The sequence below is a fragment of the Comamonas sp. BIGb0124 genome, assembly GCF_003752175.1.
Lineage (GTDB): Bacteria > Pseudomonadota > Gammaproteobacteria > Burkholderiales > Burkholderiaceae_C > Comamonas_F.
In genome coordinates this window covers 55,492-110,616 of record NZ_RJVF01000013.1, presented here as the reverse complement: position 1 = coordinate 110,616, position 55,125 = coordinate 55,492, and the positions used below count along the sequence as shown (strand labels likewise).

54 protein-coding genes (2 of these 54 cut by a window edge) are annotated in these 55,125 nt (G+C 63.9%); 23 read left to right on the top strand and 31 right to left on the bottom strand.

Translation table 11 applies throughout. From position 1 onward, the window contains the following. Nucleotides 1-312, bottom strand: the 5' end (the start) of a protein-coding gene (locus EC845_RS16890; RefSeq protein ID WP_123299308.1) for an amidohydrolase. The gene continues 609 nt to the left of window position 1, outside the view; 312 of the gene's 921 nt are visible here — the first part of the coding sequence; the start codon lies at nt 310-312; its stop codon lies beyond the left edge, outside the window. A 17-nt stretch (nt 313-329) separates the two neighbouring features. Beyond that, a complete protein-coding gene (locus EC845_RS16885; RefSeq protein WP_158615713.1) occupies nt 330-1,292 on the bottom strand; it encodes a tripartite tricarboxylate transporter substrate binding protein in 963 nt (320 codons plus the stop codon). A gap of 113 nt (nt 1,293-1,405) precedes the next feature. On the opposite strand from EC845_RS16885, the gene EC845_RS16880 reads away from it, so the two are divergent. Continuing rightward, nucleotides 1,406-2,308, top strand: a complete 903-nt coding sequence (locus EC845_RS16880; RefSeq protein ID WP_123299306.1) for a LysR family transcriptional regulator — start codon at nt 1,406-1,408, stop codon at nt 2,306-2,308. Between the two features lie 15 nt (nt 2,309-2,323). Here EC845_RS16880 and arsC read toward each other — a convergent pair whose 3' ends face one another. The 6 genes from arsC to EC845_RS16850 form a co-directional block, all read right to left on the bottom strand. Further along, entirely contained in the window at nt 2,324-2,752 is a 429-nt protein-coding gene (arsC, locus tag EC845_RS16875; RefSeq protein WP_123299305.1) for an arsenate reductase (glutaredoxin), read from the bottom strand. Between the two features lie 28 nt (nt 2,753-2,780). Continuing rightward, nucleotides 2,781-3,215 carry a VOC family protein gene (locus EC845_RS16870; RefSeq protein WP_123299518.1) on the bottom strand — a complete coding sequence of 145 codons (435 nt, stop codon included), beginning with the start codon at nt 3,213-3,215 and terminating at the stop codon, nt 2,781-2,783. 113 nt (nt 3,216-3,328) lie between these two features. Further along, nucleotides 3,329-4,297 (bottom strand): tripartite tricarboxylate transporter substrate-binding protein, encoded by a 969-nt coding sequence (locus EC845_RS16865; RefSeq protein WP_123299304.1) that lies wholly within the window; start codon nt 4,295-4,297, stop codon nt 3,329-3,331. Between the two features lie 37 nt (nt 4,298-4,334). After that, nucleotides 4,335-5,801, bottom strand: a complete 1,467-nt coding sequence (locus tag EC845_RS16860; protein WP_123299303.1) for an NAD-dependent succinate-semialdehyde dehydrogenase — start codon at nt 5,799-5,801, stop codon at nt 4,335-4,337. 76 nt (nt 5,802-5,877) lie between these two features. Beyond that, complete coding sequence (locus EC845_RS16855) at nt 5,878-6,741, bottom strand: NAD(P)-dependent oxidoreductase (protein WP_123299302.1); 864 nt, start codon at nt 6,739-6,741, stop codon at nt 5,878-5,880. Continuing rightward, nucleotides 6,738-7,154 carry a carboxymuconolactone decarboxylase family protein gene (locus EC845_RS16850; RefSeq protein ID WP_123299301.1) on the bottom strand — a complete coding sequence of 139 codons (417 nt, stop codon included), beginning with the start codon at nt 7,152-7,154 and terminating at the stop codon, nt 6,738-6,740. The genes EC845_RS16855 and EC845_RS16850 overlap by 4 nt, the downstream gene beginning before the upstream one ends. 144 nt (nt 7,155-7,298) lie before the next feature. Between EC845_RS16850 and EC845_RS16845 the strand changes: the two genes are divergently transcribed. Further along, on the top strand, nt 7,299-7,985 hold the full coding sequence (locus EC845_RS16845) for a GntR family transcriptional regulator (protein WP_123299300.1): 687 nt from the start codon (nt 7,299-7,301) through the stop codon (nt 7,983-7,985). A gap of 238 nt (nt 7,986-8,223) precedes the next feature. Here the strand turns inward: EC845_RS16845 and EC845_RS16840 are convergent, their stop codons facing one another. From EC845_RS16840 to EC845_RS16825, 4 genes are all read right to left on the bottom strand, one after another. Then, the gene (locus EC845_RS16840; RefSeq protein WP_123299299.1) at nt 8,224-8,466 is read right to left on the bottom strand and encodes a helix-turn-helix domain-containing protein; all 243 of its coding nucleotides are present in this window, start codon (nt 8,464-8,466) and stop codon (nt 8,224-8,226) included. A 375-nt stretch (nt 8,467-8,841) separates the two neighbouring features. Beyond that, on the bottom strand, nt 8,842-11,316 hold the full coding sequence (locus tag EC845_RS16835) for a TonB-dependent receptor (RefSeq protein ID WP_148077324.1): 2,475 nt from the start codon (nt 11,314-11,316) through the stop codon (nt 8,842-8,844). Nucleotides 11,317-11,426: 110 nt separating this feature from the next. Then, nucleotides 11,427-12,449 (bottom strand): FecR domain-containing protein, encoded by a 1,023-nt coding sequence (locus EC845_RS16830; RefSeq protein WP_123299297.1) that lies wholly within the window; start codon nt 12,447-12,449, stop codon nt 11,427-11,429. Then, on the bottom strand, nt 12,446-12,976 hold the full coding sequence (locus tag EC845_RS16825; protein WP_123299296.1) for a sigma-70 family RNA polymerase sigma factor: 531 nt from the start codon (nt 12,974-12,976) through the stop codon (nt 12,446-12,448). Before EC845_RS16825 ends, EC845_RS16830 begins: the two co-directional genes overlap by 4 nt. A 178-nt stretch (nt 12,977-13,154) precedes the next feature. Between EC845_RS16825 and EC845_RS16820 the strand changes: the two genes are divergently transcribed. After that, complete coding sequence (locus tag EC845_RS16820) at nt 13,155-13,436, top strand: ParD-like family protein (RefSeq protein WP_123299295.1); 282 nt, start codon at nt 13,155-13,157, stop codon at nt 13,434-13,436. Beyond that, the gene (map, locus tag EC845_RS16815) at nt 13,436-14,227 is read left to right on the top strand and encodes a type I methionyl aminopeptidase (protein WP_123299294.1); all 792 of its coding nucleotides are present in this window, start codon (nt 13,436-13,438) and stop codon (nt 14,225-14,227) included. Before EC845_RS16820 ends, map begins: the two co-directional genes overlap by 1 nt. Here map and EC845_RS16810 read toward each other — a convergent pair. After that, nucleotides 14,212-15,135, bottom strand: coding sequence for a LysR family transcriptional regulator (locus EC845_RS16810; protein WP_123299293.1), 924 nt, complete (start codon nt 15,133-15,135; stop codon nt 14,212-14,214). The genes map and EC845_RS16810 overlap by 16 nt on opposite strands. A gap of 128 nt (nt 15,136-15,263) precedes the next feature. Here EC845_RS16810 and EC845_RS16805 point away from each other — a divergent pair, with 128 nt between their 5' ends. Beyond that, nucleotides 15,264-16,487 (top strand): MFS transporter, encoded by a 1,224-nt coding sequence (locus EC845_RS16805; RefSeq protein WP_199739830.1) that lies wholly within the window; start codon nt 15,264-15,266, stop codon nt 16,485-16,487. A 40-nt stretch (nt 16,488-16,527) separates the two neighbouring features. Continuing rightward, on the top strand, nt 16,528-17,625 hold the full coding sequence (locus tag EC845_RS16800; RefSeq protein WP_123299517.1) for an alkene reductase: 1,098 nt from the start codon (nt 16,528-16,530) through the stop codon (nt 17,623-17,625). Between the two features lie 152 nt (nt 17,626-17,777). Here EC845_RS16800 and EC845_RS16795 read toward each other — a convergent pair whose 3' ends face one another. Continuing rightward, nucleotides 17,778-18,305: an AAA family ATPase gene (locus tag EC845_RS16795; RefSeq protein ID WP_123299291.1), complete on the bottom strand. Its 528-nt coding sequence runs from the start codon at nt 18,303-18,305 to the stop codon at nt 17,778-17,780. Between the two features lie 205 nt (nt 18,306-18,510). Here EC845_RS16795 and EC845_RS16790 point away from each other — a divergent pair, with 205 nt between their 5' ends. From EC845_RS16790 to EC845_RS16765, 6 genes are all read left to right on the top strand, one after another. Then, entirely contained in the window at nt 18,511-19,041 is a 531-nt protein-coding gene (locus tag EC845_RS16790; protein WP_123299290.1) for a sigma-70 family RNA polymerase sigma factor, read from the top strand. 7 nt (nt 19,042-19,048) lie between these two features. After that, nucleotides 19,049-20,044 (top strand): FecR domain-containing protein, encoded by a 996-nt coding sequence (locus EC845_RS16785; RefSeq protein WP_233598127.1) that lies wholly within the window; start codon nt 19,049-19,051, stop codon nt 20,042-20,044. 126 nt (nt 20,045-20,170) lie between these two features. Beyond that, entirely contained in the window at nt 20,171-22,639 is a 2,469-nt protein-coding gene (locus EC845_RS16780) for a TonB-dependent siderophore receptor (protein WP_123299515.1), read from the top strand. A 132-nt stretch (nt 22,640-22,771) separates the two neighbouring features. Beyond that, nucleotides 22,772-23,440, top strand: coding sequence for a TetR/AcrR family transcriptional regulator (locus EC845_RS16775; protein ID WP_123299289.1), 669 nt, complete (start codon nt 22,772-22,774; stop codon nt 23,438-23,440). 128 nt (nt 23,441-23,568) lie between these two features. Next, complete coding sequence (locus EC845_RS16770; protein WP_123299288.1) at nt 23,569-24,924, top strand: MFS transporter; 1,356 nt, start codon at nt 23,569-23,571, stop codon at nt 24,922-24,924. A gap of 3 nt (nt 24,925-24,927) precedes the next feature. Beyond that, complete coding sequence (locus tag EC845_RS16765) at nt 24,928-25,827, top strand: SMP-30/gluconolactonase/LRE family protein (protein WP_123299287.1); 900 nt, start codon at nt 24,928-24,930, stop codon at nt 25,825-25,827. Between the two features lie 43 nt (nt 25,828-25,870). Here the strand turns inward: EC845_RS16765 and EC845_RS16760 are convergent, their stop codons facing one another. Together EC845_RS16760 and EC845_RS16755 are read right to left on the bottom strand one after the other, a co-directional pair. Beyond that, nucleotides 25,871-27,013, bottom strand: coding sequence for a Fic family protein (locus EC845_RS16760; RefSeq protein WP_233598126.1), 1,143 nt, complete (start codon nt 27,011-27,013; stop codon nt 25,871-25,873). 378 nt (nt 27,014-27,391) lie between these two features. Beyond that, the gene (locus EC845_RS16755) at nt 27,392-27,895 is read right to left on the bottom strand and encodes a hypothetical protein (protein ID WP_123299285.1); all 504 of its coding nucleotides are present in this window, start codon (nt 27,893-27,895) and stop codon (nt 27,392-27,394) included. Between the two features lie 486 nt (nt 27,896-28,381). Here EC845_RS16755 and EC845_RS16750 point away from each other — a divergent pair, with 486 nt between their 5' ends. Both EC845_RS16750 and EC845_RS16745 read left to right on the top strand, forming a co-directional pair. After that, nucleotides 28,382-29,326, top strand: coding sequence for a hypothetical protein (locus EC845_RS16750; RefSeq protein ID WP_123299284.1), 945 nt, complete (start codon nt 28,382-28,384; stop codon nt 29,324-29,326). 60 nt (nt 29,327-29,386) lie between these two features. Beyond that, the gene (locus EC845_RS16745) at nt 29,387-29,650 is read left to right on the top strand and encodes a VF530 family DNA-binding protein (protein WP_123299283.1); all 264 of its coding nucleotides are present in this window, start codon (nt 29,387-29,389) and stop codon (nt 29,648-29,650) included. A gap of 126 nt (nt 29,651-29,776) precedes the next feature. Here the strand turns inward: EC845_RS16745 and EC845_RS16740 are convergent, their stop codons facing one another. From EC845_RS16740 to EC845_RS16705, 8 genes are all read right to left on the bottom strand, one after another. After that, nucleotides 29,777-31,936, bottom strand: a complete 2,160-nt coding sequence (locus tag EC845_RS16740) for a hypothetical protein (RefSeq protein ID WP_123299282.1) — start codon at nt 31,934-31,936, stop codon at nt 29,777-29,779. A gap of 198 nt (nt 31,937-32,134) precedes the next feature. Next, a complete protein-coding gene (locus EC845_RS16735) occupies nt 32,135-32,920 on the bottom strand; it encodes an alpha/beta fold hydrolase (protein WP_233598125.1) in 786 nt (261 codons plus the stop codon). Between the two features lie 56 nt (nt 32,921-32,976). Next, a complete protein-coding gene (locus EC845_RS16730; protein ID WP_123299280.1) occupies nt 32,977-33,663 on the bottom strand; it encodes a GntR family transcriptional regulator in 687 nt (228 codons plus the stop codon). Nucleotides 33,664-33,698: 35 nt separating this feature from the next. Continuing rightward, nucleotides 33,699-34,364, bottom strand: a complete 666-nt coding sequence (locus EC845_RS16725; protein ID WP_123299279.1) for an amino acid ABC transporter permease — start codon at nt 34,362-34,364, stop codon at nt 33,699-33,701. Between the two features lie 12 nt (nt 34,365-34,376). Continuing rightward, nucleotides 34,377-35,054 (bottom strand): amino acid ABC transporter permease, encoded by a 678-nt coding sequence (locus tag EC845_RS16720; protein WP_123299278.1) that lies wholly within the window; start codon nt 35,052-35,054, stop codon nt 34,377-34,379. A 25-nt stretch (nt 35,055-35,079) separates the two neighbouring features. Then, a complete protein-coding gene (locus EC845_RS16715; RefSeq protein WP_123299277.1) occupies nt 35,080-35,925 on the bottom strand; it encodes a transporter substrate-binding domain-containing protein in 846 nt (281 codons plus the stop codon). A gap of 37 nt (nt 35,926-35,962) precedes the next feature. Continuing rightward, complete coding sequence (locus EC845_RS16710) at nt 35,963-36,913, bottom strand: aminotransferase class IV (protein ID WP_123299276.1); 951 nt, start codon at nt 36,911-36,913, stop codon at nt 35,963-35,965. A 21-nt stretch (nt 36,914-36,934) separates the two neighbouring features. Continuing rightward, the gene (locus tag EC845_RS16705; protein ID WP_123299275.1) at nt 36,935-37,705 is read right to left on the bottom strand and encodes an amino acid ABC transporter ATP-binding protein; all 771 of its coding nucleotides are present in this window, start codon (nt 37,703-37,705) and stop codon (nt 36,935-36,937) included. 319 nt (nt 37,706-38,024) lie between these two features. Here EC845_RS16705 and EC845_RS16700 point away from each other — a divergent pair, with 319 nt between their 5' ends. Further along, nucleotides 38,025-39,095, top strand: coding sequence for a diguanylate cyclase (locus EC845_RS16700; protein ID WP_123299274.1), 1,071 nt, complete (start codon nt 38,025-38,027; stop codon nt 39,093-39,095). A 174-nt stretch (nt 39,096-39,269) separates the two neighbouring features. Further along, on the top strand, nt 39,270-40,358 hold the full coding sequence (locus EC845_RS16695) for an alpha-hydroxy acid oxidase (protein ID WP_123299273.1): 1,089 nt from the start codon (nt 39,270-39,272) through the stop codon (nt 40,356-40,358). Between the two features lie 65 nt (nt 40,359-40,423). Here EC845_RS16695 and EC845_RS16690 read toward each other — a convergent pair whose 3' ends face one another. Then, complete coding sequence (locus EC845_RS16690; protein ID WP_123299272.1) at nt 40,424-41,593, bottom strand: MFS transporter; 1,170 nt, start codon at nt 41,591-41,593, stop codon at nt 40,424-40,426. A gap of 267 nt (nt 41,594-41,860) precedes the next feature. Here EC845_RS16690 and EC845_RS16685 point away from each other — a divergent pair, with 267 nt between their 5' ends. Next, nucleotides 41,861-42,424 (top strand): TetR/AcrR family transcriptional regulator, encoded by a 564-nt coding sequence (locus EC845_RS16685; RefSeq protein WP_233598124.1) that lies wholly within the window; start codon nt 41,861-41,863, stop codon nt 42,422-42,424. A gap of 98 nt (nt 42,425-42,522) precedes the next feature. Here the strand turns inward: EC845_RS16685 and EC845_RS16680 are convergent, their stop codons facing one another. After that, a complete protein-coding gene (locus tag EC845_RS16680) occupies nt 42,523-44,136 on the bottom strand; it encodes an ABC transporter substrate-binding protein (RefSeq protein WP_123299270.1) in 1,614 nt (537 codons plus the stop codon). Nucleotides 44,137-44,247: 111 nt separating this feature from the next. After that, the gene (locus EC845_RS16675; RefSeq protein ID WP_123299269.1) at nt 44,248-45,066 is read right to left on the bottom strand and encodes an amidohydrolase; all 819 of its coding nucleotides are present in this window, start codon (nt 45,064-45,066) and stop codon (nt 44,248-44,250) included. 168 nt (nt 45,067-45,234) lie between these two features. Between EC845_RS16675 and EC845_RS16670 the strand changes: the two genes are divergently transcribed. Then, on the top strand, nt 45,235-46,242 hold the full coding sequence (locus tag EC845_RS16670) for a ketopantoate reductase family protein (protein WP_123299268.1): 1,008 nt from the start codon (nt 45,235-45,237) through the stop codon (nt 46,240-46,242). Between the two features lie 307 nt (nt 46,243-46,549). Next, a complete protein-coding gene (locus EC845_RS16665) occupies nt 46,550-47,986 on the top strand; it encodes an FAD/NAD(P)-binding protein (RefSeq protein WP_158615712.1) in 1,437 nt (478 codons plus the stop codon). A gap of 40 nt (nt 47,987-48,026) precedes the next feature. On the opposite strand, the gene EC845_RS16660 is transcribed toward EC845_RS16665, so the two are convergent. Then, nucleotides 48,027-48,947 (bottom strand): LysR substrate-binding domain-containing protein, encoded by a 921-nt coding sequence (locus EC845_RS16660; protein WP_123299266.1) that lies wholly within the window; start codon nt 48,945-48,947, stop codon nt 48,027-48,029. A 156-nt stretch (nt 48,948-49,103) separates the two neighbouring features. On the opposite strand from EC845_RS16660, the gene EC845_RS16655 reads away from it, so the two are divergent. From EC845_RS16655 to EC845_RS16645, 3 genes are read left to right on the top strand one after another with little or no spacing between them, the layout of a single operon-like run. Next, complete coding sequence (locus tag EC845_RS16655; protein WP_123299265.1) at nt 49,104-49,649, top strand: sugar ABC transporter; 546 nt, start codon at nt 49,104-49,106, stop codon at nt 49,647-49,649. A gap of 7 nt (nt 49,650-49,656) precedes the next feature. Continuing rightward, on the top strand, nt 49,657-49,983 hold the full coding sequence (locus tag EC845_RS16650; protein WP_123299264.1) for a hypothetical protein: 327 nt from the start codon (nt 49,657-49,659) through the stop codon (nt 49,981-49,983). Between the two features lie 21 nt (nt 49,984-50,004). Further along, nucleotides 50,005-50,844: an MBL fold metallo-hydrolase gene (locus EC845_RS16645; RefSeq protein ID WP_123299514.1), complete on the top strand. Its 840-nt coding sequence runs from the start codon at nt 50,005-50,007 to the stop codon at nt 50,842-50,844. A gap of 230 nt (nt 50,845-51,074) precedes the next feature. On the opposite strand, the gene EC845_RS16640 is transcribed toward EC845_RS16645, so the two are convergent. Then, nucleotides 51,075-52,076 carry a hypothetical protein gene (locus EC845_RS16640; protein WP_123299263.1) on the bottom strand — a complete coding sequence of 334 codons (1,002 nt, stop codon included), beginning with the start codon at nt 52,074-52,076 and terminating at the stop codon, nt 51,075-51,077. A 156-nt stretch (nt 52,077-52,232) separates the two neighbouring features. Continuing rightward, nucleotides 52,233-53,162: an alpha/beta fold hydrolase gene (locus EC845_RS16635; protein ID WP_123299262.1), complete on the bottom strand. Its 930-nt coding sequence runs from the start codon at nt 53,160-53,162 to the stop codon at nt 52,233-52,235. A gap of 316 nt (nt 53,163-53,478) precedes the next feature. Between EC845_RS16635 and EC845_RS22395 the strand changes: the two genes are divergently transcribed. Beyond that, nucleotides 53,479-53,634 carry a hypothetical protein gene (locus EC845_RS22395; protein ID WP_158615711.1) on the top strand — a complete coding sequence of 52 codons (156 nt, stop codon included), beginning with the start codon at nt 53,479-53,481 and terminating at the stop codon, nt 53,632-53,634. Between the two features lie 237 nt (nt 53,635-53,871). Here the strand turns inward: EC845_RS22395 and EC845_RS16630 are convergent, their stop codons facing one another. After that, nucleotides 53,872-55,125, bottom strand: partial view of a B12-binding domain-containing radical SAM protein gene (locus EC845_RS16630; RefSeq protein WP_123299261.1) — the 3' portion only. 2,964 nt of this gene lie beyond the right edge of the window; the window shows 1,254 of its 4,218 coding nt (coding positions 2,965-4,218); its start codon lies beyond the right edge, outside the window; its stop codon occupies nt 53,872-53,874.

Here is a 55,125-nt window from a genome sequence, read left to right as displayed (position 1 = left end):
GGCTTGCGCGCCGACCACGGCCACGCCGCGCGCCTGGCGGCCGTGCGCTTCCAACGCGGCCAGCGTGTCGAGCAGGCAACGGTTGTCGGTGCCCTGCGGGCTGGCTTGCACCACCACCGAGCGGTCGATGCCCAGCAGATCCTGGAACCGCATCAAATGCTGCACGGTGACGGGGTGGGGCATGAACGTGCGCTGCTCGCTCAGGCTGTAGCGCCCCGGGGGGCCGAAGACGTGCACATGACAGTCGCAACTGCCTGGTGGCAGCGGAAGGGTCGTGGGCGAGTGGGTGACGTCGAGTAGCGAGTTGTCCATGGCGGGTCGTTCAGGGATCAGTCGGCCTTGATGTCGGCATCGCGGATGAGCTTGCCCCACTTGGCATGCTCGTCCCGCATGAAGCGGCCGAACGCGTCGGTGCTCATCGGCGCGATCTCGAAGCCTTGCGCCGCCAGCTTGGTGCGCACTTCGCTCAAGGCCAGCACGCGGTTGAGTTCGGTGTTGAGCTTGGTCACCACCTCCTTGGGCGTGGCCGCAGGCGCCACGATGCCCAGCCACGTCGCCGCCGAGAATCCGGCCACACCGCTTTCGGCGATGGTCGGAATGTCGGGTGCGGCAGGAGTCCGGGACTCGCTGGTGACGCCCAATGCACGCAACTTGCCGGCGCGCACGTGGGGCAGGGCGGCCGCTGCATTGGCGAACATCATGTGGATGCGCTCGCCCATGATGTCCATCATGGCGGCCTGTTCGCCGGGATAGGGCACGCTGGTCAACTGGATCTTGGCGGAGTAGCCGAACAGCACGCCCGCCATGTGCGGTGTGGTGCCCACTCCGCCGTTGCCGAAGTTGATTTCGCCCGGCTGGGCTTTGGCTTGCTCGATGAGCTGCCGGACGTTCTGAGCCTTGAGGGCCGGCCCTGCGACCAGCACCAGGGGCGCGGTGCCGATCAGGCCGATGCCCACGAAATCACGCAGTGGATCGATGACCTTGGATTTTTGCAGCACGGGAGACACGGCGATGGCCGTCTGGCTGGCGAGCAGCAGGGTGGTGCCGTCGGCAGGGGCGCGTGCCACGGCATCCGCGGCAATCATCTGGGCGGCACCGTTCTTGTTTTCGACGATGACGGGCTGGCCCAGCTCGATATGGTTGGCGATCAGTCTCGCCACGGTGTCGGGTGCGCCGCCGGGCGGCCCGCCGACGACGAGCCGTATGGGCTTGGCCGGCAAGGCGGCCTGGCCGAATGCGAGAGGCGCTGCCAGCAAGAGCGGCAGCAGGGCGCCGAGGCTTCTTCTTTTCACGATGTCTTGTCTCCGTTGTGGTTTGTCGGTTGTCGCTTGTCTCCAGGGGCAGTGTTGATCCAGAATCGACATGCGTCAAATTGATAAATCCACTCATTTCATAGACAGATCATATGAACACCCGCGAAATTCGGCTGGTCTGGGAGGTCGCGACCACCGGCTCGGTGACCCAGGCTGCGGAACGTGTCCACATGACGCAGCCGTCGGCCAGTGCCGCGATCAAGGTCATCGAGGAGCGTATGGGCTTCGCCATCTTCAGCCGTGAGAACCGTCGTCTGGTGCTGACACCCAAGGGCCGCGCGCTGCTACCCGAACTGTCCAATGCGCTGACGGCCCTGGCATCGCTCGACAGGCTTTCGGAGGAGTTGCGTGTCGATGTCGCCAGCAGCATCGCGATCGGCTGCATTGCGCCGGCAGCGACGACCGTGCTGCCTTTTGCGCTGACCGCGCTCAAGCGCAGCGTGCCGAAAGCACGCATCGTCGTGCACACGGCACTGGCGGTCGAGATCGCGGCGATGGTGGCCGAGCAGCGCATCGACTTTGGACTGGTGATCGGCGACACGCTGCCCCCGGAGGCGGGCGTCGCCGATGTGGCCCTGCTCAGGCTGCATGCGGTGATGCGCCCGGACCATGTGCTGGCATCGCATGCGTCCATGGCGTGGCATCAACTCGGCCAGCATCCGTATGTGACGTTGACCCGGCGCTTGCAGGTCGGCTCGCTCGTCGCCCGCAGGCTCGAAGAGAGCGGTCATGCATTCAACCCGGTCGTCGAGGTCACGCAGTTCTCGTCGGCTTGCGGTTTTGCATTGGCCGGGCATGGCTTGGCGGTGCTCGACAACCTGAGCCTGCCGCTGGCACAGAGCATGGGCCTGGTCGCGATTCCCATCGGCCCCAACGACTCCGTACCCTTCCGATTGATCTGGCCCAAAGGCCGCGCACTTTCGAAACACGCGGACGCTTTTGCGCTGGCGCTGCGCGATGCCTTGAGGTCGGGTTTTGCCCCGTTGCCCGGCTGATCGCCTCTGGCCGTGTCAGCCGGAAACCCGCGCGCCCTTCGCATCGACCACCTTCTCGCCATCCTCCTTGGTGAACGAGGCCTGCTGAGGGTTGGGCAGGATATCGAGCACCTGCTCGGAGGGGCGGCACAGGCGAACCCCCAAAGGCGTCTTCACGAGGGGGCGGTTGATCAGGATGGGGTGCTGCAGCATGAAGTCGACCAACTGGTCGTCGCTCCACTTCGGGTCGCCCAGACCCAGCTCGTCGTACGGCGTGCCCTTGCTGCGCAGCACGTCGCGTGTCGTCAGGCCGCTGGCCTCGATCAGGCCTTGCAGCGTCGCCCGGTCGGGTGGGTTCTTGAGGTACTCGACGACCTCGGGCTCGACGCCCGAATTTCGAATCATCGCCAGCGTGTTGCGCGAGGTGCCGCAGGCGGGGTTGTGATAGATGGTGATGGTGCTCATGATGTGTTCAGTGGGGCGGGTGAGGACTTCAAAGCCCTTGGGGATCCGGCCGATGATGCACGTATTCCACCACCGTTCCGTCGGGATGGACCGCGTTGAAGGCGGCGCCGGTGGGGACGACCTGAAGCGGGAAGACGATTTCGGCGCCGGCTGCGACCAGCTTGTCGTAGTAGGGCTGCACGTCGTCGACCAGCAACGTGCCGGTGGTCGATTTGAACGGTGCCAAGGCTTCGTCCGTGCCTTCGATCAACAGAAACGCGCCGACCATGGCCAGCCGCAGTCCGGCTTCAGGGAAGGGAAAACCGCCGTCGGCTTTCAGGCCCTGAAGCGCTTCGTAGAACCGCACGCTGCTTTCCAGCTGACCGGGCCGGACGAACACCCGGATCAAGACCCGTGCCTGGGTCTGACCGGAGGTGTCGTTGCGCAAGCGCCAGAGGTGATTGAAGTCTGATGTTTCACTCATGCCTGGAGCGTAACGCAGGCTGGTGGACACAGGTCGGCCATGCGGGTCGCTGGCTGTTTTTTCGAGCATCCGTATGAGATTTGCGCATGAACCACATGGACCCTCGGTGAGGGTCACTCGGCTTTTGCGCCGGCTGCCTTGATGACCGGATCCCAGCGGCGGATTTCGTTTTGGGTGAATTCACCCAGTGTCTCGGGCTTCAGCCGGTCGGCAGCGGGAATGATCACGCTCATGTCGGTGAAGCGCTTGACCAAGGCAGGGTCGGCCAGTGCGGTGCGGGCGGCCTTGTTGAGGCGCTCGATGGTGGCGGCGGGCGTGCCTTTGGGGGCATAGAGTCCGTGCCACACCGACAGCTCGAAGTTCGGCAGGCCGGTCTCGGCAAAAGTCGGAACGTTCGGCAGGGTGTCCAGGCGTGCCTTGGTCGCGACGCCATAGGCCTTGAGCAAACCCGCCTGGATGTGCGAACCCGTGGCCACGGGCTGGTCGCAGATGACGTTCACATTGCCCGAGATCACGTCCTGCAATGCAGGACCCGTGCCTTTGTAGGGCACCATCGTGGCTTGCGTCCCGGCGGTCTGGTTCAGCAGCATCGCGCACAGGTGCGAGGTGGCGCCGACGCCGGCGTGTGCGAAGGTGACTTCACCGGGCTTGTTTTTCATGACCTTGATGAGCTCGCCGACGTTGCCGGGCGCAAAGTTCTTGTTGCCCACCAGGATCATCGGCACATCGCCTGCCAGCGCGATCGGTGCCAGGTCCTTGGTCGCGTCGAAGGTCAGCTTGGCGTAGAGGGCCGGCGCTGTCGCGATGCCCATGTTGTGCAGCAGCAGGGTGTGGCCGTCGTTGGGCGCGCGGACCACTTTGCTGGTGCCGATGGTGCCGCCGGCGCCGCCCGCGTTCTCGACGATCACGGGCTGGCCGAGGTCCTTGCCCATGGCTTCGGCCAGTACCCTGGCCAGCACGTCGGTCGATCCGCCGGCGGCGTAGGGCACGACGATCGTGATCGGTTTGGTCGGAAAGGCCGATGCCGCAAAGGATGCGACGGCGAACGTCGCGGCAACGATGTTGTGGGTGAACCGGGTCATGTCTTGTCTCCTGGGATGCAATGGTTTTGTGGATGGGTCAGGCGCTGCCGAGCGAGCCGAAACACACGTACTTCAGCTCGGTGTATTCGTCGAGGCCGTGTCGCGATCCTTCGCGGCCCAGGCCGGATTGCTTGACGCCGCCGAAGGGCACGACCTCGCTGGAGATCAGGCCGGTGTTGACGCCCACCATGCCGGACTCGATGGCGTCGGCGACTCTGAAGCAGCGGCCGATGTCCTGCGAGAAGAAGTAGCTGGCCAGTCCGAACTCGGTCGAGTTGGCCAGGGCGACGACCTCCTGCTCGGTCTCGAAACGCACCAGCGGTGCGACGGGGCCGAAGGTTTCCTCGCGCATGCACAGCATCCCGGGGCGAACGTCCAGCAGCACGGTCGGCTCCAGAAAATGTCCGAGGCCAGGCAGTGCCTTGCCCCCAACGGCCAATCGGGCGCCGTGGCTCAGCGCATCCTCGATGTGCGAGAGGGCCTTGTCGCGTGCGGCTTCGTTGATCAGCGGGCCTTGGGTGACGCCTTCGTCGAAACCCGGACCCGGCTTGAGCTCGCTCACGCGGCGCGCCAGTTTGTCTGCGAAGGCGTCGTAGACCGCGTCTTGCACATACAGCCGGTTGGCGCAGACGCAGGTCTGCCCCGAGTTCCTGAACTTCGAGGCGAGTGCGCCTTCGACAGCCGCATCGAGATCGGCATCGTCGAACACGATGAACGGTGCGTTGCCGCCCAGTTCGAGGCCGAGTTTCTTGACGGTCGGGGCGCACTGTGCCATCAGCAGTTGCCCGATGCGGGTCGAGCCCGTGAAGCTCAGCATGCGCACCACGGGCGACGACGTGAGGACACGGCCGATTGCCTCGGCATCGCCGACCACCACGTTGAGCACGCCCGGTGGAATGCCGACCTCGTGCGCCAGCTCGACCAGCAGCAAGGCGGTCAGCGGTGTCAGCTCGGACGGCTTGATCACCATCGTGCAGCCGGCCGCCAGCGCAGGCGCGGCCTTGCGCGTCACCATGGCGGCCGGAAAGTTCCAGGGCGTGATGGCGGCGCACACCCCGATGGGTTCGCGGCTCACCAGGTTGCGCTTGTCCCGGGATGACGAGGGAATGAGCTCGCCGTAGAGGCGGGTCGCTTCTTCGGCATAGAAGCGGACGAAGCTGGCCGCATAGGCCACTTCGCCCAGGGCTTCGGACAGCGGCTTGCCTTGCTCCAGCACCAGGGTCCTGGCGATGTCGTCCTGGCGATCCAGCATCGCCTCGAACCACAGGCGCAGCAGGCGCGACCGCTCGGATGCAGGCTGCGCCCGCCACGAGATCTGTGCGACGCGGGCCGCTTCGATGGCCTGCTCGGCATCGGGTGCGCCGGCTGCCGGCACCCGGGCCACGAGTTCGCCCGTGGCGGGATTTGTGACATCGATGCAGGGGCGATCGGCATCCGAGAGCGCGATGCCGTCGACGACACCGAAGCCTTTTTTCTCTGTCAACAGAACGAGTTTTTCCGCCATGGGGCGATCTCCTGGCCATGCAGCGGCCGCACCCGGGTCGGCGGGTGCAGGCTGCGGCGGTTTTGAAACAGGCCGGTTAAGGCTTGGCGGCGAAGCTGTAGAGCTCGGTGTGGTCTGCTGCAGGCCCGAGCTTGCCGGAGGCGAGCGTGGTCAGATCCGACACCTTCTGGGCCAGCGTCATCGGGACACCGAGGGCAGGGCCCAGCGAGGCGGCGATGCCCACATCCTTGGCTTGCAGAGCCAGCGAGAAACCCGAGTTGAAGGCGCCGTTCAGCATGAACTGATGGGCCTTGTTCTCGGTGGTGTTGTTCTTGCCCGTGGATGCGTTGATCACGTCGACGATGGTGGCCGGATCGATGCCGAATGCGGCGCCGGCATGGATGGCTTCTGCGGTCGCGATCAGGGCTGCGGCAGAGACGTAGTTGTTCAATGCCTTGAGCGCATGGCCGGAGCCGACGGGACCGACGTGCGTGATCTGTTTGCCCATGACCTCGAGCACCGGCTTCAAGCGTTCGTGGACGGCGGGATCGCCGCCGACCATGATGGCCAGCGTGCCGGCAACGGCTTTTTTCACACCGCCCGAGACGGGGGCGTCGATCAGCGAGACGTCGTGTTCGGCCAACCGGGCGGCCAGTGCACGGGTGCGGCTGGGATCGGCGGAGCTCATCTCGATGACGCTGGCCCCGGCTTTCAGGTGCGGAGCCAGTTCGGCGAGTACGGCGTCGACGATGTCCGAGTTGGGCAGCATCGTGAGCACGATGTCGCAGTCGGAGAAGGACGCGGCATCCGAAGCCGCGAGTGCCCCGGCATGACCCGCCACGAACCGGCGCGTGGCCTCGGCATTGACATCCCGGACGACGAGTGGATGGCCTGCTGCGTGCAGCAGATGGGCCATGGGCTGGCCCATCATGCCCAATCCGATAAAACCGATGCGGCTCATGGTGTGGTCTTTCCTTGGATGTCCATCTCTTTGAACACTTCCGCGGCGACACGGAACGAATCGATGGCGGCCGGCACGCCGCAGTAGATCGCGGCCTGCAGGAACACTTCCTTGATCTCGTCCTGGGTCAACCCGTTGTTGATCGCGCCGCGAACGTGCAGTTTCAGTTCATGGGGCCGGTTGAGGGCCGTGATCATGGCCAGGTTCAGGAAGGAACGGGTCTTGCGCTCGAGGCCGGGCCGGTTCCACACATCGCCCCAGCAGTATTGGGTGACCAGTTCCTGCATGTCGATGTTGAAGTCGGTTGCGTTCTTGATCGACGCATCGACGTATTCAGGGCCCAGCACCGAGCGGCGGGTGGCCAGGCCTTGTTCGAATAGCGCTGGGTTCTTGGGGGCGTAGGCACGTGTCATGAAATCTCCTGTGAAGTGAACATCAACGAATCGAAGTTCATTTGAACAGATTGTCAGACAATCATAATTAAGGAAGATCGGGATTGTGGATTGTTTTCGTCTGATGTATGACAATCGGATCATCAGAAAGACAAGGAAATCGGCATGAGCCAGATGTTGCGTGTTCCCCGCGAAGAAACCTCACTGCGTCAGAAGACCACGGCCATGCTGCGCACGGCCATCCTCGATGGCGTGCTGACGCCCGGCCAGAAGCTGTCGGAGCGCGAACTGTGCGAGAGCCTGGACGTGAGCCGGTCGTGCCTGCGCGAGTCGCTGCAGCATCTGCAGGCAGAGGGTCTGATCACCATCGTTCCACACCGGGGGCCTGAAGTCACGACGATTTCGGCGCAGGAGGTGCGCGATATCTATGCGGTGCGCGGCAGTCTGGAAAGCCTGGCCGGCAAGGCTTTTGCGCTGCAGGCCAGCACCGGGCAGCGGCAATCGCTGCGGGCGAAGCTGACCGAGCTGTCGTCGGTCCACGCGGCAGGGCGCAAGGACGAGGTGCTGGCGCTCAAGAACCAGTTCTACGACATCCTGATCGAAGGCTGCGGCAACGTCGTCGCCGGACAGATGCTCAAGCAGCTCAACAACCGGGTGACGGTGCTGCGGCGCATCTCGATGGCGCAGCCGGGTCGCCTCGACCAGACCCTGGCCGAGCTCGAGGCGATCGTCTCCGCGATCGAGAACCGGGACGGCGACACCGCAGCCCGGCTGTGCAGCGAGCATGTGCAGAAGGCCGCGGCCAATGTGCTCAAGAGCATGGAGAACGCCCAGCCACGGGCCGCTGCCTGAGAATTTGAAAAGGGTCAGCCGACTCTTGTTTGCGCTCTGGCCGGTTATGTGCCGTCCTGAATGCGGTATTCCACTCGGTCGGTTTGTTTTCAGTGGGGTGCCGTTTCGGGCGCGATTTTTTCGCCTTGGGCCACCGCATCGAATTCGACCTCTTTCGGGGCGATGAATAGGTAGAGCTCGGTGCGAATGGACGGTTCTATCCGGGTTTGATGTCGGTAGATTTTGAATTCGCATCCGCTCACAAGTTTGCATCCGCAAACAGATAACTCATGGTCACCCCCAGCGCGGCAGCGATCTTGCTCAGCGTGAGCACCGCGACGCTGTTGTCGCCGCGCTCGACTCGGCCCAGGTACGAGCGGTCGAGATCGGCCGTGAAGGCCAGTGTTTCCTGAGAAAACTTGTTGATCAGGCGGATGCGTTTTATCGCGTGCCCGAGGGCAACGAGTTGGGGATTTTTTCTTTGACGCGAGAAGTTGGGCACTTCTCATATTTAACAGGTATCGAGTAAAAGACCACGGCTTATGTCCCCCATTCTGGTAACGAGATATATTCCAAGGCGATAAAGCGGTGCAGCAGGGGTTTTGTATCGCCTGCATGCACCGCCTTCAGCGACTCGTTTATCGATCAGCGGCGTGTCGCCGTGGCTCGCGGCGCGCCTGCCTTGTTCGCTTTGTACTTTTTCCAGAAATAACCGGCGATCGCCATCAAAATCATCTTGCGCATGAAATGCTCCGTTTTTCGAATAAAAACCGAGTATCGGGACAAGCGTGCGCGCGGCATGTAGGAGCGGTTGGCAAAGCCCTGTCGGCCTCTGTAAACGAACGATGCCCGCCCGACCGCAGACGCTCTCGGGCGCTCAGAACTTGTACTTCAGCGTGACCACCGCATTGCGCGGCGAGCCGTACAGCGCATGGGTCGCCGTGCCCGTGTAGTAGTTGCGGTCGAACAGGTTCTGGATGTTCAGTGTGGCCGTCAGATCCCGGTTGATCTCGTAGCGCGCGAGCAGGCTGGCCAGGGCGTAGCTGCCCTGCATGTAGTAGCCGGGGTAGCCGTTCTCGCTTTGCCAACTGATGCCGCCGCCCACCGTGACGGCGCGCAGCGCACCCGGCAGCCGGTAGGTCGTGAACAGCTTGACGCTGTTGCGCGGGATCTGGGTCATGGTCCGGGCGCCTTCCGCGTCCTCGGTGGCGGTGAAGGCGTAGCCGGCGCTCAGGTTCCATCCCGACAGGGGCTCTCCGGCCAGTTCGAACTCGAAGCCCCGCGAAGTCAGGCCTTTGCGGGCGATGAATACACGGTAGCTGGCAATGCTCTCGTCGCGCATGGCGCTGTTGTCGAGCCGGGTTCTGAACACCGAGGCGCTGGCCTGCAGGCGGTTGCCGAGCAGGTTGGCCTTGACCCCGCCTTCGATGCTCGTGCCTTCCTCGGGATCGATTTGGCGGCCGTTGATGTCGAGGGTGCCGTAGGGCTGCGGATTGAAGATCTGGGTGTAGCTCGTGTAGGCCGACCACGTCTCGTCGAAGCGGTAGACCAGACCCGCGTACGGCGTCACGATGCCTTTTTCTTGCTGGACCGTGCGGCTCGCCACGCCAGTGACCGGCCGGGTGACGGTCGTCTGTTTCCAGTCGGTGATGCGGGCGCCGGTGACCAGTGTCGCGGCGTCGGTGAGGTGCAACCGGGACGTCACATAGGCCGCATCCTGCTCGACCTTGGTGTCGCCTCGGCTGGCCAGATCGAACACCGGCACGTTTGCGCTGCCGTTCCAACCCTGAATACTGCCGATGGTGCCGTCATAGCCCGTCCACGGTCCCAGGAACCAGCCGTACGAGGGCGCATCGCGGTTCTCGGTCCGTGAAACCGTGAAGCCCGCCACCAGTTCATGCTGGCGGCCGAACAGCGGGAAATGGCCCGTGACGTACCCGTCCAGGGCGTTTTCTTCGGGCGCGCCGATCCAGTGCGCGGGCTGGACGACGCCGCCCAGGCCGGTGATCGGATCGAAGCTACCGTCGAGGTAACTGACGATGCCGTCGTAGCGGAACTGGCGGTAGTTGTACTCGAGCTTGCCGCGCCAGCCGTTGTCGAGCCGGTGTTCCAGCGAAACGAAAGCGTTCTTGAAGTTCTCGTCGTAATAGGTCCAGTCCGGCGAGCTGTTGAACGATCGCGGCAGCACCAGCCGCGAGCCGTCGCTGTTGAACAGCGGGAACCCCGTGCGCTGCGGTGCCGTGTTGCGGTCCTGCTGGTAGCTGAACCCGACGGTGGCCAGCGTGGCATCCGTCAGGTCGGCTTCGAGAATGCCGTAGGCCGTCGCGGTCTTGCTGCGCAGACGGTCGACCCACGAGTCGCTGTTGCGTGCGTCGACCACCAGGCGACCCCTCAGGCTGCCGCTTTCGTTGAAAGCGCCGGACAGATCGGCCGTGGCGCCGCGGCGGTTCCAACTGCCCGCATCGATGCTGATGCTGCGCTGTGTTTCCACGGTGGGGCGTTTGCGCATCAGGTTCACGGTGGCGCCCGGCGAACCGAGTCCGCTCATCAGGCCGGTCGCGCCGCGCACGATCTCGACGCGGTCGTACAGAACCGTGGATTCACCCACGCGCAACTGCGACGAGCTGGGGATGCCGTCGACCTCGTAGTTGGCGATCGAGAAGCCGCGCGACATCAGTCCGGCGTTCAGGTCGCTGCCCATGCTTTGACGGAAGGCGGTGACGCCGACGGCCGTCTCGACCGCGCCGCTGACCGTGTCGAGCTTGCGATCGTCGAGCCGTTGCCGGGTGATGACGGTCAGCGACTGCGGGGTCTCCTGCCATTCCAGAGGCAGACGGGTCGATGTGGCGCTGGGGGCGTTGGTCGCGTAGGAGCCGGTTCCCTCCGTCGTGGCATCGTGCTCGGCCGACGCGACCACCCGCACTTCGGCCAGCGTGACGCCGGCGGCCGAGGCCGAGCCGCCGCGTGTGCCGCGCTGCACGTCCGGGGTTTCCTTGAGCCGGTAGCCGCCGTTTTCGGCCTGGGCTTCCAGGCCGGTGCCCGCCAGAGCCGCATCCAGGGCCTGCCGGACCGACAGCGTGCCCCGAACGCCGCTGCTCTGCCGGTCCCGCGTCAGGTCGGCATTGATCGACAGCAGGATGCCCGCTTCGCTGCCCAGCCGGCTCAGCGTGGCGGCCAGAGGGCCCGGGGGAATGTCGTAGGCCTGCGCCGTCGGCGCCTGGGCATGGGCCGACGACACCACGGCGGCCATTGCAGCGGCCGTCAAGACCCGGCCGATGTCGTTCCATTGCCCGAACGCGCAGCTCAGACTCAGTGTCAGGTTCCTGGCCCGCAGGCCTTTGGGGCATCCCATGCTTTTCCCTCTTTCGCTTGTTTTGCAAAGGTTGAAGAACCTGCCGGTTGCAGGTCCACACCCGGTTGCCACGCGAACGCGCTGAAAAGGCTCACAGGGAATGAAAAAAATCAGGCAGCGGCCGAAAGACGGGTCCAGTAACGCGTCACGTAACGAGCGGCCAGCGCATGCTCGGCCACCAGCATCCGCAGTGCGCGGTCGGTGTCTTCGGCGCTGCGCAGAGGAAACGTCCCGTTGATGCGCAACGAGGCGATCGCCGGGTCGCAGCCCAGGTAACCCGAGCGGAAGAGCGAGAGCTCGGCCAGGAGCTCGCCCAAAGGCATGTCCTGCGCGATCAGCATGCCCCGGGTCCAGGCCGTCGTCGCGGCGCGGGATGCTTGCGGTTCACCCAGTCGACCGCCCTCGAACACCATCGACTCTCCCGCCCGAACGGCCCGTGTGGCGGCCGGGGTTCCGGCGCGTGCAAGACCGACCTCGACGCGCCCACCGTCCACGAACAGTCCGGTCGCCAGGTGTTCCCGCTGGCGCACGCCGAAGCGCGCTTCGCCGGCTTCGATCCGGCCATGGCGTGTCGTCAGCCTCAGCGGCAGGCTGCGATCCGGGGCGAGGGGGGCCGAATGAACATAGAGCTCTCCTGAGATCAGCCTTACGGTGCGCTCGACTGCCGAGAACACGATCGACACCGCGCTGTCGGCATTGAGCTGCAGGCGCGATCCGTCCGGCAGCTCGAGATTGCGGCGTTCGCCGGTGCCGGTGCGGATGTCGCTGCCCCAGGCCGCAAGCCAGACCGGAGCGGTGTCGCTCTGCCGCCAGACGACCAGCCCGGCCGCGCCGCCGATCGCCGCGCAGGCTAGTTGCTTGATCGCCTTGCGGCGCCCGGCCTTGCTTGCCGCCGTCGACAGAATCGCGGTGCTGGTGCGATGGGTGCGTTGCGGGCTCAGCGGCTGAAGGCGCGCGCCCATGGCCATGACGCGTTGCCAGGCCCATTCATGATCCGGGCTCGCCGTGCGCCAGGCCGTCAGCCGCGACGTGATCGAGGCATGCTCGTCCGGCGTGAGCGCGTCCGCCTGCAGATCGACCAGGAACTCGGCCGCCTGCATCAAGGCCTCGGTCGTTGCGGGCGCCTGCGTCATGGCACCGCATCCGCAAGCAGGCAGACATGGACCACCGCCCGCGCGATGTGGCGCTTGACCGTCGCCAGCGACAGACCGAGCGCCTCGGCGATATCCGCTTGTTTCATCTCGTCGACCTGAGACATGAGAAACGCCTGGCGAACCGGTGCCGGCAGCGCTTCGAGGTGACGGTCGAGCTCGATCAGGGCCTGCAGCACGATGGCCTGCTGTTCGGGCGAAACGGCCAGGTCTTCGGGGACATGCGCCAGGGATTCGAGAAACGCTTCCTCGACGCAACGCCGGCGAAAGGCATTCGCCGCAAGCGACTTGGCGATCTGCGTCAGGAAAGCGCGGGGTTCGCGCACGTCGCCCAGTTCGCCGTTGGGTTTGCCCAGCAGCCGCTCGTAGGTGTCGTGGGCGATGTCGGCCGCATCGAACGCATTGCCCATCCGCCGGCGCAGCCAGCCTTGCAGCCACCGGTGATGATCGACATACCAACCCTGAATCAGGTCTCGGCTGGCGGGGACGGTCGGCAGGGAATCAGGCATTGCTGCGGCGTTCGGTGTTTTTGGGCATGAGAATTGATCTCAATTGTAGCCTCACCGTTCGAGGACACGGCGCAGAGCCATGATCGAACGTTGGGCTCGCCCAGATCGATCGGTCTGCGGTCTTGCAGCTTGATATGTTTTATATATAATTCATATACGTTTCATATAAAGTCTAACGATGGGCATCGTCAAAATTTCAGACCTCATGCACGAGAACCTGCGCGTGGCGGGCAACGCCTTGAGCCGGTCGATCAATGCGCAGGCCGAGCACTGGATGCGGGTCGGCATGCTGGCCGAGCTGCATCCCGAGCTGGATCATCGCGCGATCTGCCAGTTGCTGATCCAGGCCGAGCTCGCCGGGGGCCTCGATGTCGTCGCAGCGGTCTCCGCGCAGCCCGGCAAGTCGCCGCGCGCATCTGCGCCCGCATCCGCATCCGCAACCTCGGCCGGGAAACACTGATGGCTCGCGGCATTCCCATCCGCTCGGCCTCCGACATCGAGATGGCCCGGCAGGCGGGCCGCCTCGCGGCCGAGGTTCTGGGCATGATCGAGGCTCACGTGGTACCGGGGGTGAGCACCGAGGCGCTCGACCGGGTCTGCCACCGGTACATCGTCGACGTGCAGGGCGCGGTGCCCGCCAACCTCGGCTATCTGGGGTATCCGAAGACCATCCTCACCTCGGTCAATCAGGTGGTCTGCCACGGCATTCCCTCGCCCGACAAGATCCTGAAGCAGGGCGATATCGTCAATATCGACGTCGCCATCATCAAGGACGGCTGGTTCGGCGACACCAGCCGCATGTTTTTTGTCGGTGCCCCCAGCGTGCTGGCCCGGCGGCTGGTCGATACCACCTACGAGGCCCTGCTGGCCGGCATCCGGCAGGTGCGGCCCGGTGCGACGCTGGGCGATGTGGGCCATGCCATTCAATCGGTCGCGCAGCGCGAGCACTTCAGCGTGGTGCGCGAATACTGCGGCCACGGCATCGGTCAGGTCTACCACGACGAGCCACAGGTGCTGCACTACGGACGGCGCGGCGAGGGATTGAAACTGGAGCCGGGCATGATCTTCACGATCGAGCCGATGCTCAACGCCGGCGGCCGCGAAACCAAAGAGTTGCCGGACGGGTGGACCGTCGTGACCCGGGACCGATCGTTGTCGGCCCAGTGGGAACACATGGTGGCCGTCACGCCCGAAGGGTACGACGTACTGACGCCCTGGCCGGGAGGCACGGGGGCCTACGCGGCGGTCTGAGCGCCCAGTTGCTCGAGCTCTGCCGTGCGCAGGCCGATGAAGTCGCGCAGGCAGCGCAGCAGGGGCGTGAACTGGCGGCGGCTGGGCAGCACCATGAACAGCGGTGCCGCTTCCGTCGTCCAGTCGGGACACAGCACCCGAAGGCGGCCTTCCGCCAGATCCACCGCCACGTCGAACCGGGACTTGTAGGCGATGCCCTTGCCCAAAACCGCCCAGCGCCTGACCGCATCGCCGTCGTTCGAAACGTTCACGGCCTTGACGCGCACGGTGAGTTCGGCCTCGTTCTGCCTGGAAAAGGCCCATCGGTCGTGCACGCTCTCGCCGAACATGAAGCACAGGCAGTCGTGCTGGGCCAGTTCGTGCGGTGTCTCCGGCATGCCGTGCCTGGCCAGGTAGTCGGGTGACGCACAGAGAACCCGGCGGTGGGCCGGCGCCAGGGGCAGCGCGACCAGGCTCGAATCCGGCGGTTTGCCGTAACGAAACGCGGCGTCCACCGGTTCGCTGTAGACATTGGCCATGCGATCGGACAACTGCAGGCGGATATCGACCCCCGGGTGCAGGTTCTGGAACTCGTCGAGCCAGGGCAGCAGCAGGTTGCGCCCGAAATCCGATGTCGCCGCCAGCTTGAGCGTGCCGCGCAGCGCCTGTTCTCCGGCGCCGAGCTGCTGGCTCACCTGCTGCAGTGCCTGCAGGGCAGGGCGGCATTGCTCGAGAAACTGCTCGCCCTGTTCGGTCAGGCGCAGGCTTCGTGTCGAGCGTACGAAGAGCAGCACGCCCAGCTCCGCCTCCAGCCGCTTGAGCGCGGCGCTGGTGGCCGCAGGCGTCAAGTCGAGCGCACGGGCGGTGGCCGACAGGCTCCCGGTGTCCACGGTGCGAACAAAGATGTCGAGATCCTGTAGAGCTTTCATGGGGGCGTGGTCGTGATGCGAGTGCGGATCATATTAAAGCAATATTTGAAGATGCCTGCATGTTTTAGCCTCTTTTTCCAATGAGGTCATTCTTGGATCATCGCTACATCTCTTCAAGGACCCCTACCGTGACCTCCATCGCCTCTTCTTCCTCGCCCCGCATGCCTTTGGCTGTCTGGGTTCTGACACTGGCTGCATTTGCCATCGGCACTGCAGAGTTCGTGATTGCCGGCATCCTGCTGCAAGTCGCCCAATCGCTGGGTATCAGCGACGGCGCCGCCGGCAACCTCATCACCGCCTATGCGCTGGCCATCGTGCTGGGCGGCCCGGTGCTGACCATCTACCTCGCCCGCTTCGATCGCAAGCGAGTGCTGATCGGCCTGATGGTGCTGTTCACCATCGGCAACCTCGTGTCGGCCCTGACCCACGACTACACCGTGCTGCTGGTGAGCCGGGTCATCACGGGCCTGGCCCAGGGGCCGTTCTACGGCATCGGTGCCGTCGTCGCCACCCGCATGGTGTCGCAGAGCATGGCGGGCCGTGCGGTCGGCCAGATGTTCGCCGGTCTGACCCTGGCCAATGTGCTCGGCGTGCCTGCCGGCGCCTTCATCGGCAATGCGTATGGCTGGTCTGCCACCTTCTGGGTCGTGGCCGCGCTGGGTGTCGTGGCCATTGCCGCCATCGCTGCGCTGGTGCCGCACATCGCTTCCGAAAAAGTCGAATCGGTGGCCGGCCAGTTGAGCGCCTTCCGCAATCCCCAACTGTGGCTCAGTCTCGCCATTACGATGTTCGGTTGGACCGGCTTCATGACCTTCTACGGCTACATCGCCCCGGTGGCGCAGCATGTGGTGGGTCTGACGCCCCAAGGTGTCACCGGCCTGCTCGCTGCGGTCGGCCTGGGCCTGGTGGCCGGCAATGCCATCGGTGGCCGTGCCGCCGACGCCAATCTGCGCAAGGCGCTGTTCGGCGGTGTCCTCGCCATGATCGTCTCGCTGCTGATCGTGGGCTTTTCCACCGGCCACATCGTCACCTTCGTGATCGCTTCCATGGTCTTCGGCGTCGCGTCTTTTGCCAACGTGCCCCCCATGCAGATGCGGGTGATGCAAAACGCCGGCAACGCGCCCGAACTGGCAGCCACGGCCAACATCTCGGCCTTCAACATCGCCAATGCCCTGGGCGGCATCATCGGCGGCTTTGCGGTGGACCACGCGTCCATCGGTGCATCGAGTGTGCCGTTTCTCGCCGCCGGCGTGCCGCTGATCGGCCTGGTGCTGATCGCCTTCGCCGAACGCAAGAAGAAGGCGGCCCTGCCGATGGCCGCCGTGCAGCCCCAGGCTTCCCAGCCGGTTTGAAGCCCGATCCCGAAACCCACCGAACGAAAGAGCCGCCATGATGTCGACCTCGTCCCTGTTCCACCCCCTGCAGCTCGGCCCGCTGCAGTTGCCCAACCGTATCGTGATGGCGCCGATGACCCGCAGCCGCAGCAGCCAGCCCGGTGACGTGCCCAACGATTTGATGGCCCGCTACTACGCCCAGCGCGCCAGCGCCGGCCTGATCGTCTCGGAAGCGACGCCGGTCTCGCGCCAGGGCCAGGGCTACAGTTTCACGCCCGGCATCTACAGCGAGGAGCAGGTGGCCGGCTGGCGCCGGGTGACCGATGCCGTGCACGCCGCCGGCGGCCGCATGGTCGTGCAACTCTGGCATGTGGGCCGCATGTCGCACGCCAGCTTCCAGCCCGATGGCGTGCCGGTGGCGCCCTCTGCGCTGTCGCCCGACGCGCAGGTCTGGGTGGTGGGCGAGGACGGTGTCGGCCGCATGGTCGATTGCCCGTTGCCGCGCGCGATGACCGTCGACGACATTCGTGCCGTGGTCGGCGACTTTCGCCGGGCTGCAGCCAACGCCATGCGGGCCGGGTTCGACGGTGTCGAGATCCACGGCGGCAACGGTTACCTGCTCGACCAGTTCCTGCGGACCACCTCCAACCACCGCACGGACGACTATGGCCGCAGCATCGCCAATCGCACCCGCTTCGTCGAAGAGGTGGTGGCCGCCGTGGCCAGCGAGGCCGGTGTCGAGCGCACGGGCATCCGCCTGGCGCCCTTCATCACGCAGCGCAACATGAACTGCCCCGAGATCATCCCGACGATCCTGTCGCTGGCCAAGAAGCTCGATGAAATGGGACTGGCCTACATCCATCTGGCCGAAGCCGACTGGGACGATGCGCCGGCGATTCCCGAGGTCTTCCGTCACGCGTTGCGCCAGACCTACAAGGGCCGCGTGATCGTCGCCGGCAAGTACGACGCCGGGCGCGCCGAGCGCATCCTGAACCAGGGCCTGGCCGATCTGGTGGCTTTTGGCCGGCCCTTCGTCGCCAACCCCGATCTGCCGGCCCGCTATGCCGCCAAGCTGCCCCTGGCCGAGCTCGATCCGCAGTCGCTTTTCGGCGGCGATGCCCGCGGTTATACCGACTACGGGGTTTACGCCGGCTGAACGGCCGGCATGCAGAACCGGGCCCGGATCGGCCCGGGGCGACGGCAAAGCCTGCCCCCGGCGTTCAAGCATCATGGGCGCCCCTTTGGGGACTCGACAGCGTGGTGCGCCTGGATCTGAACGCGTTGTGAGGGCAGGGGCCCCTGCCGCAGTCAGGCCGCAGAGGCCGCCGGCAAGCCGTTCAGATAGGCCTCGATCTGTCGGGTACCGCGCAGGTGGATCACAGGAACCTGCGGACCTTGCTTCGAACGCGCCGCCTCGATGCCTGCGCGGTAATCGCGATCGAAAGTCCAGACGTACTTCAGAAAAGTCAGGAACGACCGGTCGAGTTTCTCGCGGCAGCCTGCAGGGAGATCCGGGCGAGGGCGGTTCGACAGGCTGCGCACGAGCACACGCCGCAGGCAGGTCGCTGTCGGCGTATCGAGCCAGATGATCAGGTCGGCACGAGGCAGGCGCAGATCGAAGGTGCGCCGGGCATAGTTGCCCTCGCATATCCAGGTCTCGCTGGCCACCGCCGCACGCACCCGTGCACGGAAGCGATCGGCTTCGGGCTCGATCCAGCCAGGCTCCCAGAACAAGGTGTCCAGATGCACGACCGGCAGCCCCAGGCGCTGGCCGAGGGCGCGGGCCAAAGTGGACTTTCCACTGCCCGCATTGCCCAGAATCACAATCCGTTGCATGGAACCTTCCTGTCGCGAAAAAAGTCGGCGATTCTGCCGGTTTTTGCGGGTCTGTCAACGCCGCAACGGCCCGTCGTTGCGAGGGGATGGCGTGCGTGTCGTCATCGCCGCTGCCGAACACGGCCAAACACCTTGCCAGAGCTCGTTACAATTGGGAATTACTCTTATTCAATGGGCGTGCACGATCTGCCGCTCCAGGAGCCCTATGCCTACCTCGCCTGGTCTGACCGGACACAACGTCGCTGCGCTCTACAGCGAGCATCACCGCTGGCTTCAGAGTTGGATCAAACGCAAGCTCGGCAACGCCTTCGATGCAGCGGACCTGGCTCAGGACACGTTCACCCGCATGCTGACGCATCCGGCGTTCCAGCCCGAGCACACCGATGCCGAGAAAGTGCGGGAGCCTCGGGCCTACATCCTGACCATCGCCTACAGGTTGGTGATCAATCACCAGCGGCGCCAGTCCCTCGAGCAGGCTTACCTGGCTGCGCTCGCCATCCTGCCCGAGCCGATGGCGCCGTCGCCGGAGCATCAGCTCATCATTCGGCAGACGCTGCAGGAAATCGATGCGATGCTGTCGGGCATCGCGCCGAAGGCCCGTGCCGTTTTTGTGATGTCGCAGGTCGAGGGCTTGAGCTACGACGAGATCGCCGCCCAGCTCGAACTGAGCTCGCGCACCGTGAAGCGCTACATGGCCCAGGCCATGGCGGAATGCATCGTGGCGACAGGCGAATGAAGTGTCGATGACCCCGATGCGTGCCGAAGAAAAGAACACGCCGCCCGTCAGCCGCCGTGCCGCGGTCGAAGCGGCCGAGTGGTTTGTCACCCTCAGCGATAGCGGTACCTCGGCTCATGAGCGGCACGGTTTCGAGACCTGGCTGGCCCGCTCCGAAGAACACCGCCTGGCCTGGGAACGTGCCACGCAGATCAGCGCCAAGGCGGGCGGCCTGCCATCGGCCATCGCCGTGCCCGTGCTGACGCGGCGCCAATCTGCCGTCAGCAAGCGGGCCGCCGTTCAGGCGCTGGCGGTGCTCATCGTCGGTGTGCCGGCCGGGTGGATGGCCTGGCAGAGCGGCTCCCTGCAGCATCGGCTCGCCACGTTTGCCACCGCGACCGGAGAACGTCGCCAGTGGACACTCGCCGACGGAGGCCGGGTCACGCTCGACACCGGCAGCGCGGTCGATGTCGAATATGGACCCGCAATCCGGCTGCTGAGACTCCACGCCGGAGCCATCTACATCGAGACCGCCGCGGATACGGATGCGGCCAACCGGCCCTTTGTCGTACAGACCGACCACGGCCGTGTGCGGGCCATCGGGACACGTTTCACGGTGCGCCAGGATGCCCGGCGCAGCCGCGTCGCCGTGACGCAAGGCGCGGTCGAGGTCTCGCTGGCCGACGGCTCGGACAGCCGCCGAATCGAGGCCGGCAACGAGGTGTCGTTCAACGCCAGCGCCCTGATGCCGACCGCGACGGCCGCGGCCGGGTCGGTGCAGTGGGCACGGGGCATTCTGGCCGTCGAGAACATGCGCCTGGACGAGTTCGCCGCGGAGCTGGCGCGCTACCGTCCCGGCATCGTGCGATGCGACCCGGCCGTGGCCCACCTTCGCATCACCGGCGCTTTCCAGCTCAACGATACCGAGGCCGTGCTGCTCAACGTCATCCACCTGCTGCCGGTGGACGTGGTTTACCGAACGCGGTACTGGGCAACCCTGGTTCCCCGGGCGCAATCCACCTGAGGCTCGCCCGGTTTCGCCTCGTTGCAAGAAAAATTTCAGACCCGTGTCCCTTTTCGAGGGTGTTGCGTGTCTTCTTCTATGAAGACTTTTTTCAACAACCGACACCGCTCGAGGGAACACTCCAACATGGCTACTCAGCCCGCCGTCCATGCCTGGCCGCATGCACGTACCAACACCCGCCCCAGCCCCAGGCTGACCCAGACAGCCTTCGCCGTGCTGCTGACCCTCGGTGCATCGATCGCGCTGCCGGCCCCGGCCCGGGCGCAGACGGCACCGTCGTCGGTACAGGATGCGGCCAAGCCGTTTCAAGTGGCCGGTGGCAACCTGTCGGACGCGCTCATCGCCTTCGCGGCCGATGCCGGCGTGACCGTCAGCGCCGCGCCCGAGCTGATTCGCGGCAAGACGACCGGTGGCGTGCAGGGCCGGCACGCCGTGACGGCTGCCCTGCAGCGCCTGCTCGCCGGCACGGGCCTTCAGGCTCATGCGGTGTCCGACGGCAGTTTTGTGCTGCGCGCGGCATCCGGCGACTTATCCGGTGCGCCATTGCCCCTGTCCCGCGAGGTGACGCTCGGCTCTGTCACCGTCACCGCTGCGGCCGATGGCGGGGTCACCGAGGGCACCGGCAGCTACACGCAGACGGGGCCCAGCGGCACGGCAACCGGGCTGGCACTGACACTGCGCGAGACACCGCAATCGGTGACCGTCATGACGCGCCAGCGCATGGAAGACTTCAAGCTTGAAACCCTCGCCGACGTACTCGACCAGACTCCCGGCGTGGCGATCGACCGGCAGGGCGATGCCAACAACATCCTGATCCGCGGATCGTCGGCCAACCTGCAGGTCGACGGCATGCGCCTGCTGTCGAGCGGCTGGCAAACCGACTCCCAGAAACTCTATTCGATGGACGATCTGGTCGAGTACGACCGGGTCGAAGTGCTCAAGGGATCGTCCGGCCTGATCAACGGCGACGGCGCTTACGGCGGCACCATCAATCTGGTCCGCAAGAAACCCACCGCCGATTTCAAGGCCCATGTCACGGCCGGCGCCGGCAGCTGGAACAACTACCGTGCCAGCGGGGACGTCAGCGGCGCGTTGAACGACGGCAAGACGCTGCGCGGCCGACTCGTCGTCGCGGCCGCAGACGGCGAGGGCTTCCGGGATGGCGTCAAACACAACAACAAGACGTTCTATGGCGTGGTCGAGGCCGATGTCACGCCCGACACCGTCGTCAGCGCCGGCCTTTCGTGGCGCGAGCGCGACTACTACGGCGCAGGCGATACCTCGATGATCCAGGCCTACACCGCATCCGGCCAGTACCTCGGCCTTCAGCCCCGATCCTTCAACGTCGGTGCGCCGTGGTCGGGCTACAAGCAGACATCGCGGACGCTGTTCGGCAGCATCGAGCAGAAGCTGGGCGGCGGTTGGAAACTCAGCCTGCGCGGCAGCAGCGAGCAGACCCGGACCCCGGGCGAGATGGGCATCTGGTGGACGGTCAACCCGCAGGCCATCGACGTCGCACAGACACGGAGCTACGAGAATCGCAACCGGAGTTTTGCCCTCGATGTCAAAGGACCGGTTGAACTGTTCGGCCGCACGCACGAGCTGCTGGCCGGTGTCGATGCGCAGCGTGCGACGAGCGAGAAGTTCTCGGCGTCGAGCCGGCTGTCGAACCTCGGGCTGGACTATGCCGACGGCGGCGGTGCCATCGTGCGCCCCGATCTCGACAGCCTGGCTGTCGGCAACCACAGCCGCTTCAGCTCGGACCGTCGGTCGGTCTACGCCGCCGGCCACTTCAGCCTCGCCGATCCGGTCAAGCTGATCGGCGGCGCCCGGGTCACCAACTACCGGCAGTACGACGTCACGCCCTACGCCTGGAGCAACTACGACCTGAAGGAAAACGGCGTGCTCACGCCCTACGGCGGCCTGGTCATCGATGTCCATCGCAACGTGTCGATCTACGGCAGCTATGCCAGCATCTTCAATGTGCAGAGCTCGCGCGATGCGCAGGGACGGACGCTCGATCCGGAAGAGGGCGTCACCTATGAACTGGGCACCAAAGGCGAGTTCCTGGACGGCCGTCTCAATGCCAGCCTGGCGCATTTCTGGATGAAGACCCGCAACACGGCCGAAGCCACCGGCGACAGCTTCTCGGACGGCACGGCGATCTACCGGGCCGTCTCCGAAGCCACGCGCCGAGGCTACGAGCTCGAACTCTCCGGGCAGCTCACGCCTTCGTGGCAACTGCAGGGCAGCTACGTCGTGAACGACAGCAGCCTCACCAGTGCCAGCACCAGCCCGCGCAAGCAGTTCAAGCTGGCCAGCACCTATCGCCTGGACGGCATGCTGAGCGGGCTGACCCTTGGCGCCGCAACGCGCTGGCAGAGCAGCGCCAACGCCGGTGTGCTCAAACAATCGTCGTTCTGGCTGCTCGACCTGATGGCACGGTACCAGGTCACCCCCAAGCTGAGCGTGTCGGCCAACGTCAACAACCTGTTCGACAAGGCCTACTTTTCGGGCATGAGAGATTTTGGGCGCATCCAGTACACCTGGGGCGCACCCCGAAGCTTCAACCTCGGCGTTCGCTACGACTTCTGACCCGCGCGGGAAAGACCCGCGTTCACAGCGCGCTGCGTGAACCTTGAACAGCTCGTGGATCAGGGTTTACGCTAGCGGCCTGCATTGAACCAAACGGTACACTCATTGGACTAAATAGTTCAATGTGTACCCATGACCCAGCCTGTTCCTCCTGCACCTGCTGCGCCGCCGGCCGTCAACCGGCGAGCCAAGGTCAACCCCGAGGCCAACCGCCAGGACATCCTGCGCGTGGCCACCGAGGAATTCGCCTTGCACGGCCTGTCGGGGGCCCGCGTCGACGAGATCGCGCGGCGCACCGACTGCAGCAAACGGCTCATCTACTACTACTTCACCGACAAGGAAGGGCTGTATCTCAAGGTGCTCGAGAACAGCTACCAGACCATCCGCAGCATCGAGCGCGATGTGCACTTCGACGAGTACCCCCCGGTCGAAGCCATGACGCGGCTCGTCGAGTTCCGCTTCGATCACCACATGAACATCGAGTACTTCGTGCGGCTGATCATGATCGAGAACATCCACAACGCGCAGTACCTGGCCAAGTCCAGCGTGGTTCAGGATGTCAACCGGCAGGCGGTCAGCGTCATCCAGCGCATCTACGACCGCGGTCAGCGCGAAGGCCTCTTCAGGCCGGGGCTCGATGCCCTGCACATCCACTGGCAGGTCAGCGCCCTGAGCTTCTTCAACGTCTCGAACCGCGCCACGTTCTCGCTGCTTTTCCGATGCGACATGGCCGCGCCCGACACCGTCCAGTCGCTGCGCCGGCAAGCCGCCGAGTCCGTGCTGCGCTACATGCAGACCTGATCTTGCAGCCCTGACCTGACCTGACCTGACCACGCCACGCCGCATTGCATTGCATTGCATCGCTTTCGCCGCATTCCCGCCATCAAAGACAAGCCGGTACCCCCGGCGCTACAACCACAAGGCCATCCATGAGTACCACTACCCCCCTTGCACAAGAGCCCTCCGGGCGGCCCGCCGAGGCCGACGGCGCGCAGACGGCCGCCGCCAAGCCCACCCGTGCGCGCTTCGGCATCCTGGCCCTGCTGGCCACCGGCACCATGATCAACTACCTCGATCGCACGGTGCTGGGCATTGCCGCCCCCTCGCTGTCGCAGGATCTGGGGCTGTCGCCGGCCATGCTGGGCATCGTGTTTTCGGCTTTTGCGTGGACCTATGCGGCAGCGCAGATTCCGGGCGGTGTGTTCCTCGATCGTTTCGGCAACAAGCTCACGTACTTTCTGAGCATCACCTTCTGGTCGCTGTTCACCCTGCTGCAGGGCTTTGCCACCGGCCTCTACAGCCTGCTGGCCATGCGGCTGGGCCTGGGCGTGGCCGAAGCACCTTGTTTTCCCACCAACAGCCGTGTCGTGAGCACCTGGTTTCCGCAGAAAGAGCGGGCCCGTGCCACGGGGATCTACACCGTGGGCGAGTACATCGGCCTGGCATTCTTCAGCCCCTTGCTGTTCCTCATCATGGGCCTTTACGGCTGGCAGACCCTGTTCATCCTGGTGGGCGCAGCCGGCATCGTGTTCGGCGCGGTGTGGTGGCTCTGCTACCGCGAACCCGGTGAAAGCCGCTGGGCCAACCGGGCCGAGCTCGACTACATCAAGGCCGGCGGCGGCGCAGCCGACCAGGCCAGCATCAGCGTGCCGTTCTCCTGGAAGAACGTGCGCATGCTGCTCTCGCACCGCCAGATCTGGGGTGCCAGCCTGGGCCAGTTCGCCGGCAACGCCACACTGGTGTTCTTTGTGACCTGGTTTCCCACCTACCTCGCCACCGAACGCCACATGCCGTGGGTGAAGGTCGGTTTCTTTGCGATCCTTCCGTTCGTGGCGGCCGGCGTCGGCGTGATGTTCGGCGGATGGCTTTCGGACAAGCTGCTGAGCCGCACCGGATCGGCCAACATCGCACGCAAGCTGCCCATCGTCACCGGCCTGCTGATGGCCTCGATGATCGTCGGTGCCAACTACGTGGACAGCGACGCGATGGTCATCGCCATTCTTTCGCTCGCATTCTTTGGCCAGGGCATGGTGGGCCTGGGCTGGGTGGTGGTCGCCGACATCGCACCGCCCAAGCTCATGGGCCTCACCGGCGGCATCTACAGCTTCATGACCAACCTCTCCGGCATCACCACACCGCTGGTGATCGGCTTCATCGTCGCGGCCACCGGCTCGTTCGTGTGGGCGCTGGCATTCATGGCCATCCTCGCCGTGCTGGGCGCACTGTCGTACATCTTCCTGCTCGGCGACGTCAAACGCATCGAAGTCGAGCCCGTACTCTCCTGAACCATGACACCCCATTCCATCTCTGCCGATCTGCGCTGCGTCTTCAACGGGCGCGATCAACTCGGTGAAACACCCCTCTGGTGCCCGCGAAGCCGCCGGATCTGGTGGATCGACATCGAGCAGCCCCAACTGCATGCCTACGACGAGCGGACCGGGCGGCACGAGGTCTTCGACTTTCGCGACCGGGCCAGTTTTCTGGGCAGCCTGGCCCTGCATCGCCAGGGCGGTTTTCTGATCGCGCTCGACACCACGCTCTACCGCTTCGATCCGGCCGACGGCACGCTCGACAAGATCGTCGAGATCGAGCCCGCCAGCGCCGGCACCCGCCTCAACGACGGCCGCTGCGATCATCAGGGGCGCTTCTGGGTCGGCACCATGGATGCCGCCATCGAGAAACCGCTGGGCAGCCTGTACTGCGTCGAGCCCGATGGCACGGCACGGCGCTACTTCGGCGACATCATCGTCAGCAACTCGATCGCCACATCGCCCGACGACAGCACCCTGTATGTCTCGGACACCCGCCGCTACAAGCTCTGGGCCTTCGACCTCGACGCCCGCACGGCAGAGATCAGCGGCCAGCGCGTGTTCGTCGACTACGAAACCCTCGCCCCGGGCCGGCCCGACGGCGCCTGCGTCGACGCCGAAGGGTATGTCTGGAACGCCGTCTACGCCGGCAGCCGGGTCGTCCGCTACAGCCCCCAGGGCGAGGTCGACCGCGTGATCCACCTGCCCACCACCAACCCCACCTGCGTGTGTTTCGGCGGCGACGACCTCGGCACCCTCTACATCTCGACCGCCACCAAAGCCATCGCCCCCGAGATCTTTGCCAACGAGCCCTGGTCTGGCGCGCTGCTGTCGATCAGGCCGGGCGTGAAGGGGCTGCCGGAGCCGATGTTCGGGTAGGGTATGCGGTGACCCGGTTGGCTTCGGGAGGCATGTGGCAGATTCAGTCCACCAGCGTGGAGGCCGCCTCGGGATAGAGATTGGGGAACAGGATGGATAGCGAGTTCAAAGGAAAAGCAATTGCCAGCGGTGCCTTGTGGCTTTCGCTGATCAGAACGCCATCCGAGATGAGGCGGGAGATGGCTTTGCGTGCGGTGCGGTCTTCGAGACCCATCATGCGGATGAAATCGCCGCGCTCGATCGGGCCGGCTATGGCTGTCATCTGCAAGGGCAAGACGGCCTCCTGTCGATAGCCCGAAGCCGAGCCGTGTCTTGCATTTTCAAACAAGACGTAATGGGCAATTCGCTCTTTCAACCCATTGATGTCCAGCATGCGCGACATGAAATCAACCTGATCCTCGCACACGCCGATGAAGTAGTCGCACCATTCCAGAAGCGCTGCCTGGCTTAGATTGCCACGCCCATCCAGATCGCCGCGACGGGGTTCGTCGGCTGAATCCAAATGGGCGTAATAATCGTTTTGACGACGCGCCAAGCCCCGATTCACCGACCACAGGCCGCCGCTGATGAATGACAAGGCGCAGTGTGTCTGGAGCCTGACGGCACGGCCGTTGCCATCTAGAAATGGGTGGGTCCAGGCTGCGCGATGATGCGCGCAGGCAATGTTGATCAGTACCTCGTCCATGCCTTGCAACCGCCCATAGACCTGATCCATTCTTGTCAGAAAACGAGGCAGCGAGCCATGTGAAGGAGGGATATGCCGCCCGACGCGGACTTCTTTGTTTCGAAGCTGCCCAGGTTCGACGACTTGACCTTCATCGGTCTGACGCTCGGCAGGTTGCAGGCGCTCATACAAGGCCGCATGCGCCCGGATCAAGAAGGCGGAGCTCAGTGCCTGCGCCTCGCTCTCTACCGTGCCTTCGAGCTCGCGCTCTGCTTCGATGTGGGCCAAGGCCAGCCGCTGTCGCCGCGCCGTATCGGGCTTGTCGGAAAAATGCTGCCGCAACGCACCCGCGATGTTCGCCGGATGAGTCGCCTGGCCTTCGATTCGGTTGGAGTAGTACGAGTTCATCTCCCGCACCAGTTCCCGGAGGGCCTCGTGTGCAGGTGCGCTCACCACACCCTTGAGCGCCATTGACCGCTCAAACACGCCACGTGTACGCGCGATAAGCGGTTCGAGTTTCACGGCGGGAAGCAGTGGCTCGAACTGGTGAGGAGAGTCGTAAAGCTGAACTTTAGATGGCATTGATTTTCCGGTTTAAATTCCGGTTGATCATATCGGTATGTATATGAGTATGAAAGGGATTTTCGTATATTTTCTGAAATATTTCCTGTAGATTTTCCGGATGTTTTTCCGGTTCGAAGTGCCTGCCTGTCCAGGCTCTGTACAGAGCTCCCAGCGTTCTTGGCATTGCTCCGGGTCTGACTGTTCTCGTTCTGGGGTGACCGCGTTAGCTCATTGAACTGAACCACCATCGATCGGTCACGTGACCGAGCATGTCGCCCGCCCGGGCAACCCGAGCAGGCGACTTTTGCCAAGTCGACCCCTCAGGCTCCATCCACGCTACAGCCTCGTTACCGACGCCTCGTTCGTGGGACGTGTCTCCAGCGCAAACAGGCCCTGGTACCGAACCCCTTCGCCGCTGTCCGGGCTCATCAAGGCAAGCGCGCGGTCGATGCAGTCACGCGCCGCATCGATTGCGCTGCTCATCACGGCGTCCGACGCAGCGCTGCCCTTCTCGGTTGTCGCCGTCATGACCTCGAGGCTGGCCAGGATGCCGGCGGCCTGCCTGATTTCTTCCTGCGCAGCGCCCGACATCGGATGCACGCCGTGCTGCGAGTAGGTGACCACACGATCGGCCACTTTGGCCGCGTGCTGGATCATGGTGATGACGTGTCCCTGTGCCTGTAGCAAGGCATCCTCTTCGGCGCCTTCGAAGAAATGACCGATCACGAACAGCGTGCCGGTGAGGCGGTTCAGATCGGCCTCGATCAGGGCGCAGAGATCGTTGTCGGGGAACGGCTGTGCATCGGGCTCAGTGCGCCGAGGGTGGGTCGAGCGGGTCATGCGGCACCTCCCTTGCGGAGGGCGTGTGTAGCCAGCGTGGCACCGTCGTGGGCGCAGATGTGCCGTTGACAGGAGGGGAGGGGGCGGCCCAGTGGGGGTGTGAACGGCGCAGCGCGGCGGCTGGCCAGGGTGGTGACGGATTGCGTCATGTGCGGCTCCTTGACGAGCCTCGCTTACGGGGAGGGGGTACCGCTTGGCATGAGGTGTTTTCAAGCACCCTCCCTTTCGGGATGCGCGGATTGTGGCATGGGCTGGGGCGGCGGGCAACAGAGGCGATGTGGAGTCAGGTCCGAACGATTCTTCAGCCGAAGCCGGCGTGGGCTCGGATGGGTTGGTTTGGGGCCGACATTGCTACGATGTCTGCATTTCGCCAGAAGCGGACTGTCGCTGAGTTTCAGACAAGGATTCAACGCATCCGCGAGACTCGTTACAGCCGACAGCGCTGTCGCTGTATCAACCCAGTCTGTTTCACACCCGCTGAACCCAATGATCATGTTGAGAAAAATGGCCTGCGCCCTGTCTGCATTGTTGATTGGCGGATGCTCAACCCACACCGATCAGAGCATTTCAAGAACGAAGGCCGCAGGCAGCGTGCTCGGTAGCGAGACTTCCTATTTCTGCCAGCACGCCAGTTATGCCACGAACGACAGCGTCTATCGGGGAGGGCAGGTGTTGTCCCATCTTCTGGGATTCTGGACGGCGCAACAGGTCGCTTTGGTCAGATTCAAACCCTTGTCCGAAAACGAGTTTTCAACGGAATATTGGGATAAGAATCTGAAAGTCGTCGACTCTCGTCATTACGTGAGGGGTGTGGATTATCAGGTGGAAAGCGATGGCACGTTGGACATCAAGACCTCATCGCGATGCGCGGGAGGTGACAGTCCCGGACTCGGCTGCACCTGGAGCAAGATCAGACTCTTTACCGATCCAACGGGCCGTCTGGCCGTGATACAGGAGACGGGTGGCGCAGGGATCGCCGGAATCGTTCCCGTTGCTTCGAGCTCGAAGTATCTCTCGCTTTTCCCCCCGATTGCTGTTTCCGATGGATCGTTGCCGGAAAATCTGGCCAGATGCCCTGAGAGCAGAGCGTCAAAAGTCGAGGCCGAAATGAAGCGGCAAAAGGTCGAGCCGACCTTCGTGGTTGGCGACGTGATTGTTCCCTATCGTCGCTACGACCCAGCCAGGAAAGAGGTCGTGTTGGGGCCGCGGGAAGACCTCGAGGGCACTAAATGGCGGGTCAAAGATATTTCTGGTCAATATGTGCGAGTCGAACTCATTGAAGGTGAATACAAACCCCGCTATTTGAACGGTGTCGTCCATCGGGCTGGCGCGTACTCGACCCAGTTCGGCTCATCCGATGGCTACAAGGCGGCCAAGCCGTACGCTGGCGATCATGGGCAGGTCTTCGAGGAGTTCAGGAAGGACGACTGATCGTCCGGAATTGCATCGCCCCATCCAGGCCACGCCCGCCATCACCGGGCAAAATACCGCATGCAAGAAAATCCGCCCTCCATCCCCCAGCCGCAAAACCCGCTCCACGGCGTGACGCTCGAAGCCATCGTTCGGGCACTGGAGGCCCGTTATGGGTGGGCCGATCTCGCGGTTCGGATCCCGGTGCGCTGTTTTTCGCATGACCCGAGCGTCAACTCCAGCCTCAAGTTCTTGCGCAAGACGCCGTGGGCACGAGAGAAGGTCGAAAGCCTTTACCTGTTCATGCTGCGGGAAGAAAAACGCATGCAGCGTCATCCCGGTTGAGCGTTGCCGGCCAAGCTCGGGTGAGCTTGGCCGGGCATCGCGAGCCATGCCCCATCAAATCGGACATTCAGCAAAGGGGGCAGAGAAACAGGCCCGCGCTTTTGTCGTCCGGCTCGACCCCGGTGTTTATACCGGGACCGGTGAAGCCTGTGCCAGCACCACCGATTGACCCACCCCGACGCCATTCGGCCAGTAGAGCAGGGTGTCGGCCTGGCTGCCTTTTTGCCATTTGCTGAACCACTCTTCCCACAGCTTGTTCAGGTCGCCCGGAATCATGTTGTGGCCGCGTCCGTAGCATTGGCCCCAGACGAACAGGGGCAGGCCGTTGCGGGTCCAGGTGTAGGTCTTGTAGCGATTGGTGGTTTCGGTGGGCTTGAGCAGCAGGTTGATGGAGGTGTTCTGGGGAATGAGGCTGGCCGTGATGCCGTCTTTCAAGGCATAGGTGGGCGCGGCCATTTCCTCGGTCAGGGTCTTGCCGATCAAGCGGTCGAGCCAGTAGTTCTGGACGTTGGTGGTCCAGGCGAATTGCGAGTTCTGCGAACCGCGCCAGTCGCCGGCAGCCAGGGGGCCCACCTTCATCGGCCAGTAGTCGTATTCGCCGTAGATGGCATAGACCGGAATCAGCTTGGTGGATGCGCCTGCAGCCGGGTTCACCCACGTCCCCGACGTAATGCCGAAGGCGGCAAAGGTCGCGACCAAGGTCGCGTCCCGGGCAAAACCGGTGGTCGCGCCGCCGCCCGCCGAGTGGCCATACACATACAGGCGGCTCGGGTCGGCGGCCACGCCCAGGCTCAGGCAGTCCTGCTTGACCAGTCCGACCAGATCCGTGAGGTAGGGTGTGGTGGTCGTGTCGTAGGTCACGGCAATGAAGCCATGCTTTTCTGCCGCGGCCTTGATGTCGGTGGCTTCGAAAAACACAAAGGCCGTCTGGCCCGCGCCGTGGGTGGCAAACAAGACCGGCGCGGGTTTGTTCAGGCTGTAGTTTTTCTTGACGCTGTCGGGGATGTAGACGATGTAGGTCTGCTGGGTGGTGCTGCCGCTCCACGCATGGTTCTTGAAAACCATGTTGCCGGTCGAGACGGCTTTTTCGTAATCCAGGCGCTGGGTGATGTAGTGGCCATAGACGGTGTTGTTGTCATAACCGCTGTACTGGCTCAAGAAACGATAGACGTTCTGGGTGATCGCCGGGTCGTTCAGCGCCACGCTGCCCGTGAAGGTCGCGGTCTGGGCCAAGACGTCGGTATCGGCCGTGGCGAGCGCATTCGAGATCTGTTTCTCTTGCCAGTAGATCTGCCCATACGCATCGTCGGTGACGGACAGAAAGCCCGAGTCGTTGACCCCTGCCCAGTAAGAGAGCAGCGAGGCCGAGGTGTTGCCCACGAACCAGGTCGGAATGGGAATGTCCCGGTAGTACTGGGCCGCAAAGGTGCGCTGCTGGGTCACCGGGTTGTTGTTGATGTCCAGGTAGCCGGTGAAATCCATGTGGTTCGGCTGACGGGTCGCGCCGACCTGCGTGTTGCCGGCGGCCGTGAGCAGGGCGTTGTAGCTGCCGTCCGCCGTGGCTTCCAGATAGACCTGGCTGATCATCGACAGCGGGTTGTTGGCCGCATAGAGCTGCAGGGGGGCCGCACCCGCGCCGTAGCCCACCACATAGTGGTAGGTGAATGCCGAGTAATGCGCGCCGCTGCTCACCAGGGTGGCCATGGCGGCGGTGACATAGTCCAGCTCGGTCTTCACGTCGCCCCATTTGCCGCTGCTGTCCGGCTTCATGATCAGCAGGCACGCCAGGCTGTCATCCGCGATATCGAACCAGCCGGCATCGCCGAGGAACTCGTTGCTGGTCACGCCCGCCGGCAGCGTGATGCCGATCCAGAATTCGCGCTGACGTGCGCCCTTGGGGATATAGACCTCGATCTCGCGGTTCACGCCCAGCGAGGTGACAGACCAGGTGAAGTAGCCGTTCTTGCGCTGATAGCTGCCGATGGTGGCGGGTTGCGCTTCGGTGTCGGTGATGGGGGTGGCGACGGGGTAGACCTTGGGTTCGGTCGGATTCGTCGGGTTGGTCGGATCGGTGGGGTTGGTGGGATTGGTCGGGTCGGTCGATGGGTTGTCGTCACCGCCGCTGCCGCCGCAGGCTGCCAGCGACAGGGTGGACAACAGCAAGGTGTGTACGCCCAGAAGCTTGCCGAAATCCCGGCGCTGTAGTTTTCCGGGCACCAGTCCGCCTTTTTCTGCAGTCACCAGACTCTGGGTCGATTCGACTTCGACATTGCGTTTTTCCGCCATGTTTGCCTCTAATTTTTAGTTCGTTGATAAAAGGATTTCCACCGTCGGAACTGGCCGTCGACACGCATGAAAGTCAACTAACCATTTCGTTCATGGGCGATCCTATGCGGGTGGAAAGGTTTTCGTTTTTGGTGAAAACACCTACGGGGTGCGTGCGGCGGGTGGTGCGCGATCAGCGACAGCGACCCGAAGTAGCGGCTACGCCGCGATGGATCCGACAAATTCCTGCACCATCGCCAGCACGACATCCGCCTGCTCTCGATGCGGCACATGCCCGCAGCCTGCGAGCAGCGCCAGCCGGCGCGGTTCTCCCCGGCTCAGCGAGACGATCGTTTCGGGGTGGCGTGCGGATCCATACGCGTCGTGGTCGCCGTGAATCGCCAGCACCGGGCAGTGCACGTGCGGCAAGGTCTGGGCCAGCGACCAATCCCTGAAAGCGGGGGCGAGCCACGTGTCGATCCAGGCGCTGACGACCCATGGGGCCTTGTCGCCGTGGTAGCGGGCCAGTCGCTGCATCTGGCTCTCGTCGGCGAAGGCGATTCGGGCGTCTTCGATGCCTTTGATCGTCCGGTCTTCGACAAAGGCTTGTGCCGATTCCGTGATCAGCCCGACACAATCGGTACCGAAAGCCGCTGCGCATTCGACGGCCATGCCGCCGCCGACGCTGTGGCCGAAGGCGATGAAGGCATCGATGTTCCAGGCTGTGCGGACGGCATCGAAGTGCGCTGTTTCGCCGGCGATGAAGCCGCGTTCGAGCTGGGCTCGGGACGGGGCGGATTGGCCGAAACCCAGTCGGTCATAAGCCACGACCTGCCGGCCGGTCGCCTGGGCCAGGCGGCCGGGAAAATCTCGCCACAACGCGACGCTGCCCAGCGAGTCGTGAAACAGCACGATGGGTGCACGGCGTGCAGTGGGCGGGGTGCCGGGCATCCAGGCCGCGGAGTGGAGTGGGCCGCTTCCGGTTTCGACTCGTTTTTCGTGCACCGATGTTCTCCTTGGCAAGTCCTGCGGATTCACCCTGAACACGCGCTGCCATCTTGCTATCGAGGCGTGGCGGTTGGCAAGCCGCTTTCGAACTGGATCGTCGCCAGGCCCCGGTCGAGGTGGGTGTTCAGTTCGGCCAGCATGTCGTCGAGACTGTCGCCCAGGGCACACTCGAGAAAGCGCCGATGGTTGGCCTCGAAATCGACTTTCGGTGCATGCGCGATCTGGCAGATGGCAAAGCCGAGCTGGATTTTCTGGGTCATCTGCTGCCAGAACGCCGGCATCAGATGGTTGCCGCAGGTCTCGAAGACCAGGCCGTGGAAATGCGCCTCGGAGCGGATCTGCTCGGCCAGATTGCCGCTGGAGACAGCATCGATCATCAGGTCGAAACGGTTCCGGAGTTCGTCGCGGAAGGCCGCGTGGCGGTTGGGCCAGATCCGGCTGTAGGCCTGGGCTTCCAGCATGCGGCGGATCTCGTAGACGTCCTTCAGCACGGCGGCGTTCACTTCCGTGACATAGGTGCCGGCGTAGGGGCGATTGACGGCGAGGCCGCTTTCGATCAGCTCGCGGATGGCTTCCCGCAGCAGTCCGCGGCTGACCGCCAGCTCGGAGGCCAGCCGGCTTTCGACCAGTTGTGTGCCCGGCGCGATCAATCCGGAAAGAATCGCGCGGCGCAGGGCTTCGGCGACATGGTCGCGGCGCGTCAGGTTGGGAACTGGGGCGAGTTTGGGAAGACTGCTCATGGTGTGGCGGCGATTATCACAGGGCGGTGCCGCACTCAGGTCCGCAGGGCGTATCGTTTTTCGAGCCGCGATGCGAGGTAGGAACCGGGGTAGATCAGCAGGAAATAGATGATGCCGACCGCCGTCAGGATCTCGAGCGGCCGGTAGAACGCCGCCGACAGGGCACGGCCCTGGTACATGAGTTCCTGCACGGCGATGACCGAGGCGATCGAGGTGTTCTTGGCCAGTTCGATGCCCCGGTTGGTGAAGGCCGGCAGCATGCGGGCCAGCACCTGGGGAACGACGATGCGGCGCATCAGTTGAGTGCGGCTCATGCCGAGCGCACGCCCGCCTTCCCACTGGCCGCTGGGCAACGAGGCGATGCCGCCGCGGAAGATTTCAGAGCAGTAGGCCGATGCATTCAGGATCAGGCCGCACAGGGCCGCCATCACCGGGCTGAGCTGCTGGCCGGTGAGGATGGGGAAGGCGTAGAAGAACCAGATCAGCTGGATCAGCACCGGGGTGTTGCGGAACACCTCGACATAACAGCGGCCGGCGCCGACGGCGATTCTGTTCCTCGAGCCGGTGGCCAGCGACAGGGCCAGGCCCAGTGCCATCGAAACGGGAAAAGCGATGGCCCAGAGCAGGGCGGTCATGCCGACGCCTTTGAGCAGGGCCGGATAGTTTTGCAGGACGGCGGAAAAATCCCAGGAAAAGTCCATGAGGCGCCTCGGTTAGCGGATGGCGTGCCGCGGCAGGGAGAAACGTTTCTCCACGGCGTGCGCGCACAGGCTCAGGGTCAGCAGCGTGACGAAGAAGATCGCGGCCACGAAGGTGTAGACCTCCAGCGGCCGGAAGGTGATGGAGTTGACCTGCATGGCCAGGTAGATCAGGTCGGAGTAGGCGAGCGTCGAGGCCAGTGCCGTGGTCTTGATCAGCTCGAACGAGCGCTCCATGAACGGCGCGAGCATGCGCTGCAGGGCCTGCGGCAGGACGATGCGCCGCAGGACCGCGACCGGCTTCATGCCGATGGCGCGTGCGCCCTCCCACTGCCCGCGTTCGACCGAGGTCACGCCGCCGCGGAACACTTCGGCATAGAACGCGCCGGATTGCGTCGACAGGGCGATGATGGCGGCGGCGTAGGGCTCGAGGCTCACGCCCAGCACGACGGGCAGGGCGTAGAAGGCCCAGAAGAAGTGGACCAGCGGCGGTGTGTTGCGGTAGAACTCGGTCCACCACAGCGCCGGGTACGCCAGCCACCGCACCTTGGATAAGCGCATCGTGGCCAGCACGGCCCCGATCAGGATGCCCGCCAGGATGGCGACCACCGCAATCCGCAGCGTACCGAGCGCACCGTCCAGAAACATCTGCCGGTAGGCCCAGACTGCAGCGAAGTCCCAGTCGTAGTTCATGGCTGGCCTGCTTGCGCTGTGCGCGTTACTTTTCCAGGGATTCCTTGGTCACGCCCGGCAGCTTGTCCGGATCGAGGCCCTTGGTGCGAAGGTATTGGCCGTACAGGGCCTGGGTCTTGCCGGACTCGTACAGCTGCTTGAACTGGGCGTCGAGCATGTCGCGAAAACCGGTGTCCTGTTCCTTGCGGATGCCGGCGCTGGTGGCGATGGCGACCGTGGGCTGCGGGATCTGCACCGAACCCTTGCGGATCTTGGAATAGGCGATGGTGAGCACGGCGTGATAGAAAACGACGGCGTCCACACGGCCGGCATTGAATGCCGCCACGGTCTCGTCGGTGTTGGTGAAGCGCTCGATCTTGGCGTTCGGCAGGCGTTTGGTCACATCGCGATCCGAAGCCGTTCCGAGGGCGACGCCGATGCGGATGTCCGGCTTGTCGAGGTCGGCCCAGTTCTTGGCCACCAGGCCGTCCTTGGCCAGGATGCCCTGGGCGTACCACAGCAGCGGATTCGCCGGGAAGTCGATGGCGCGTTTGCGTTCCTCGGTGGCGTCGAGCACAAACATCACGTCGATCTGGCCGGACTGCAGTGCGGCCACGCTGTTGGCCCATGTCGTTTCCACGGGCACCATCTTGACGCCGATGTTCTGGGCGATCTGCTGACCGATCAGCACACCGACGCCGCTCCATTGGCCCGTGGCCGGATCGCGGTAGTACCAGGGGTCGCCGGCGGCCACGCCGATCCGGAACTCTCCGGTCTGCTTGACCTTTTGCAGGGTCTGGGCCTGGGCGGGTGACGAGGCCAGGGCTCCCAGGCACACGGCGCCGGCGAGGAGTGCGCGGCCCGTGGCCGCGAAACGTGAAATGAAGGTCATGAGGAGGATCTCCGGATCGAGTCGAACGGTCTTGGAATCAGGCAGAAAAAGACGCGGCCTGTGGCGCGGTGATGTCGTCCTGGTACAGGGCTGCCAGGCGCTGGGTCAGGGCGCCCATGCCCTGGGTCGGCAGAGTGCGGCCGTCGACGATCGACACCGGGGTGATACCGCCCAGAGTGCCGGTGACGAAGGCTTCGTCGGCCGTGTACACCTGGGCCAGCGTGAAGTCGTCCTCGCGCACGGCAATGCCGGCTTCGCGGGCCAGCCGCACCACGGTGGCCCGTGTGATGCCGTTGAAGCAGTAGCGGCCGGACGAGGTCCACAGCTCGCCCTTGCGCACGATGAAGAAATTGGTCGAGTTGCAGCTCGAGACAAAGCCGTTCGGGTCCAGCATCAGCGCCTCGTCCGCGCCGGCGTTGATCGCCTGGATCAGGGCCTGGATGAGGTTCAACCGGCTGTGCGAGTTGAGGTGCAGGTCGAAGACGTCCGGCGCGCTGCAGCGGATGGCCGATGTGTGCAGTTTCAGGCCGCCGGTCTTCTTGCTTTCCGGATCGACGACCTTGTGCTCGGCCACGCAGACGACGGTGGCCTTGCCGATGATGAAGCGCGGATCCTGGTTGGGCGTCTTCTTGATGCCCCGCGTGACCATCAGGCGTGCGTGGGCACCGTCGTGCATGCCGTTGACCCGGAAGGTCTCGGTGATCACGTCCTTGAGCTGCTGCCGGTCGAGGCCGATGTCCAGCACGATCGAGCGGGCGCCTTCTAGCAGGCGGTCGATGTGGGCGTCGAACGACACGATGCGTCCGTTGACGAGGCGCACGCCTTCCCACACGCCGTCGCCGCAGACGTAACCCGCGTCGAACACCGAGACACGGGCCTGCGAACGCGGCACGAACTCGCCGTTGACATGGACCAGGACATGCTCGTTGCGGTCGTCGGCCTGGTAGGCCTGCGAGCTGGTTTTCGATGCTTGGGCGGAGAATTGCATGATGGTTCAGGCCAATGGGGGTCAGAAACTGAAGGCGGTGAATTTTTCGAGGAAACGCTGGGTGCGTTCCTTCTTCGGGTGCTTGAGCACCTCGTCGGGCGTGCCCGTCTCGTAGAGCTGGCCGTCGGCCAGGAACAGCACCTTGTTGGCGTAGTGATAGGCAAAGCCCAGTTCGTGCGTGACCAGCAGCATGGTCCGGCCGTCCTGCGCCAGGTCCTTGATCACGTTGAGCACTTCGCCCACCAGCTCGGGGTCGAGCGACGAGGTGGGCTCGTCGAACAGCAGCACTTCGGGATCCATGGCCAGCGCGCGGGCAATGGCGACACGCTGCTGCTGCCCGCCCGAGAGCTGGGCCGGATAGGCGTCGGCCTTGCTCTCCAGGCCGACCTTGCCGAGTTCGGCCATGGCGCGGTCGCGTGCCGTCCGGGCCTCGATGCCCAGCACGGTGGTCAGGCCTTCCATGACGTTCTGCAGCGCCGTCATGTGCGGGAACAGATTGAATTGCTGGAACACCATGCCGACGCGCTGCCGCACGGCAGCCAGTTCGTTCTGCGTGTAACGCATGCCACGGTCGGTCGGGCGTCCGATGGTCTTGCCCTTGAGCGCGATCTGGCCCTCGCTCGGCGTTTCCATGAAGTTGAGGCAACGCAGAAGCGTGCTCTTGCCCGAGCCGCTGGAGCCCAGGATGGCGACACGGTCGCCGGCCTGGACGTCGAAGTCGATGCCGCGCAACACGTGGTTGTCGCCAAACCGCTTGTGCAGACCGCTGATGCGAATGATGGGTTGATCCATGGGAACGTCGGAGTGAAACGATCGGTGATGTTGTTCGATTGTTCGACAATCGACAATCTGGTTTTCACCAAGCAGTAACTGTGCCACCGGTTCGGTTGCCGGTGGGTCCGCTGCTTCATCGTTTTTCTTCTGCTCTTATCCGCTTTGCTCATTTGCAAACTCGGCGGCTATGCGTCATATCGGGGCGTTTCTCGCAACTCCCGATGGTTGTAAGTCGATAGTACGCTCTAGAATCGTGCATCTTTGACGACGCCCGCACCTCCCGTTTCCGGTGCAAGGTGAACCAAATCTGGGAGCGCAAACTGAATGACCGATACAGATGGCGCTTGAGAAACCCGTGCCCCTGCCGGCTGCGGAGGCCAGCCGCGAAGAGGCCTATCGCGAGCAGACACTGAGGCGGCTGCAGCTCACGGCCGTGGAGATGGGCGTGACGGCCGTGCTGGGCACCGCGGTGACGCTGCTGGTGCGGCTGCTGATACCCAACCCCGAATACGTCTGGCTGCGGGTGCTGCTGCTGCCGCTGACGGCTTTGTTCGCCTACCTCATCACCCGTGCGCCCACGGTGCGCCTCTACGGGGCGGCCTGCATGGGCACCATTGCCACCATCAGCTTCAGCAGCTACCTGGGCGCGCTGGGCACCGAACGGCCGCTGATGTACTTTCTGCCGGCGGCCATCATCATCGTGCTGACGACCAGCTTCTTCTGGGTCACGCTGGCGCAGTGGGTCGGTGGAACAGGGGTCTGCTATGCGTTCTTCCTGCCTTTTGTGTTCGATCACACTGCAAGCCGCACCGACACGGTGTTCAGCCTGCTGTTCGCGGCGATGGCTCTGGTGACCGGCTTCGTCACCTACATGCGCATCCAGGATTACCAGCGGCGAGCTTTCGATCAGGCGTTCCAGCTCGAGGAGCTGTCGGTCACCGACACGCTGACCGGTGCGCGCAGCCGGGCCGAGTTTCTGAAGCAGGCCGAGACGGCGGCCGTCAAGGCCCGGATCACCGGCGCATCGCTGACGCTGCTCTATATCGACATCGACCATTTCAAGCGCCTCAACGACGGCCATGGCCATGCGGCCGGCGATGCCGTGCTGCGCGGGCTCTCGGATGTGCTGCAGCACGCACTGCGCAGAAGCGATGTGTTCGGCCGGCTGGGCGGCGAGGAGTTCTGCGTGCTGCTGCCCGAGCAGGGCGAGGACAACGCCCTGGCCCTGGCCGAGCGCCTGCGCACCCTGTTGGCCGCCATTCCGCGGCCCGACGGACGGTTGACCGTCTCGATCGGTGTGGCCAGCCTGCGCGACGGCGAGCCGGTCATGCAGACGCTGCACCGGGCCGATCTGGCCATGCTGAAGGCCAAGCAGGCCGGGCGCGATCAGGTCCATTTGGCGGACTGAGCCCGGGCCGGCCCGAAGGCGCGACGGCCTGCGGCGTTCGACATAACCTAGAACAAATATCGCATTTGTTCGGACCGCGATGAAACGATATTCTCAGCCGCACACCGGTGGCCGGGTGGTTCGTTCTGCGTCCGTTCGGATCTGCCGCTTTTCCATTCCAACGAAAAAAAGCACATGACGAACGATGTGGAAAACGCCGTCCTAGTCGAGCAGATCGCCACGGCCGCCAAGGAGGCGCTGGAGCCCAAGCTGTGGGATTACGTGGTCGGCGGTGCGGGCCGCGAGAGCACCGTGGCGCGCAATCGGCAGGCCTTCGATGCCTGGGGTTTCAGGCGCCGGGTGCTGCGCAACATCCAGACGGTCGAGACCTCGACCTCACTGCTGGGCGAGGAACTGGCCATTCCGGTTTTTCTGTCGCCCATCGGCTCGCTCGAGCTGCTGCATCGCGAAGGGGCCCGCGCCAGCGCACAGGCGGCCGGCCAATACGGAACGACTTTTTTCTACGGCGTGAACTCGGCCACGCCGATGCAGGATGTGGTGGATGCCGGCCGTGGCCAGCCGATCTTCCAGCTCTACGTGCGCGACGGCCGGGACTGGTGGCAGCCCTTGCTCGAATCGGTCGAAAGACTGGGTTTCCGGGCGTTGTGCATCACCGTGGATGTTCCGGTCATCGGACGCCGGGACCGCGACATCCGCAACCACTTCTTTGCCCTGACGGCCAGCGACACCCGCCGGCCCAATCTGAGCGCAGCCGCGGGCTTCTCCGATCCGTCCCGATTGCACGGACTGGACTGGGACGTGCTCAAGGACATCGTCGCCGCGACCCGCCTGCCGGTGATCGTGAAGGGCATCCAGGATCCGGCGGATGCCTTGCTGGCCGTCGAGGCCGGCGCCGCTGCGGTGTATGTGTCCAACCACGGCGGGCGGCAGCTCGACGACGAGCCGGCGACGCTGGAAATCCTGCCGGGCATCGTCGATGCCGTGCAGGGCAGGGCCAAGGTGCTGATGGATGGCGGCATCACCCACGGCATCGATGTGGTCAAGGCGCTGGCGCTGGGTGCCGATGCGGTCGGTGTCGGCAAGATGCAGGCGCTTGCCCTGGCCTCGGGCGGAGCGCCGGGCGTGGTCAGGCTGCTGCAGCTGTTCGAGGAAGAGATCCGCAACACCCTATACCAGTTGGGCGTGGCTTCTGTCGGCGCGCTGGGCCGGGATGCGCTCCATCCCCTGTCGCGCATCGATCGGGATCGGCCCTGGATCGCTTAGCGAGCCCCTTGCGGCAGGCGCAGCCGGCCGAGATGGGACAGGCACGTGCGGCTGCGCCACCCCCTTCAATGCCCGCCGACCGGTGCGCCCCCGCTGCGGAGTCCCGGCCGGAACGCATGCGAGCGCGACGACCAGGCCATGATGAAGGCGACCGTCAGCAGCATCACCAAAGACCCAGGGAACGAGCCCACGCCCCACGAGTCGAGCAGCATGCCGCCAACGACTCCCCCGCCGGCAATCGCTGCATTCCAGGCCACCACGTTCATGGAGAGCGCCACATCGGCACCACGCCCGGCGGCATCGGCCAAGGCGGTTTGCAGCAAGGTGGCAGCGCCTCCGAAGGTGATGCCCCACACGACGACGCCGAGATAGATGACGACGGGATTCCGGGCACCCAAGCCGAACAGGCCAGCGGTCAAAGCGAATGCCGCCAGGCTGGCCAGTACGGTGGTCCGCAAATGGCGGTCGACCAGCATGCCGGCGAACCAGATGCCGACAAGAGCCGCAGCACCAAAGGCCAGTAGAACCAGGTCGATCCGTTCGCCCAGTCCGGCCGGCACCACGAACGGCGCGATGTAGGTGTAGAGAATGTTGTGGGCCAGCATCCAGGCGACGACGACCGCCAGCACCGGCCGTACCCCGGGGGTGGTGAACACGGTTCTCAAGGGCATCCGCTCGTGCCTGGACTGCCCCGGGTAGTCGGGAACCTTGGCGATCACCCATCCGATCAACAGCAGGGCCAGGCCCGACATGATCCAGAACGCGGTCCGCCAGCCGATCAGCGAGCCCATCCATGTGCCGAGCGGAACACCCAGCGACAGGGCAATCGGGGTTCCGACCATCGCCACGGCCAATGCACGGCCTTGCTGATGCGGGGCGACCATGCGCCGGGCATAACCGGCCAGGAGACTCCAGGCCAGCCCGGCGGCCACACCCGCGAAGAAACGCGCAACCAAGGTCAGCACATAGTGGTGCGAAAGCGCAGTGACCGTGTTGAAAACGAAGAACCCGGCGAGCGTCAGCAGCAAGACGTTGCGCCGCCGCCAGCCGCGTGTCGCAATCGTCAGCGGGATGGCCGCCAGCAGCGATCCCAGCGCATAGGCCGTCACCATCTGGCCGGTGATCGCCTGGCTGATTCCCAGGCCGGCCCCGATCTGGGGCAGCAGTCCGGCGGGCAACGTCTCCGTCACGATGCAAATGAAGCCGGTCATGGCCAAGGCCAGCAGTGCAGCCATCGGCAAGCGATCCGGCACTGCCGCCGTCGCCCGATTGGAAGATTGGTTCACGAAAAAATGTCCTTTTGAAGAGGGTGGCCCATCGCGCCGGCAGCGATGAGGTTTGCGACAACATATGTATTGATCGGTACAAATGTAGGTGTGGCCACCGATCCTTGTCAAGGACTTTTGTATCGAGTAGTATTTAAGTCATGACGATCGGAGGCTACGATGGCACAGATGGGGCGCCCCAGGACATTCGACCGGCAGCAGGCTGTCGAGCAGGCGATGCATCTTTTCTGGGAGCAGGGTTACGAGACCACCTCGCTGAGCCAACTGAAGGCGCATATCGGTGGGGGCATCTCGGCGCCTAGCTTCTACGCGGCGTTCGGTTCCAAAGAAGCTTTGTTTGCCGAGGTGGTGAGCGGCTACCTCGCGACCTACGCACGTGTCACGGACTGTCTGTGGGACGACGGGATGGCCCCTCGGGAAGCCGTCGAGCTTGCGTTGCGCCGCTCGACCCAGATGCAGTGCGAATCGGGACATCCCAAGGGCTGCATGGTGGCATTGGGCATCATGAGCGCACCCACCCCCGAGCATGCCCATCTTGCCAAGCCCCTGACGGCCTCGCGTGCGCGGACGCTGCAAGGATTCGTGCGATGTGTCGAGCGCGCAATCGCTGCGGGCGAACTGTCCTGCCGTACCGATGCCCGGTCTCTGGGCGTGGCCTTCAACAGTTTCCTGCTGGGGGTGTCGATATCGGCCAGAGACGGTGTGAAGGTCTCGGTCTTCAACGCGTCCATCACCGAGCTCATGAAACTCTGGGATGCCGCCCGGACCCGTGAGTCGTAGAGGCCGGCTCCAGTCAAAAGGCCCACCACTCGGGGTGGGCCGCCGAATTCACCGCACGCTCTCAACCAGACGCGCAGGCGTCCAGGCGCAGCGGTCGCTCACGGCGGGCTCAGCCAGACCGACTTCAGCGAAGCCTGCGCGGCATCGGCGTCGTTCGACAGTCCATGCACACGGGTGTTGTAGATCGTGAAGTTGCGTTGCTCGAACAAGGGGATGACGGGCAGGTCGGTCTGGGCAATGCGTTGCAGCTGATGGAAGAGCGCCACCCGCTTGGCCGGATTGCCCTCGGCGATCAATGCCTCGATCACGCCATCGGCCTGCGGGTTGCTGTAGCCCGACGCATTGGTCCACGGGGTTCCCTTCGAGATGGCACGCGTCCAGTAGTGACGAAGCACACCGATCTGCGGATCCATCATCGGGCCCCAGCGCCCGGTGTTGAGGTCGAAGTCGTACGCGTCGTAGACCCGCTTGGTGAAGGTCGGCAGATCCTGGTTGCGCACATTCACCTCGATGCCGACACGCTTGAGGTTCTGCTTGATGTAATCGGCCTGCTGCTTGAACGTCTGGTGGAACGGCTGATAGTCGAAGTTCAAGCTGAACCGCGTACCGTCGGCCCGGCGGGGGTAACCCGCTTCGTCGAGCAGGGCCTCGGCTTTTTTCCAGTCGTAGGGGTATTGCGGCACACCCTGCGTGGTGTAGAAGTTCTTGAGCGTGGACGGGATGGGGCCGGTCGAGGGTTTGCCGAAGCCGAACCACACGGCGTTGATCAGGCCCTGCACGTTGATGGCCTGCGCAATTGCATGGCGAACCTTGGGATTCGCCAGGATGGGGTTGCGAAGATTGAACTCCACGAACGTGTAGGCGGATTCCCATGAATAACCGCTGGTGCCGACTCCGATGAACGGGAGCTTCTTCAGCCGCTCCACATCCGAGAAGGCCACGGCGTCGAAGGGCGCGTAATCCACTTCCTGGCTCTCGAAGGCGGCCACACGGGCGCCGGCGTCGGGGATGACACGGAAGATGACACGGTCGAGATAAGGCTTGCCCGTGTCCCAATAATCGGGATTGCGCTCGAGCTCGATGTACTGGCCCTGCTGCCAGGTCTTGAACCTGAACGCGCCGGTGCCGATCGGTTTCTGGTTGGCCGGGTTCGAGAGGATGTTCGTGCCTTCGTAGACATGGCGAGGCAGCACCATCGACCCCTGCGCATTGGCATAGCTCAGCACCACCAGCGAGGGCTTCGTGAAACGAAACACCGCCGTGTCGTCGTCGGGTGTTTCGACATCCGCCAGCGCCGCGTAGATCGTGCGCCCGATCGGATGGTTGACCTTCCACGCCTGAAGCGCGCTGAACTTGACATCGGCCGAGGTGAACGGCTGCCCGTCGTGCCACTTCACACCCTTGCGCAGCCGGTAGGTGATGGTGAGCCCGTCGGGCGAGACCTCCCACTGCGTGGCCAGGCCGGGGCGGGGCTGCTGGTTTTCATCGTAGGTCAGCAGCCCCTCCAGGATGTTGGAGGTCACGATGCCGTTGACGAAGGTGGTGTTGAACGTGGTGTTCAGCGCGATGGGCTCGGGTTGCACGATGGCACGCAGCGTGCCGCCATGCACCGGCTGCGTCGACTGGGCCAGTGCCCAGCCGGAGGTGAAAGTCAGCGCCGTGGCGATCGCCAGGGGCGTGGCGGCTTGGAGGATGGAGCGGCGTGGGGTCATGAAAGGGAACGGCTGGTCGTGCGGGTCATGTGGGTGGTGCGGGTCGTACGGGATGGACTGAAGTGGGGGCCTGCCCGGGCGCAGAAAAACGGATCGTGCGAACCCGCGCCGTCAATCGAATCCATAGAACTCGCCGGGATTGCGGACCAGGATGCGGAACGCCAGGTCGGCGTCGTCGCGGACCACGTCCCAGAAGGTGTCGACGATGGGGTCGAGCGCGGGCTTGACGGTTTCCGAGCCGTACGGCCAGTCCGATGCCCAGAAGAGCCGGTCGGGCGCAAGCTGGACCAGCTCGTCCGCCATTTCGGTGAAATCCGCATAACGCGGTGCGCCCTGCAGGGACTCGTGATACGGACCCGAGACCTTGACCCAGGTGTTGCCTTCGCCGAGCAACTGCTTGAGCAGCGTCCATCCCGGATCGGAATGCCGGGTCGGGGGCCGGGCCCGGCCCAGGTGGTCGATCACCAGCGGAACGGGCAGGGCCCGCAGTGTGTCTGCGTGTGTTGCCAATTGCTCTGCACGCATGTGAAGCTGGATGTGCCAACCCAGCGGGCGGACCCGGGCGGCGATCTCGCGCATCTCGTCCATGGCGGTTGCGCCGAACTGGATCTGGTTGAAGCGCACGCCGCGGACGCCGGCCCGGTGCAACGTCTCGAGTTCCGCATCGCCGACCTGGGTGCCGACGACGGCAATGCCCCGCATGGCGTGTTTGGCCTGGGCCAGCGATTCGAGCAGGCAGCGGTTGTCCGTGCCGTAGAACGAAGGCTGCACGATCACGGACCGCTGAATGCCGACCGTGGCGCAAAACTGCTCGTATTCGGCCAGGGATGCCGGATCGACCGGAACCATCGGTTTGGCGATGGTCGGATACCGGCTGTCGATCACATGGAAATGGGTATCGCACGAAAGAGGGAGAAGAGTACGCCGCATGGTGTCGCTTGAACGAAGGATGGCCAGAATATCGTTTCATCCAGGCGCAGACAAAGCCGAATAACGAGCGTCGTTATTCAAAAAATCTCGAGGCGAAAGCGGCACGGCCGCAGTCTGAAGTCTGGTTATCCGGTAAGCTCGTTTCACAGACCCATCGTCCACACACCCATGAGTTCAAATCGACAGGCCAGAATCTGCATCTACGGGGCCGGTGCCATCGGCGGACATGTCGGGGCACGCCTGGCGCATGCCGGACAGGTGCAACTGTCCGTCGTCGCGCGCGGCGCGCATCTGCAGGCCATCCGGCAGCACGGCCTGCACCTCACCAGCGGCGCCGACCAGTGGCAGGGCGCCGTGGCGCAGGCGACGGACGATCCCTCGACGCTGGAGGAGCAGGACTTCGTGCTGGTCGGCCTCAAGGCGCATTCGTTGCCCGCGCATGCCGCAGCCATCCGGCGGCTGCTGGGCCGCACGGGCGTGGCGGTGTTCATGACCAACGGCATCCCGTGGTGGTGGAACCATGGCCTGTCCGGCGAGCAGGCGTACCTGCCGCTGCTCGATCCCGACGGCACGCTGTGGCACGAGATCACCCCGCAACGGGCCATCGGCTGTGTCATCTATTCGCCCAACGCCATCGAGGCCCCGGGCCGCATCCGGCATGCCCCGGGTCGCAACCTGTTTGTCTTCGGCGAACCGGCCGGGGGCGGCTCCGAGCGGCTGTCGCGCCTGCTCGATCTGTTGGCGACCAGCGGCCTGCCGGTGGCAAGCACCGACGACATCCGCCAGGAAATCTGGCTCAAGCTGCTGATCAACGCCTCGGGCAACACCCTGAGCGCGCTGACACGCCTGGGCAATGCCGCGCGAGCCGCCTCGCCTGAACTCGAGTCCCTGGGCGCCGCACTGGTCCATGAGGTCGCCCGCATCGCGGCAGCGGCAGGCTGGCCGTTGCCCGACGAGCGCGTCGTGGCGGCATCGACGACGCTGTCCGGCGGCGTCAACCAGTACCCGTCCATGCTCCAGGACGTGTTTGCCGGCCGGGTGATCGAAGTGGAGCCCATCCTGGGCCAGCCGCAGGCATTCGCCCGCCATCTGAACATCCCCACGCCGGCGATCGATGTCGTGGTGGCCTTGCTGCGCGGGCTCAATCGGCATCTGGAAATCGGCCAGACGGCCTGACGTCGACGTCTCGAGAAAGCGTCCGCGGTTCTGGCGGCTTGCTCTGCAGCAGCGGGGCAGGGAGAACTGTTTTTTCCCACGGATTCGACAAGGATCTGGCTAAACCCCAGGTCGGTTGCGCCTGGGTTTCTGCCTCGTTTGTCGATTGCGTTTCTGGATAAACCGCCCGCCGGCCGGTCATGAAATCCGTTATCCGGATTCATCATGAATGCATGCGTAAATCAAGGTGAATCATGCGCGATCGCGCATTTAGTATTTTGCATTCTCATCTTGAATGCTGATCGATTCGTTCAGCGTGGAGCATGGCATGGCAAACGCACAAATAGGTATCGTCGGCGGCGGATTGGCTGGCGCATTGACGGCTCTCAAGCTGATCCGGGCCACGACCGAGGGGATCGACATCACCCTGATCGGCAGCGACCCGGAGATCGGCCGCGGCATCGCGTACAGCACGCGCAACCCCAGTCATCTGGTCAACGGCCCGGCCAAGAATTTCGGCGTGGAGCCCCAGCAGCCCGATCACCTGGCGCGCTGGCTGCAATCGCACGCGGCTGCACTCGGTTGGCAGCCGCCCGCGGGCGTGGCATTTGCCGATTCGTTTCCGCCCCGCTGGCTCTACGGCACCTACGTGCAGCATCAGCTCGAGCAGGCCATCGCGCAGAACGCCGGCCGGGTCGGTTTCCGGCATGTGTCCGACCGGGTCGTCGGTCTGCGGCGCCATGGGCAGGGTTATGGGATCGTCACGCAGTCCGGCGCGGCCATCGCGGTGGGGCAGGTGGTCCTGGCAACAGGCTTGTTCAGAAAATCCGCAACCGAGCCCGCCGAAGGCGCTCGCGGTGCACGGCCCTCGATTCACGATCCGTGGCACGACCAGGCTTACGACGGCATCGATCGAGACCGTGAGGTGCTGGTCGTCGGCACCGGCTTGAGCGCACTCGATGTCATCCTCAGCGCCGAAGACGCCGGTTTCAAGGGCCGTTACATCGCCATCTCGCGCCGCGGGCTGCTGGTGCAAGAGCGCCTCGATCTCACGGCCTGGCCGGATGTGCTCGACCCGCAGGATTTGCCCACCCAGCTCTCGCAGGTGGTCGCTGCCGCACGCCGGGCACGGCGATCCATTCGGCAGAATGACGGCCACCTGCACCAGATCGCAGGCGCCATCCGCCCGCATCTGCCGGAGCTCTGGGAGCGGGCCACGCTGCGCGAAAAACGGCAGTTCATCCGCCATCTCCGTCCCTTTTGGGAAAACATCCTGCATCGCGCGGCGCCGGTCTCGGTCGAGCGGTTGCAGGCCATCCAGCGCGCAGGGCGGTTCACGCAAGTCTCCGGCCGACTGACCGGACTGGACCGCGCCGAAGACGGCAGCCTGGCCGTGCAATGGACGCCGCGTGGAAGCCAGGTGACTCGAACCGTGAGGGCCGACCGCGTCATCGGTGCGGACGGTTTCGAGTTCGATTGGCGCAAGGTGTCCGACCCCCTGGTGAAGGATCTGTTGGCTCAGGGCCTGGTGCATCCCGACGACACCGGATTCGGCATCGCCGCCCATGGCGCCAGCGGACAGGTCCTGGATTCCGCAGGGCAGGGCGTCGACGGCCTGTATGCCGTCGGCCACCCCCTGCGCGGCGTCAACTGGGAGTCGAACTCCATCGGCGAACAACTGGCCGGCGCCATCCGCACGGCCGAGTTCATCGCCAGCCGAACCCCATCCGGCGGCGTGCGCGCCGAGCTCGAAGCGTCGCAGTGATTCAGCCCTTGCGGCAGTGGCCGGCCTGGCTTGCCGCAGCTCAAGGCCCCGGAGAAAGCGACGCATGGGCTGTCGCCGTCTCCTTCGCTTCGTCCTGTATCCATCGAGCAAACGCCTGTACCGGCGAGTCGCTCAAGCCGATCGGTCCGGGGAGGATGAGGCAGAAGGTTTTCGAGATGGTTTGACCCTCTGGCCACGGTGCGACCAGTCGGCCCGATGCCAGCTCGGTTTCGACGTAGAGGCGTGGCACCAGAGCGACTCCCAGACCGGCCAGCACCGCTTCGATCAACATCGAATGAAGATCGTAGCGCGCACCCATCGCAGGGTGGGTCAGCGGGATGGCCGTTTCCTGGGCGTAGCGTTGCCAGGCATCGGGATTCTGCCGTCGATGCAGGCGCGGCAAGCCGTCCAGCGTCGCTGTTCCGTTCTTTCCCTTCACGAGTCGCGGGTGGCACACCGGCACCAGCACCTCATTGAGCAGGCGGTGCGTCCGCATCCCTGCCCAGGCTGCATGCTCGAAGTGGATCGCTGCATCGAATCCGCTTCCGGCCAGGACAAATGGCTCCATGCGCTCGGCAAGATGCACGGTGATGTTCGGGTAGCGCTGCTGAAATCTTGACAGACGGGGAATGAGCCATCGCATTGCGAAAGTCGGAATGGTGGCAATGTCCAGGCTTGCACCGTCCGGGGGCTGTCCCATCAGGTACTGACTGTCCCGGTCCAACCGATCGAGCGCTTCACGTACTTGAGCCGCGTAGCGTTCCCCGTGGGGTAGAAGCCTGACCCGGTTTCCGACGCGCTCGAACAGCGTGACACCGAGGAACGCCTCCAGTTTTCCGATCTGGCGACTGACGGCCCCTTCTGTGAGAAACAGTTCCTCTGCGGCGCGAGCAAAACTGCCGTGACGGGCCGCGGTCTCGAACGCCATCAGGGCCGCATTGCTGGGGATCTTTCGGCGCATGGGTGCTCCGGGGTGTGGGCTGGGCATTCAGGTCATCTTGATCTTTTGTCACTGAAGCATACCGAAAAATCGTTTTATAGACCTGCATCGAGCTTCTACCATGATGAAACGTCAACAAAAAGAGCCGAGGGCGTCAAGCCCCCCGGTCGTGATCCGATGATCTATACAGTCGAATGCAGCTTTGCCGATACAGCCCGTGAAGCGGAGTGGAATGATTTCTACAGTCTGAACAAGTTACCCGCGCTCATCTCCGTCGATGGCTTTCATACCTCACAACGCTTCAAAGCGTTGAGTCCGGGTTGCCCCGTCTACCTTGCCATCCATTCGATCGACAGCCTCGGTGTTCTTCAGGGAGACGAATACCGTCAGAAAGGCGGAGGAAGTTTCGCCCGTTGGCAGCAGCACATTACCGAGTGGCACCGCAATCTTTATGACGGCCTTGACCGGGCTCCGGTCATCGGTGACGGCGAATACCTGGTGGCCAGCGAGATCGGCCCTGAGCCGCTGATCGACATGGGCCTCACACCTTGCTCGATGCAAGCCGTCGCATTGGATGGATTCCCTGAACACCGGTGGCTGGCGAAGCTGGCCCATTCCATTGATCTCGGTGCAGTGCGTCTTCCCCAGGGTGTCTCTCTCTATGCGCCGATGACGGCACAGTTGACGAGTCGCCGCGACTCCACGTCCCAGACGTCACGGTAGCCGCCAGATGCCCAACGTCACGATTTTTATCCCCGCCGACAAGATGCCGGCCGATGGGCAGCTCTTGGAACTGACCGATCAATGCACCCAACTTTGTACCGGAATCCTGAACGCGGCACTGGACAACGTGCACGTCATCTATGTCGTCGTTCGTCATGGGCGAGGTCATCCCGCATTTGCGGAAATCAAATACCGCTCCCAGCCCTTCAGAACGAAACAGGTCATGGATTTCTTCATGAAAGCATTGGATGACGTCATAGAACGAAACACCGGCCTCACTGCGCGCATACGTTGCTTGGGTTATGCGGAATCTGTAATTCATGCGCGCAACTGACAGTCGACCAGGAACACGATGATGAACAACATGAAATCCCCCAGTCAGCAGATTGGAGAGTTCTCGATCACGGCGATCAGTGACGGATATCTGTCTGCAAGCCTGGATCTGCTCTCCAATATCAGTCCCACAGATGCATTCGAGCTGCAGCAGGGTGCCGGTGCGACCGACCCTTCTTCCATTCACATCAATTGTTACTTGGTTCGCGGCCGTGGCCGCACGGTTTTGATCGATGCGGGCGCGGGAGGATTCAAGCAATGGGGAGGTCAACTGCAAGCCAATCTTGCGCGGGCTGGCGTGCACCCGTCCGACATCGACACGATTTTGCTGACTCACGCACACCCCGATCATATTGGCGGGCTGGTCGACTCGTCGGGAGACGCCGCATTTCCCGATGCAGAGTTGGTCGTCCACCCCCATGAGGTCGATTTCTGGGAGGACGATGGCCATCTGGGCAGAGCCAGTGAGCGCGCGCGCGGAAATTTTTTGTTCGCCCGGAAGGTGTTCGACAGGTATCGGGAGAAGATGCGCGCGTCGACTCATGACGACATTCTTCCCGGCATCAGTGCCGTGCCCTTGCCGGGGCATACCGCAGGGCATTCTGGTTATCGCATTGAGTCTTGCAACCGCAGTCTGCTGGTTTGGGGGGATATTGTTCATTTCCCCCAAATCCAGATTGCCCATCCGGACGTATCCATTGCATTCGACCAGGATCCGCTTCTTTCCGCCGACACACGATCAAGGCTGTTGGATGTCGTCAGTTCGGACAAGCTCCTCATTGCCGGCATGCACCTAGGCGAACTCGGATTTGCACATATCGAACGGGCTGGTAAGCGCTATCAAATGGCCTACGACACTTGATTGGAAAGGCCGCATGAGGCTGTCCCGCTCTGTTGGCGGGCCGGGTTGCCGCCACCCTGTCGCACGGTACTGGCGTCGTCGTGAAATGAAAAAAGGCCTGCGCGTGCGGGCCTTTTGTTTGTCGGTGCCTCTTGGGCTCAATGCCAGAACAGCGCCAGCAAGATGATGATGGGAATCGGGATGCCCAGAAAGTAAAGAAGGATGGATCGCATGGAAGACTCCTTTTGAAGTTAAAGATCGCGCTGGCGACCACCGTAAGTGGCGGCGAAGCTGGCGGTGAAGGCTGCGATCAGCAGCGAGATGAAGAGCCACAGCGCCGTGTACGCAGAAGCCTTGCGGGCCTTGTCGGCGGCTTCCTTGGCCGTGGTGACAGCCTCGTCGATGCCTTGCTTGGCCTGGGCGTACAGGTCGGTCACGCGTTTTTCCGCGTCTTGTTGGCTCAAGCCCGTGCGCTGGGCAACCAGTTGCCCGACATAACGGACATCGTCCTGGGGCAGTTCGCCGGTGCCGATGCTGTGAGCAAAGATCGTGGTGACTTCAGCGGCAGTCTGAGCCGAAGCCTGCGCGTTGTCCGTCGAGGGGGCCACGGCCGCCGCGCCATCGGCAGCGGGTGCGTCGGCCGCCTTGCGGAACAGCGCATTGACGAAGTAACCCGTGCTGCCACTTGCTGCGGCATTCGAATCGCTGCCCGCTGCGCCTGCCGCTCCAGCGGTGGCAACCGTGGCTGCCGAAGCAGCACCGCCCACCACGGCTGCGCCGGCTTGTGCACCGGCACCCAGCACCGAACCCACAGCCGAGGTCAGCACCGTAGCCGTCACCAACGTGGCGACGGCCCAGGCCAGAAAGCCATGAGCCGTATCCCGGAAATACACCTCATCCGAATGCACCGCGATCCACTTGGTACGCAGACGGCCGGCCAGATAACCGCCCGCACCCGAGGCGATGAGCTGCGTCAGCGTGATCCAGACGATGCCCGCGACGCCCAAGGTGGCCGCCTCGGCGCCCTTGTCGGCCCAAGGCGAGGCGGATGCCATGCCCAGGCCCGCGCCCAGCAGCAACAGGATCAGCGACAGCGCCGCAGCGGCTGCCGCCCCTGCAAAGATCGCGCCCCAAGAGACGGCACTGGCCGATAAAGCCGCCGAAGCAGGCTCCCCGACCGCCGCTGCGGAAGACGTGACGACATGGGGCGAACGGCCCGGCAGATCTGCAGTTGTAGTGGTGTTGTAGCTCATGACAGTCCTTGGAATGGGAGCTGTCATCATGTTCCTCCCACCCCGCGCCGGTTCCTGCCCAAAGGCTTGGATCGCTGTAGTCCCGGGGGATGAGCGCTGTAGTCCTTTTTTCGCCGCAAAATGAGAGCGGACGCGCCAACGGCCATCGAAACCTGGCTATCGGGAAAACACGTCCGACCGATGCCGTGCCAGAAACGGCAGCAGCGCCGCCAGTACCTCGTCGGGGGCATCTTCGGGCTGCAGATGGCCGCCCCGAATGGCGGCACCGGCGACGTCGGTCGCCCAGCGCTGCCAGGTGTCGAGCGGTGTCGGCTTGCCGGGCAGGGCCTCGGCGTCGGGCCACAGCACCAGCACGGGGCAGGGCATTTGGCGACCCGCTGCCCGGTCGGCCTCGTCCAGTGCCAGGTCTTCGTTTAAGGCCGCGCGGTAGTCCTCGCAGATCGCGTGGCGCACGGCAGCGTCGCGGAAGGCCGCCCGGTAAGCGTCGCGGGCCGCAGGCTCGATGAAGTCGCGGCCACCCGTCATCACGTGCAGCGCGCGGTCGATGAACGCGTCCGGATCGGCGGCCAGCAGACGTTCCGGCAGATCGGCCTCTTGTGCAAAAAAGAACCAGTGAAAAGCGCGCGCCGCAGAGCGGAAATCCATCGCCGCCATCGCGTCGAGTGTCGGCACCACCGTCAGCGAGGCAAAGGCCGATACACGCGCCGGGTGATCCAGCGCCAGCCGGTATCCGGCCCGCGCGCCGCGATCGTGGCCCACCACCGCAAAACGTTCATGGCCCAAGCGGCTCATCAGGGCGGTCAGCGCCTGGGCGACTCGCCGCTTGGTCCAGCGGGTGTTCGACTCCAACGTTCGGCTGGCCCCATAGCCCGGCAGATCGGGCATGACCACGGTGTGCGTCCGGGCAAGCTCAGGGGCAACGCGCCGCCAGGTAATGTGCGTCTGCGGATACCCATGCAGAAGCAGAAGCGGTGGACCCTCGCCCCCGACCGCACCCGCAAAATGCACCCCACCGGCTTCGATGCCGAGTGGCGCAAAACCAGGAAAGAACGCTGCTGAATCGGTGGGCACTGTGGTTGAAGTCATTCGACTCTCCGTGACAGGGGATGTGGCTTTTTTGTTTAATCAAGGTCGATAACGATCATGAAAATTCATTTGAACACTCTTGCGTGTTCGAGGGATTCGTACAAGATCAATGCTGTACTTCAATCGTCAGTGATTGGTGGGGGCTGCGTTGGGGCGCAATACGCTTGCCTAGCTGTCCGCCGACGGACTGCGTGTTTCGGTGGGCGTGAACAGCCATCCGGCAACGTGTTAGGACATACCGTTCATCGCCAGATTGCAACTTGAAGCGTTGCCTGCCGGGTGCGGAGCGCACGGCTCCTCGATTGGATAAGGCGGTGTGGACCGCGATGACGACCTTACGCCTGAGGACGAGACAATGTTCTTCAACAGCGCGCTGCAGCACGGCCGCTACGGCTGCAAACCGTGGGGCTTTATTCTGGATTTGCAGACAAAAAAGGAAATGTCGCCTGTTGCGACGATTGCTTTTGGCTAGTGCGTGCGTTTACTTCGGGTCAAAAACAGTCATTCGCAAATGTCCGCTTTCGACCCAAAGCGGTAGTTCGGCCGACAAAAGCCAATGGCTGCTTCGCAGCGATTGCGGCAGTTCGCCTCAGCATCGTGAACTCACACTCTTCGCTCCACTGCGGTCATATAGGCGGTAGCGCCCTACAGCGATGGCCGGAGTTGAGGTGGTTTGCACTTAACACTGCGTTGTACAGGTCTCCCAAGTCTAGTAACCCGCGGCTACCAGCTTTCTGAAGTCGGAAACGAACTCCGGCCGCAGATAGAACTTTCGATACGCCTTCTCAACCAAGCTAAAGAATTCGTCAGGTCGGCCCCACGTGACGCTCTGCAGCAAGGCGCCAGCCGGACCGTCTTCCGCGTGATAGTCGTTGTACTTCACAAGATCCTCGAAGCGGAAACCGATGTCGGCCAGCTTTTTATAGGTTCTACGCTCGACAGCGCTGGCTGGCGTTCGAAGGCCTGTGCGCCGCATCGCTTGGGCGGGCACTTTGCTACTCGCTGATTCGGAAAAAGCATCGTCCCATCTCGGCATCATCTGCTCGTACTCGAGCAGGCTGGCCGTTGAATTAGCACCGACACCCTGATCCTTGCGCAGTTGCTCTCGCGCCGGGACGAAATCTTTGTACAGCGCAAAGTAGGCAAGCGTGGCACCACAGTTGACGGCAAAGGAGATCGTCTCCTCGGTAGACGCTGCAGACTCCTTCTTGCCGCCGATGATGAAGTAAGCCTTGCTGAAAATCCCCGCGTCACGAAGGCGTCGAAACAAGCTTGTGATCGCGTCGTTCGTAACCTCACGTCCGCCGGCCTTGATCGAGTGCCGTCTTGCTGCGACGCCTGACTCCACGCCGAAGGCGAGCATGTTGCAGCCTGCCTCGGCTAGCACGCGCACGAAACCTCCCGCTTCGCCGAGCAACTCGTATGCAATGAAATCCTCAAGCCTGAAGATCCCACGCCAAGTGAGATTGCCATCCACCTCGTCGCGAATTTGCTTCAAGCCGCTCAAGAACTGCACCGCCCACGTCTTGCCTGCTTCTCGTTTGATATCACCTGTGTTGTGGGGTGACGCAATCTGCGGAAACAGGTTGTCGTCGATGAATTGGATTCTGAGATTGGCGTACTTCGTAGCGAGTTGTCGCACCTCCCGCAGCACGGAGTCAACGTCGCGCCGCCTTTCGCCACCACTCAGCTCGCGACGCTCGGTGCAAAAACTGCAACTCCAATCGCAGCCTTTTGACATCACGACGTGAGCCTCGTGCACACGCCCGCGTAGATCGCGCGTCTTCCCAGGTTCGTACTGCCCATGCGGCCCGGAGTACAGCCGACGATCCAACTGCACCTTCATCCAACCGGTATCTTCGTTGGTGGCGCTTTCAATGGCACTGACCGGCGCCGCCGATTCAACATCCCGACGTGTGACAAGTTTGCTGTGGGCATTGGCCATGATGCCGCTGCTGTTCGG

Excerpts from the sequence above, each read along its gene's own strand:
- EC845_RS16880 (WP_123299306.1), top strand. The coding sequence starts at position 1,406 with ATGAACACCCGCGAAATTCGGCTGGTCTGGGAGGTCGCGACCACCGGC.
- arsC (WP_123299305.1), bottom strand. The coding sequence starts at position 2,752 with ATGAGCACCATCACCATCTATCACAACCCCGCCTGCGGCACCTCGCGC.
- EC845_RS16870 (WP_123299518.1), bottom strand. The coding sequence starts at position 3,215 with ATGAGTGAAACATCAGACTTCAATCACCTCTGGCGCTTGCGCAACGAC.
- EC845_RS16865 (WP_123299304.1), bottom strand. The coding sequence starts at position 4,297 with ATGACCCGGTTCACCCACAACATCGTTGCCGCGACGTTCGCCGTCGCA.
- EC845_RS16860 (WP_123299303.1), bottom strand. The coding sequence starts at position 5,801 with ATGGCGGAAAAACTCGTTCTGTTGACAGAGAAAAAAGGCTTCGGTGTC.
- EC845_RS16855 (WP_123299302.1), bottom strand. The coding sequence starts at position 6,741 with ATGAGCCGCATCGGTTTTATCGGATTGGGCATGATGGGCCAGCCCATG.
- EC845_RS16850 (WP_123299301.1), bottom strand. The coding sequence starts at position 7,154 with ATGACACGTGCCTACGCCCCCAAGAACCCAGCGCTATTCGAACAAGGC.
- EC845_RS16845 (WP_123299300.1), top strand. The coding sequence starts at position 7,299 with ATGAGCCAGATGTTGCGTGTTCCCCGCGAAGAAACCTCACTGCGTCAG.
- EC845_RS16835 (WP_148077324.1), bottom strand. The coding sequence starts at position 11,316 with ATGGGATGCCCCAAAGGCCTGCGGGCCAGGAACCTGACACTGAGTCTG.
- EC845_RS16830 (WP_123299297.1), bottom strand. The coding sequence starts at position 12,449 with ATGACGCAGGCGCCCGCAACGACCGAGGCCTTGATGCAGGCGGCCGAG.
- EC845_RS16825 (WP_123299296.1), bottom strand. The coding sequence starts at position 12,976 with ATGCCTGATTCCCTGCCGACCGTCCCCGCCAGCCGAGACCTGATTCAG.
- EC845_RS16820 (WP_123299295.1), top strand. The coding sequence starts at position 13,155 with ATGGGCATCGTCAAAATTTCAGACCTCATGCACGAGAACCTGCGCGTG.
- map (WP_123299294.1), top strand. The coding sequence starts at position 13,436 with ATGGCTCGCGGCATTCCCATCCGCTCGGCCTCCGACATCGAGATGGCC.
- EC845_RS16810 (WP_123299293.1), bottom strand. The coding sequence starts at position 15,135 with ATGAAAGCTCTACAGGATCTCGACATCTTTGTTCGCACCGTGGACACC.
- EC845_RS16800 (WP_123299517.1), top strand. The coding sequence starts at position 16,528 with ATGTCGACCTCGTCCCTGTTCCACCCCCTGCAGCTCGGCCCGCTGCAG.
- EC845_RS16795 (WP_123299291.1), bottom strand. The coding sequence starts at position 18,305 with ATGCAACGGATTGTGATTCTGGGCAATGCGGGCAGTGGAAAGTCCACT.
- EC845_RS16790 (WP_123299290.1), top strand. The coding sequence starts at position 18,511 with ATGCCTACCTCGCCTGGTCTGACCGGACACAACGTCGCTGCGCTCTAC.
- EC845_RS16785 (WP_233598127.1), top strand. The coding sequence starts at position 19,049 with ATGACCCCGATGCGTGCCGAAGAAAAGAACACGCCGCCCGTCAGCCGC.
- EC845_RS16780 (WP_123299515.1), top strand. The coding sequence starts at position 20,171 with ATGGCTACTCAGCCCGCCGTCCATGCCTGGCCGCATGCACGTACCAAC.
- EC845_RS16775 (WP_123299289.1), top strand. The coding sequence starts at position 22,772 with ATGACCCAGCCTGTTCCTCCTGCACCTGCTGCGCCGCCGGCCGTCAAC.
- EC845_RS16770 (WP_123299288.1), top strand. The coding sequence starts at position 23,569 with ATGAGTACCACTACCCCCCTTGCACAAGAGCCCTCCGGGCGGCCCGCC.
- EC845_RS16765 (WP_123299287.1), top strand. The coding sequence starts at position 24,928 with ATGACACCCCATTCCATCTCTGCCGATCTGCGCTGCGTCTTCAACGGG.
- EC845_RS16755 (WP_123299285.1), bottom strand. The coding sequence starts at position 27,895 with ATGACCCGCTCGACCCACCCTCGGCGCACTGAGCCCGATGCACAGCCG.
- EC845_RS16750 (WP_123299284.1), top strand. The coding sequence starts at position 28,382 with ATGATCATGTTGAGAAAAATGGCCTGCGCCCTGTCTGCATTGTTGATT.
- EC845_RS16745 (WP_123299283.1), top strand. The coding sequence starts at position 29,387 with ATGCAAGAAAATCCGCCCTCCATCCCCCAGCCGCAAAACCCGCTCCAC.
- EC845_RS16740 (WP_123299282.1), bottom strand. The coding sequence starts at position 31,936 with ATGGCGGAAAAACGCAATGTCGAAGTCGAATCGACCCAGAGTCTGGTG.
- EC845_RS16730 (WP_123299280.1), bottom strand. The coding sequence starts at position 33,663 with ATGAGCAGTCTTCCCAAACTCGCCCCAGTTCCCAACCTGACGCGCCGC.
- EC845_RS16725 (WP_123299279.1), bottom strand. The coding sequence starts at position 34,364 with ATGGACTTTTCCTGGGATTTTTCCGCCGTCCTGCAAAACTATCCGGCC.
- EC845_RS16720 (WP_123299278.1), bottom strand. The coding sequence starts at position 35,054 with ATGAACTACGACTGGGACTTCGCTGCAGTCTGGGCCTACCGGCAGATG.
- EC845_RS16715 (WP_123299277.1), bottom strand. The coding sequence starts at position 35,925 with ATGACCTTCATTTCACGTTTCGCGGCCACGGGCCGCGCACTCCTCGCC.
- EC845_RS16710 (WP_123299276.1), bottom strand. The coding sequence starts at position 36,913 with ATGCAATTCTCCGCCCAAGCATCGAAAACCAGCTCGCAGGCCTACCAG.
- EC845_RS16705 (WP_123299275.1), bottom strand. The coding sequence starts at position 37,705 with ATGGATCAACCCATCATTCGCATCAGCGGTCTGCACAAGCGGTTTGGC.
- EC845_RS16700 (WP_123299274.1), top strand. The coding sequence starts at position 38,025 with ATGGCGCTTGAGAAACCCGTGCCCCTGCCGGCTGCGGAGGCCAGCCGC.
- EC845_RS16695 (WP_123299273.1), top strand. The coding sequence starts at position 39,270 with ATGACGAACGATGTGGAAAACGCCGTCCTAGTCGAGCAGATCGCCACG.
- EC845_RS16690 (WP_123299272.1), bottom strand. The coding sequence starts at position 41,593 with ATGGCTGCACTGCTGGCCTTGGCCATGACCGGCTTCATTTGCATCGTG.
- EC845_RS16685 (WP_233598124.1), top strand. The coding sequence starts at position 41,861 with ATGCATCTTTTCTGGGAGCAGGGTTACGAGACCACCTCGCTGAGCCAA.
- EC845_RS16680 (WP_123299270.1), bottom strand. The coding sequence starts at position 44,136 with ATGACCCCACGCCGCTCCATCCTCCAAGCCGCCACGCCCCTGGCGATC.
- EC845_RS16675 (WP_123299269.1), bottom strand. The coding sequence starts at position 45,066 with ATGCGGCGTACTCTTCTCCCTCTTTCGTGCGATACCCATTTCCATGTG.
- EC845_RS16670 (WP_123299268.1), top strand. The coding sequence starts at position 45,235 with ATGAGTTCAAATCGACAGGCCAGAATCTGCATCTACGGGGCCGGTGCC.
- EC845_RS16665 (WP_158615712.1), top strand. The coding sequence starts at position 46,550 with ATGGCAAACGCACAAATAGGTATCGTCGGCGGCGGATTGGCTGGCGCA.
- EC845_RS16660 (WP_123299266.1), bottom strand. The coding sequence starts at position 48,947 with ATGCGCCGAAAGATCCCCAGCAATGCGGCCCTGATGGCGTTCGAGACC.
- EC845_RS16655 (WP_123299265.1), top strand. The coding sequence starts at position 49,104 with ATGATCTATACAGTCGAATGCAGCTTTGCCGATACAGCCCGTGAAGCG.
- EC845_RS16650 (WP_123299264.1), top strand. The coding sequence starts at position 49,657 with ATGCCCAACGTCACGATTTTTATCCCCGCCGACAAGATGCCGGCCGAT.
- EC845_RS16645 (WP_123299514.1), top strand. The coding sequence starts at position 50,005 with ATGAACAACATGAAATCCCCCAGTCAGCAGATTGGAGAGTTCTCGATC.
- EC845_RS16640 (WP_123299263.1), bottom strand. The coding sequence starts at position 52,076 with ATGAGCTACAACACCACTACAACTGCAGATCTGCCGGGCCGTTCGCCC.
- EC845_RS16635 (WP_123299262.1), bottom strand. The coding sequence starts at position 53,162 with ATGACTTCAACCACAGTGCCCACCGATTCAGCAGCGTTCTTTCCTGGT.